The organism is Winogradskyella sp. A2, from assembly GCF_046762865.1.
In the GTDB taxonomy this organism is placed as follows: Bacteria; Bacteroidota; Bacteroidia; order Flavobacteriales; family Flavobacteriaceae; genus Winogradskyella.
The window spans coordinates 115,344-173,014 of the sequence record NZ_JBKQXM010000005.1; the positions used below are offsets into that span (position 1 = coordinate 115,344).

General features: G+C 32.8%; 61 protein-coding genes (2 of these 61 cut by a window edge). 23 read left to right on the forward strand and 38 right to left on the reverse strand.

All coding sequences use genetic code 11. The annotated features are described in order from the left end of the window. Positions 1-177, reverse strand: the beginning of a protein-coding gene (locus ACFWV9_RS11160) for a CDP-alcohol phosphatidyltransferase family protein (protein ID WP_411895299.1). The gene continues 582 nt to the left of window position 1, outside the view; only the first 177 of its 759 coding nucleotides appear in the window; its start codon is at positions 175-177; its stop codon lies off the left edge, out of view. A 142-nt stretch (positions 178-319) separates the two neighbouring features. Between ACFWV9_RS11160 and ACFWV9_RS11165 the strand changes: the two genes are divergently transcribed. Together ACFWV9_RS11165 and ACFWV9_RS11170 are read left to right on the forward strand one after the other, a co-directional pair. After that, complete coding sequence (locus ACFWV9_RS11165; protein WP_411895300.1) at positions 320-1,390, forward strand: PorV/PorQ family protein; 1,071 nt, start codon at positions 320-322, stop codon at positions 1,388-1,390. A gap of 2 nt (positions 1,391-1,392) precedes the next feature. Further along, positions 1,393-2,556: a DUF4105 domain-containing protein gene (locus ACFWV9_RS11170; protein WP_411895301.1), complete on the forward strand. Its 1,164-nt coding sequence runs from the start codon at positions 1,393-1,395 to the stop codon at positions 2,554-2,556. Positions 2,557-2,561: 5 nt separating this feature from the next. Here ACFWV9_RS11170 and ACFWV9_RS11175 read toward each other — a convergent pair whose 3' ends face one another. The 28 genes from ACFWV9_RS11175 to ACFWV9_RS11310 all read right to left on the reverse strand — a co-directional run bounded on the left by ACFWV9_RS11175 (position 2,562) and on the right by ACFWV9_RS11310 (position 32,615). Then, a complete protein-coding gene (locus ACFWV9_RS11175) occupies positions 2,562-3,956 on the reverse strand; it encodes a sugar transferase (RefSeq protein WP_411895302.1) in 1,395 nt (464 codons plus the stop codon). Between the two features lie 53 nt (positions 3,957-4,009). Continuing rightward, complete coding sequence (locus ACFWV9_RS11180; RefSeq protein WP_411895303.1) at positions 4,010-5,017, reverse strand: glycosyltransferase family 4 protein; 1,008 nt, start codon at positions 5,015-5,017, stop codon at positions 4,010-4,012. Next, positions 4,971-6,365: an O-antigen ligase family protein gene (locus ACFWV9_RS11185; protein WP_411895304.1), complete on the reverse strand. Its 1,395-nt coding sequence runs from the start codon at positions 6,363-6,365 to the stop codon at positions 4,971-4,973. Before ACFWV9_RS11185 ends, ACFWV9_RS11180 begins: the two co-directional genes overlap by 47 nt. A 10-nt stretch (positions 6,366-6,375) precedes the next feature. Continuing rightward, the gene (locus ACFWV9_RS11190) at positions 6,376-7,446 is read right to left on the reverse strand and encodes a glycosyltransferase (RefSeq protein WP_411895305.1); all 1,071 of its coding nucleotides are present in this window, start codon (positions 7,444-7,446) and stop codon (positions 6,376-6,378) included. Further along, a complete protein-coding gene (locus ACFWV9_RS11195; protein ID WP_411895306.1) occupies positions 7,443-8,561 on the reverse strand; it encodes a glycosyltransferase in 1,119 nt (372 codons plus the stop codon). Before ACFWV9_RS11195 ends, ACFWV9_RS11190 begins: the two co-directional genes overlap by 4 nt. 2 nt (positions 8,562-8,563) lie before the next feature. Continuing rightward, entirely contained in the window at positions 8,564-9,700 is a 1,137-nt protein-coding gene (locus tag ACFWV9_RS11200; protein WP_411895307.1) for a glycosyltransferase family 4 protein, read from the reverse strand. Next, on the reverse strand, positions 9,700-11,088 hold the full coding sequence (locus tag ACFWV9_RS11205) for a hypothetical protein (RefSeq protein WP_411895308.1): 1,389 nt from the start codon (positions 11,086-11,088) through the stop codon (positions 9,700-9,702). Before ACFWV9_RS11205 ends, ACFWV9_RS11200 begins: the two co-directional genes overlap by 1 nt. Then, positions 11,078-12,211, reverse strand: coding sequence for a UDP-N-acetylglucosamine 2-epimerase (gene neuC / locus ACFWV9_RS11210; RefSeq protein ID WP_411895309.1), 1,134 nt, complete (start codon positions 12,209-12,211; stop codon positions 11,078-11,080). Before neuC ends, ACFWV9_RS11205 begins: the two co-directional genes overlap by 11 nt. Before the next feature lie 15 nt (positions 12,212-12,226). Then, positions 12,227-13,270, reverse strand: coding sequence for an N-acetylneuraminate synthase family protein (locus tag ACFWV9_RS11215; protein WP_411895310.1), 1,044 nt, complete (start codon positions 13,268-13,270; stop codon positions 12,227-12,229). Next, on the reverse strand, positions 13,263-13,940 hold the full coding sequence (locus tag ACFWV9_RS11220; protein ID WP_411895311.1) for a cytidylyltransferase domain-containing protein: 678 nt from the start codon (positions 13,938-13,940) through the stop codon (positions 13,263-13,265). Before ACFWV9_RS11220 ends, ACFWV9_RS11215 begins: the two co-directional genes overlap by 8 nt. Continuing rightward, positions 13,927-14,922, reverse strand: coding sequence for a glycosyltransferase (locus tag ACFWV9_RS11225; protein ID WP_411895312.1), 996 nt, complete (start codon positions 14,920-14,922; stop codon positions 13,927-13,929). Before ACFWV9_RS11225 ends, ACFWV9_RS11220 begins: the two co-directional genes overlap by 14 nt. A 5-nt stretch (positions 14,923-14,927) precedes the next feature. Beyond that, entirely contained in the window at positions 14,928-16,052 is a 1,125-nt protein-coding gene (locus ACFWV9_RS11230; RefSeq protein ID WP_411895313.1) for a glycosyltransferase family 4 protein, read from the reverse strand. Between the two features lie 53 nt (positions 16,053-16,105). Further along, positions 16,106-17,263 carry a glycosyltransferase family 4 protein gene (locus tag ACFWV9_RS11235; RefSeq protein ID WP_411895314.1) on the reverse strand — a complete coding sequence of 386 codons (1,158 nt, stop codon included), beginning with the start codon at positions 17,261-17,263 and terminating at the stop codon, positions 16,106-16,108. Further along, positions 17,263-18,108 (reverse strand): glycosyltransferase family 2 protein, encoded by an 846-nt coding sequence (locus tag ACFWV9_RS11240; RefSeq protein ID WP_411895315.1) that lies wholly within the window; start codon positions 18,106-18,108, stop codon positions 17,263-17,265. The genes ACFWV9_RS11235 and ACFWV9_RS11240 overlap by 1 nt, the downstream gene beginning before the upstream one ends. An 11-nt stretch (positions 18,109-18,119) precedes the next feature. After that, positions 18,120-18,782 (reverse strand): CatB-related O-acetyltransferase, encoded by a 663-nt coding sequence (locus ACFWV9_RS11245; RefSeq protein WP_411895316.1) that lies wholly within the window; start codon positions 18,780-18,782, stop codon positions 18,120-18,122. 14 nt (positions 18,783-18,796) lie between these two features. Continuing rightward, positions 18,797-19,594, reverse strand: coding sequence for a hypothetical protein (locus tag ACFWV9_RS11250; RefSeq protein ID WP_411895317.1), 798 nt, complete (start codon positions 19,592-19,594; stop codon positions 18,797-18,799). Positions 19,595-19,611: 17 nt separating this feature from the next. Beyond that, the gene (locus tag ACFWV9_RS11255) at positions 19,612-20,619 is read right to left on the reverse strand and encodes a glycosyltransferase family 2 protein (protein WP_411895318.1); all 1,008 of its coding nucleotides are present in this window, start codon (positions 20,617-20,619) and stop codon (positions 19,612-19,614) included. Between the two features lie 5 nt (positions 20,620-20,624). Further along, on the reverse strand, positions 20,625-21,860 hold the full coding sequence (locus ACFWV9_RS11260; RefSeq protein ID WP_411895319.1) for a glycosyltransferase: 1,236 nt from the start codon (positions 21,858-21,860) through the stop codon (positions 20,625-20,627). A gap of 3 nt (positions 21,861-21,863) precedes the next feature. After that, positions 21,864-22,820 carry a glycosyltransferase family 2 protein gene (locus ACFWV9_RS11265; RefSeq protein WP_411895320.1) on the reverse strand — a complete coding sequence of 319 codons (957 nt, stop codon included), beginning with the start codon at positions 22,818-22,820 and terminating at the stop codon, positions 21,864-21,866. 7 nt (positions 22,821-22,827) lie between these two features. After that, entirely contained in the window at positions 22,828-23,526 is a 699-nt protein-coding gene (locus ACFWV9_RS11270) for a class I SAM-dependent methyltransferase (RefSeq protein ID WP_411895321.1), read from the reverse strand. A 6-nt stretch (positions 23,527-23,532) separates the two neighbouring features. Continuing rightward, complete coding sequence (locus tag ACFWV9_RS11275; RefSeq protein WP_411895322.1) at positions 23,533-24,129, reverse strand: CatB-related O-acetyltransferase; 597 nt, start codon at positions 24,127-24,129, stop codon at positions 23,533-23,535. Continuing rightward, positions 24,126-25,439, reverse strand: a complete 1,314-nt coding sequence (locus tag ACFWV9_RS11280; RefSeq protein ID WP_411895323.1) for an ABC transporter ATP-binding protein — start codon at positions 25,437-25,439, stop codon at positions 24,126-24,128. Before ACFWV9_RS11280 ends, ACFWV9_RS11275 begins: the two co-directional genes overlap by 4 nt. Then, a complete protein-coding gene (locus ACFWV9_RS11285; RefSeq protein ID WP_411895324.1) occupies positions 25,439-26,311 on the reverse strand; it encodes an ABC transporter permease in 873 nt (290 codons plus the stop codon). Before ACFWV9_RS11285 ends, ACFWV9_RS11280 begins: the two co-directional genes overlap by 1 nt. A gap of 127 nt (positions 26,312-26,438) precedes the next feature. Next, positions 26,439-27,416, reverse strand: coding sequence for an SDR family oxidoreductase (locus ACFWV9_RS11290; protein ID WP_411895325.1), 978 nt, complete (start codon positions 27,414-27,416; stop codon positions 26,439-26,441). 18 nt (positions 27,417-27,434) lie between these two features. Then, positions 27,435-28,730 (reverse strand): nucleotide sugar dehydrogenase, encoded by a 1,296-nt coding sequence (locus ACFWV9_RS11295; RefSeq protein ID WP_411895326.1) that lies wholly within the window; start codon positions 28,728-28,730, stop codon positions 27,435-27,437. Next, complete coding sequence (locus tag ACFWV9_RS11300) at positions 28,727-29,317, reverse strand: sugar transferase (RefSeq protein ID WP_411895327.1); 591 nt, start codon at positions 29,315-29,317, stop codon at positions 28,727-28,729. The genes ACFWV9_RS11295 and ACFWV9_RS11300 overlap by 4 nt, the downstream gene beginning before the upstream one ends. A gap of 7 nt (positions 29,318-29,324) precedes the next feature. Beyond that, entirely contained in the window at positions 29,325-31,811 is a 2,487-nt protein-coding gene (locus tag ACFWV9_RS11305) for a polysaccharide biosynthesis tyrosine autokinase (RefSeq protein WP_411895328.1), read from the reverse strand. A gap of 3 nt (positions 31,812-31,814) precedes the next feature. Next, the gene (locus ACFWV9_RS11310) at positions 31,815-32,615 is read right to left on the reverse strand and encodes a polysaccharide biosynthesis/export family protein (RefSeq protein ID WP_411895329.1); all 801 of its coding nucleotides are present in this window, start codon (positions 32,613-32,615) and stop codon (positions 31,815-31,817) included. Between the two features lie 104 nt (positions 32,616-32,719). Between ACFWV9_RS11310 and ACFWV9_RS11315 the strand changes: the two genes are divergently transcribed. The 13 genes from ACFWV9_RS11315 to ACFWV9_RS11375 all read left to right on the forward strand — a co-directional run bounded on the left by ACFWV9_RS11315 (position 32,720) and on the right by ACFWV9_RS11375 (position 45,514). Next, entirely contained in the window at positions 32,720-34,582 is a 1,863-nt protein-coding gene (locus ACFWV9_RS11315; RefSeq protein WP_411895330.1) for an ABC-F family ATP-binding cassette domain-containing protein, read from the forward strand. Continuing rightward, positions 34,583-35,347, forward strand: a complete 765-nt coding sequence (locus tag ACFWV9_RS11320; RefSeq protein ID WP_411895331.1) for an O-methyltransferase — start codon at positions 34,583-34,585, stop codon at positions 35,345-35,347. It begins immediately after the preceding gene. Between the two features lie 78 nt (positions 35,348-35,425). Beyond that, positions 35,426-36,115 carry an ABC transporter ATP-binding protein gene (locus ACFWV9_RS11325; RefSeq protein WP_411895332.1) on the forward strand — a complete coding sequence of 230 codons (690 nt, stop codon included), beginning with the start codon at positions 35,426-35,428 and terminating at the stop codon, positions 36,113-36,115. Between the two features lie 81 nt (positions 36,116-36,196). Beyond that, on the forward strand, positions 36,197-36,772 hold the full coding sequence (locus ACFWV9_RS11330) for a cob(I)yrinic acid a,c-diamide adenosyltransferase (protein ID WP_411895333.1): 576 nt from the start codon (positions 36,197-36,199) through the stop codon (positions 36,770-36,772). Between the two features lie 161 nt (positions 36,773-36,933). Next, positions 36,934-37,155: a DUF2795 domain-containing protein gene (locus ACFWV9_RS11335; RefSeq protein ID WP_008272287.1), complete on the forward strand. Its 222-nt coding sequence runs from the start codon at positions 36,934-36,936 to the stop codon at positions 37,153-37,155. 166 nt (positions 37,156-37,321) lie between these two features. Next, a complete protein-coding gene (gene secA, locus ACFWV9_RS11340) occupies positions 37,322-40,678 on the forward strand; it encodes a preprotein translocase subunit SecA (protein ID WP_411895334.1) in 3,357 nt (1,118 codons plus the stop codon). A 311-nt stretch (positions 40,679-40,989) separates the two neighbouring features. Further along, positions 40,990-41,403: a hypothetical protein gene (locus ACFWV9_RS11345; protein ID WP_411895335.1), complete on the forward strand. Its 414-nt coding sequence runs from the start codon at positions 40,990-40,992 to the stop codon at positions 41,401-41,403. 1 nt (position 41,404) lies between these two features. Continuing rightward, positions 41,405-41,926, forward strand: a complete 522-nt coding sequence (locus tag ACFWV9_RS11350) for a DUF4440 domain-containing protein (RefSeq protein WP_411895336.1) — start codon at positions 41,405-41,407, stop codon at positions 41,924-41,926. Positions 41,927-42,094: 168 nt separating this feature from the next. Further along, on the forward strand, positions 42,095-43,156 hold the full coding sequence (locus ACFWV9_RS11355; protein WP_411895337.1) for a hypothetical protein: 1,062 nt from the start codon (positions 42,095-42,097) through the stop codon (positions 43,154-43,156). A 32-nt stretch (positions 43,157-43,188) separates the two neighbouring features. Further along, positions 43,189-44,124 carry a glycosyltransferase family 2 protein gene (locus ACFWV9_RS11360; protein WP_411895338.1) on the forward strand — a complete coding sequence of 312 codons (936 nt, stop codon included), beginning with the start codon at positions 43,189-43,191 and terminating at the stop codon, positions 44,122-44,124. Next, positions 44,030-44,494, forward strand: coding sequence for a GtrA family protein (locus ACFWV9_RS11365; RefSeq protein WP_411895339.1), 465 nt, complete (start codon positions 44,030-44,032; stop codon positions 44,492-44,494). Before ACFWV9_RS11360 ends, ACFWV9_RS11365 begins: the two co-directional genes overlap by 95 nt. A 5-nt stretch (positions 44,495-44,499) precedes the next feature. Then, entirely contained in the window at positions 44,500-45,042 is a 543-nt protein-coding gene (locus ACFWV9_RS11370) for an acyltransferase (protein WP_411895340.1), read from the forward strand. After that, positions 45,032-45,514: an acyltransferase gene (locus tag ACFWV9_RS11375; RefSeq protein WP_411895341.1), complete on the forward strand. Its 483-nt coding sequence runs from the start codon at positions 45,032-45,034 to the stop codon at positions 45,512-45,514. The genes ACFWV9_RS11370 and ACFWV9_RS11375 overlap by 11 nt, the downstream gene beginning before the upstream one ends. On the opposite strand, the gene ACFWV9_RS11380 is transcribed toward ACFWV9_RS11375, so the two are convergent. The 4 genes from ACFWV9_RS11380 to ACFWV9_RS11395 form a co-directional block, all read right to left on the reverse strand. Next, entirely contained in the window at positions 45,509-46,192 is a 684-nt protein-coding gene (locus tag ACFWV9_RS11380) for a peptidoglycan DD-metalloendopeptidase family protein (protein ID WP_411895342.1), read from the reverse strand. The genes ACFWV9_RS11375 and ACFWV9_RS11380 overlap by 6 nt on opposite strands. A gap of 98 nt (positions 46,193-46,290) precedes the next feature. Next, positions 46,291-47,880: a hypothetical protein gene (locus ACFWV9_RS11385; protein ID WP_411895343.1), complete on the reverse strand. Its 1,590-nt coding sequence runs from the start codon at positions 47,878-47,880 to the stop codon at positions 46,291-46,293. 42 nt (positions 47,881-47,922) lie between these two features. Then, positions 47,923-48,486, reverse strand: a complete 564-nt coding sequence (locus tag ACFWV9_RS11390; protein WP_411895344.1) for a hypothetical protein — start codon at positions 48,484-48,486, stop codon at positions 47,923-47,925. Then, positions 48,470-48,967 (reverse strand): RNA polymerase sigma factor, encoded by a 498-nt coding sequence (locus tag ACFWV9_RS11395; RefSeq protein ID WP_411895345.1) that lies wholly within the window; start codon positions 48,965-48,967, stop codon positions 48,470-48,472. Before ACFWV9_RS11395 ends, ACFWV9_RS11390 begins: the two co-directional genes overlap by 17 nt. Before the next feature lie 322 nt (positions 48,968-49,289). On the opposite strand from ACFWV9_RS11395, the gene ACFWV9_RS11400 reads away from it, so the two are divergent. The 3 genes from ACFWV9_RS11400 to ACFWV9_RS11410 all read left to right on the forward strand — a co-directional run bounded on the left by ACFWV9_RS11400 (position 49,290) and on the right by ACFWV9_RS11410 (position 51,692). Continuing rightward, complete coding sequence (locus tag ACFWV9_RS11400) at positions 49,290-49,850, forward strand: DUF2911 domain-containing protein (protein ID WP_411895346.1); 561 nt, start codon at positions 49,290-49,292, stop codon at positions 49,848-49,850. Positions 49,851-49,942: 92 nt separating this feature from the next. Next, on the forward strand, positions 49,943-50,956 hold the full coding sequence (meaB, locus tag ACFWV9_RS11405) for a methylmalonyl Co-A mutase-associated GTPase MeaB (protein WP_411895455.1): 1,014 nt from the start codon (positions 49,943-49,945) through the stop codon (positions 50,954-50,956). Positions 50,957-50,966: 10 nt separating this feature from the next. Then, the gene (locus ACFWV9_RS11410) at positions 50,967-51,692 is read left to right on the forward strand and encodes a glycosyltransferase (protein WP_411895347.1); all 726 of its coding nucleotides are present in this window, start codon (positions 50,967-50,969) and stop codon (positions 51,690-51,692) included. Here ACFWV9_RS11410 and ACFWV9_RS11415 read toward each other — a convergent pair. The 4 genes from ACFWV9_RS11415 to ACFWV9_RS11430 all read right to left on the reverse strand — a co-directional run bounded on the left by ACFWV9_RS11415 (position 51,673) and on the right by ACFWV9_RS11430 (position 54,406). After that, a complete protein-coding gene (locus ACFWV9_RS11415) occupies positions 51,673-52,239 on the reverse strand; it encodes a phosphatase PAP2 family protein (RefSeq protein WP_411895348.1) in 567 nt (188 codons plus the stop codon). The genes ACFWV9_RS11410 and ACFWV9_RS11415 overlap by 20 nt on opposite strands. Further along, positions 52,239-52,466 (reverse strand): hypothetical protein, encoded by a 228-nt coding sequence (locus tag ACFWV9_RS11420; RefSeq protein ID WP_411895349.1) that lies wholly within the window; start codon positions 52,464-52,466, stop codon positions 52,239-52,241. Before ACFWV9_RS11420 ends, ACFWV9_RS11415 begins: the two co-directional genes overlap by 1 nt. Before the next feature lie 122 nt (positions 52,467-52,588). Continuing rightward, on the reverse strand, positions 52,589-52,942 hold the full coding sequence (locus tag ACFWV9_RS11425) for a four helix bundle protein (RefSeq protein ID WP_411895350.1): 354 nt from the start codon (positions 52,940-52,942) through the stop codon (positions 52,589-52,591). Positions 52,943-53,029: 87 nt separating this feature from the next. Further along, the gene (locus ACFWV9_RS11430; RefSeq protein ID WP_411895351.1) at positions 53,030-54,406 is read right to left on the reverse strand and encodes an MATE family efflux transporter; all 1,377 of its coding nucleotides are present in this window, start codon (positions 54,404-54,406) and stop codon (positions 53,030-53,032) included. 418 nt (positions 54,407-54,824) lie between these two features. On the opposite strand from ACFWV9_RS11430, the gene ACFWV9_RS11435 reads away from it, so the two are divergent. Genes ACFWV9_RS11435 through ACFWV9_RS11455 form a run of 5 tightly spaced genes read left to right on the forward strand, consistent with a single transcriptional unit; the run spans position 54,825 to position 57,341 of the window. Then, entirely contained in the window at positions 54,825-55,199 is a 375-nt protein-coding gene (locus ACFWV9_RS11435) for a hypothetical protein (RefSeq protein ID WP_411895352.1), read from the forward strand. Positions 55,200-55,234: 35 nt separating this feature from the next. Next, the gene (locus tag ACFWV9_RS11440; protein WP_411895353.1) at positions 55,235-55,804 is read left to right on the forward strand and encodes a YceI family protein; all 570 of its coding nucleotides are present in this window, start codon (positions 55,235-55,237) and stop codon (positions 55,802-55,804) included. Beyond that, on the forward strand, positions 55,801-56,193 hold the full coding sequence (locus tag ACFWV9_RS11445) for an OB-fold protein (protein ID WP_411895354.1): 393 nt from the start codon (positions 55,801-55,803) through the stop codon (positions 56,191-56,193). Before ACFWV9_RS11440 ends, ACFWV9_RS11445 begins: the two co-directional genes overlap by 4 nt. Before the next feature lie 19 nt (positions 56,194-56,212). Further along, positions 56,213-57,058 (forward strand): DUF5777 family beta-barrel protein, encoded by an 846-nt coding sequence (locus ACFWV9_RS11450; RefSeq protein WP_411895355.1) that lies wholly within the window; start codon positions 56,213-56,215, stop codon positions 57,056-57,058. 1 nt (position 57,059) lies between these two features. Then, positions 57,060-57,341, forward strand: a complete 282-nt coding sequence (locus ACFWV9_RS11455; RefSeq protein ID WP_411895356.1) for a hypothetical protein — start codon at positions 57,060-57,062, stop codon at positions 57,339-57,341. Between the two features lie 60 nt (positions 57,342-57,401). On the opposite strand, the gene ACFWV9_RS11460 is transcribed toward ACFWV9_RS11455, so the two are convergent. Next, positions 57,402-57,671, reverse strand: partial view of a hypothetical protein gene (locus ACFWV9_RS11460; protein ID WP_411895357.1) — the 3' portion only. The gene runs 135 nt beyond the window's last position; 270 of the gene's 405 nt are visible here — the last part of the coding sequence; the start codon falls outside the window, past its right edge; it ends in the stop codon at positions 57,402-57,404.

Here is a 57,671-nt window from a genome sequence, read left to right on the forward strand (position 1 = left end):
ACTTTGAACATTTAGCTTTCGTGCAATAAGACCATCAAAAAAATCAAAAAATATTCCTATGAAAACAAAGAGTGTCGCTACAACGAAATTTCCGTAGACAGCGAAAACTATTGCTACACAACCAGAAAAAAGATTAAGTAAGGTTATAAAATTAGGAATGTGTTTTTTGATATTCATTCTTCAACTTTCCGTAAAAATATAAAACTATTTTACTCCTATCTCAATAATTGCACAAATTATCCTTCACATACAATAAGAACTGGTATTTGAAGTTTATTAGATAGAAAATATTGTGCATCTTTGTAAAAAAATATTGCTGTTGAAAAATTACCTAGTAATTCTCTTAACACTTACCACACTTGTTATTGCAGCACAAAGCACCAGAAAATATTCAAATGAATTTATGAATATTGGTGTTGATGCAGCATCTTTGGGTATGAGTAATGCGGTTGTGTCTCAAACTGCCGATGTAAATTCTGGCTATTGGAATCCAGCAGGACTCGTACATGTTGAAGACAAACAAGTGGCACTAATGCACTCTAGTTACTTTGCCAATATTGCAAACTATAACTATATCGCTTTTGCAATGCCACTAGACGACAGAAGTGCTGTTGGAGTTTCACTTATTAGGTTTGGAGTAGATGACATTTTAGATACTACTCAGCTTATTGACGATCAAGGTAATATTAATTATGATAGAATAAGTACATTCTCTACGGCAGATTATGGTCTTACTTTCTCTTATGCCAGAAAATTACCCTTAGATGGTCTAAACTATGGTGTTAATGCTAAAATAATAAGGCGTATAATAGGTGACTTTGCTTCTTCATGGGGATTTGGGCTCGATGCTGGTATACAATTTGAAACTGATAATGATTGGAAATTTGGATTGATGGCTAGAGACATTACAACAACTTACAATGCTTGGGCTATTGATGAAGACAAATTTGATCAAATCAGTGGTGCGGTTGAAGGTGAAAATCAGGAGCTACCAGAAACAACTGAAATAACAATTCCTAAACTTCAATTAGGAGTTTCAAAAAAGTGGGTATTCAATTATGATTATTCCTTATTAGCCGCAACTAATCTTATTGTAAGATTTGAAGAAAATAATGATGTTTTTTCAACTTCATTCGCGAGTATAAATCCTGCTTTGGGATTTGAGTTTGGATATACAGACCTTGTGTTTTTAAGAGGTGGCGTTGGTAATTTTCAGAACGAGCTTCAAATTGATAATTCTGAATCATTGACATTTCAACCAAATTTTGGTGTAGGCTTTAAGTATAAGGGCATTCAAATAGACTATGCCTTTACCGATATTGGTGATCAAAGTGCTGCCCTTTACTCTAATGTCTTTTCATTAAAGATAGACTTTGGTATCTTTAGATAATTATGAGATTAATTTTTACCCTAATCATTGGCTTTTTATTTATTGATTCTATTGGTGCTCAACAAATAAAACTTTCTCCGAATGCGGAAATTTCTATTTTAACTGTTGGCCCAGGTAGATCATTAAATGACGCCTTTGGTCATAATGCTTTCAGAATTAAAGATAAATCACGAGGTATTGATGTTACCTATGGTTATGGAGAATATGACTTTGGAGCACCTAATTTTTATTTGAAATTTGCTAGAGGAAAATTAAACTACCTTATAAGTAGACATAATTATTCTGATTTTTACAATCATTATGTTTATTATAACCGTACAGTTAAGGAACAAGTACTAAATTTATCAACTAACGAGAAACAGGATTTATTTGACTATCTAGAGAATAATTATAAGCCTGAAAACAGAAGATATCTTTATGATTTCTTTTATGACAATTGTGCTACTAGAATTAGAGATGTCTCGCAAGCAGTTACTAAAAGCTCAATAACATTTAATTCACCTGAGGGTTTTGAACAGAAAACCTTCAGAGAATTAATCTACGAGCACGTGGATAAAAATACTTGGGGAAGTTTTGGTATTGATTTAGCCCTTGGTTCCGTAATTGATCAAAATGCCACACCTGATGAGCATATGTTCTTACCAAAGTATATCAATTCATTTTTCGAAAATGCTACCAAGAATGGCGCAGAAGGATTAGTAAAACAGTCCTCAACCGTTTATGAGAAAAAAGCTGAGGAAGATTCTTCTATATTTTTATTGAGTCCACTATTTATAAATAGTCTTTTAGCATTCATTATAATTATTATCACTTATAGGGACAGCAAAAATAAATCTAGAAGTAAATGGTTAGATGTTACATTGTTTAGCACTACCAGCTTAATTGGAATTTTACTTTTTTTGCTCTGGTTCGCAACAGATCATAGTGCAACTGCTAATAATTATAATTTATTATGGGCATTTCCACTGAATTTTATTTTAATCAGTCAGTTGACAAAGAATACCATGAAAAATTGGGTGAAAGGCTATCTAAAGTTTTTAATTATAATGTTATGCCTATTAACACTTCACTGGTTAATTGGAGTACAAGTTTTTGCCATAGCATTAATTCCATTACTTATTGCCATGTTTATAAGGTATCTTTATCTGGTAAAAAACTTTAACTAAGATAATTACTGTCCCCTATAATAGAGAACTGTACTCAATGTTTTAATAATAATACTAAAGTCTATAAATAAACTTCGATGCTTTATGTAATATAGATCGTATTGCAATTTAATAAGACTGTCATCTATTGAAGACCCATATCTAGAATTCACTTGTGCCCAACCCGTAAGGCCTGGTTTTATAATATGACGCATTTCATAAAAAGGAATTATTCTTGACAACTCATTAACAAAAAATGGGCGTTCTGGTCTAGGGCCAATAATACTCATTTGGCCTTTTAGTACATTATAAAATTGTGGAATTTCATCTAGCCTTGATCGACGTAAAAAATGTCCAAATTTTGTTATTCTCTTATCTCCTTTTTCTGCCCATTTTACACCATCTTCCTCAGCGTTTATAACCATAGTTCTCAATTTAATAATTTTAAATGGTTTACTGTTACGACCAATACGCTCTTGTATATAAAACAACGGACCTTTATTTCCTAGTAGGTTTCCAAAAAAAACCAATGGTAGAATAAGAATTCCGAACAATAGTCCAATTATCGAAAATACTATGTCAAAAGTGCGTTGAAAGAACCTATAAAGCTTATTCTCGTTGCTCCTGCTATATGGAAAGTATTTATAGAAATCCTTACCAACAAATTGAATGGGTACTCTTTGAAGTAATTCTTCATAAACTTGAGTATAATCACGTATTTTAAAACCGCGTTCTAAAAGTAATATCAAATCATGATAAACTTGAGAAACCATTGCCTCAGTATTAAAACTGGCAACTAAAACTTCAGATATACTTTCTCGCTGAATAACCTCTAAGAAATCCTTGGCTGGAAATTCTTTTAAACCCTTATACTTCACTGATTCCGCATCAGAATCTTCACTGTTTAAAAAGCCAACAATCTTATAATTTGGATCTGAGGTATCTAGTGATTTTACTAATCCTTCTATATTGGAAACATCCCCAACTAATAAAATGCGTTTATAAAAGCGAGGAGATTCAATAAGTTGAGTGTAGGCAATCCTCCATAAAAAAATAGATATAATTAATATTAGATAAAAATAAAGTATCTGCACTCTTTGTTCAGGGAGTACTGGTGAAAGAAATGGCGTCAATAAATAGAACAAAACAAGTACAGATATCGCTAATATAATGTTCCTAGCAGTTATATCTAATTTACTAGCTTGTTGCAGGTCATATAACTCAAAAACTGTCCCAAAAATAGTAACGTAAAGACCCAGTAAAATTAAAGGAATAATATTTTCTTCACTAAATAATAAATAATCAAAATCAGTGAATAAATTTAAAGCATAAATACCCAAATAGACCATTGCCAAATCCATGATCCGTAGAAGAACCTTTCGTTCGGACACTTCAAAGTGTATACCTTTTTTATGCTTCATTATTAATCCTGGGAGATTATGTAAAGATATAAAGTATAAAGTAGATTACAATTTTATTGCAAAAGAAGTTCCCATTTAGGTTTTACGATTTCCCAATCAAATTTCTCTACTTTGGCCCTAGCATTACTAACAAGAGATTTTTTAAGACTATTATCATTAATTATCTCAATTATAGCATTACTCATAGCTTCAGCATTATTAGGAGGTACTAGTAATCCTTCCTTTGTGTCTTCAATTAAATATGGCATACCTCCAACATTAGTTGATATAATAGGTAATCCAAGTGCCATTGCCTCAATTACACTTACAGGTGTATTATCAATACTTGTTGTATTTATAAAAATATTATGACCTTCTGAGATCTTAATCCATTCTTTTTTTGAAAGTTTCCCAGTGAACAGAACATTCAACTTTTTTTCATTTGCAATTTGCTCTACTCTTTTCAAAGAACCATCAATCTCTGGTCCAATCATTGTGAGAGTTGATGAATATCCCTTTTTCTTTAAATTTTCCAATACCATTATAGCCAATTCTGGGTTATAAATTGATGAAAACGATCTTACCCAAAGCAATTTTATTTCTTTGATTTCTCTGTTATTAAACTTATAGTTATCGATTTCAATTGTATTGGGTATGAAAATCGAATTATCATAACCATGATTAGCGAAAACAGATTTTAAAAATTTTGAGGGCGTAACTAACTTATAAGCTCCCTTGAATAGTAAACCACATAATTTTGGGTTTCTAATTAACCTTTTCTCTAAATTTCCACCATGTAGAATTGGTATGTACTTATTCCCTAACAACTTACAAACTTGACTTACAATTAATGCATAATAAAAATTAGCTGTACTATAAGTATCTATTAAAACATAGTCCGTTTGAGTACTATTTCTGAAAACTGACCAAACCATATCTAATAATCTCAAAACCTTATTGGTTTTTTTAGAGGCAACACTAACGGTACAGAATTCACTCAATTTTTTACTAAGAGTATCTATTGTAGTACTAGTTTTACCTTTTTTTGATAATGCGTTTCCTATGTATAGGACGTTTGTCATATTGAACATTTAAAAGTGCTAAAGCATATATAAATCCTGGTGCAGCAATACGCATGGCCGAATGGTTTATCGTGGCAAACCAAAATCCAAGCATAGAATAAAAAAATATATTTCGTCTATTTTCTAATCTATAAAGTAATGGAATAAACACTAAAATTAATAAAATGAAAAATGCAAACATGCCATGCTCTGAAAACAATCTACTTAATTCATTATGCGATGCTTTTAGTCCTAAACCTTTTTTAAGTCTTAATTCCTTTGCACCGTTCGCTCCAACTCCAAGAATTGGGTTTTCAATAAACCCTTGCAAGTCGTCCATAAATAAGGTCACTCTTCCTGTAGACAAATCTTCTTTTGCGCGACCAGAAACATCTTGATTTGCATAACGCTTATCAATTAATCCCATAGTTTGATTAGAACTAATTATCCATACGGCCGCACCTAACAAACCAAACAAAAAGAACGTATAGAAAACCCTTCCTTTCATTTTGCTGGTTGATTTTCTATACAAAAGATATAAAAACGCAAAGATGATTATAATAGCTGTAACGATACCTCCTCTGCTAAAAGTAACAATGCCTCTAAAGCTAATAAGACCTAATAATACACCATTAAAAATCTTAAGGGTCATTGTTGGTGACTTCATAAATAACCTGACGGTAAGTGCTAACATGCCAAGGCCTAAAATAGTTGCTACCTGGTTAGGTCCAAAACCACCAGATGTCGCAAAATTTGATTGTGTACCACGTAACACATCTTTTATACTAGGATTATATAAAAAAAGATAGATTGACATGGTAATTATTGGCAAACTTATATAGAGTAATGCGTTAATAAAATCACTCATTGACAGCTTTTTGTCAAGAAGATAAATTGCAGAAATTCCTAAGCATACAGGACCACTTAATACAAATGCTATATTAGTTCTGAAATTAGAATCAAATCCTATAGTAAGGTAAGCTACAATAATTGATGGAACCAGTAAAACCAAATAAATCAAATATGGATATGCCTTACTTGACAACCCATTATAAACCAAACCTATTAATCCAAAAAGTATAACGAGATATTTAGATCCTTCATAGAAGAAGGAACCCGAAGTCATTCTAAACAAAACTTCAGAACCAACAACATAGCAACAAGCAAATATTACCTCTTTTGGTTTATCAACATCCTTTGCAGAAAATATGCGATATAAAAAATACAATACAACAAAAACAAAATAAACTTTAGAAAATCCAGGAATAAATAGAATAAGAAAAGCCAATAACACATGTAAAAGCACTAAGGTGAGATAATTCTCCTTGTTACTCTTTTTATATTTACCTCGTATTGATTTATATCCCAAAATTCTAAAGTTATTTGTAATAATACATTTTGAGTTTTTCTATTATACTTTCTTTTGAATAGGCTTCTTTTACTTTTTTATTAAAATTAACGGATACTGTTTTCCTTTGCTTCGGATTATCTATATAATATGTAAATGCATCGGATAATTCTTCATAATTCTCTGGTTCTACTAAAATTCCCAATTCGTTAGAATCTAAAACCTGCCTACAGTCACCAACATTTGTTGCTATAACGGCCAAATTCCCCAAACCATATTCCAGCATTGCAATTGGCAATCCTTCTGATTTAGAAGATAACACACCTATTTCAGTTTGAGAAATTATGTTCTTAATATCTGGCTTACTTCCATAAAAATAAATAGAATTATTCAGTTTCTTTTCATTTACAAATTGCCTTATTGAAGTAGAATAAGCATCTTCAAAATCCTTCCCCACACAATGCAGAGTCCAGTCAGTATTGGTAACAAATACCCTTTGAAAAGCTTTAAATAAATTTAAATGATCCTTCTGAGGTCTTAAATTTGCTAAACACAAAATTCGTTTCCCGTCTAACCCACTAAGTTTTGTAATAGGATCTACTTCTTCTAATACTACAATGTTTTGTATAAACTCAATATTCTTACACCATAAGTGTTTCTGAGACCATTTTACGAGTATTTGATTAACACAAAATATCTGATTGAATAGTAGTGAGCAAATCTTTAAAACTAATTTGGGTCGTTTAGTCAATTGTTCGCTGTTCCCATAGTGATCGTGCCAAATAATTTTAAGTTTTGGGTTAAAGCATTTTACTAATGAAGCAAAAAAGAAAGAGGTAGCATGTGCATGTACAATTTTAATTTCATTCTCATTTAAATAGTGGTTGAATCTTCTTAATGCAGCAAAATCTAAACTAGATTTTTTGTTCAAAAATAAATACCCAACCTCTTCTTTTAATGAGGATTTTAGTAAGCCCTCTTTTCTTGTCGTACACAAAAATGATCCATCAATTTCTTTGACTAACATATTGGCATAGGTAACCGCTAGACGTTCTGCACCTCCCGCGTCTAATGAGTCTATTAATTGTATTACCTTAGTCATTCTGTTAGTATATCATTAATTTCTTCAGCTTGCTTTTCAATAGTGTATTGCTGTGACCAAGTTTGAGCCATCTCAGATATTTTAGTTAATTTTTTTGATTTAATGACAGTATAAATTTCTGAAATTGCTTCTTCTAAATTATCATTGATTAAAATACCTCTGTTACCATAATCTAACATCCAAGGAACACAAGAAATTTGTGTTGAAATAGGTATTACTCCAAAAAACATTCCTTCGGCAAGTGTCTTAGGCCATCCTTCACTTTTAGATGGTAATATGTTAAAGTGACTTGTTTTTAAGCTCTTCTTGATTTTTTCTTTGTTAACATTTCCATGAAGACTCACGGATTCTCTTAAAGAATTGTTCTTAATATATTCCTCCAAGAGAGGCTTTAATTTACCATCACCAAAAATTTCTAATCTACATTTTAAACCAAGTTTATTAAGTCCTTCAATAATGTTTATAGCCATTAAAGGTTGTTTACCTTCCACCAAAGTTCCTATAAATATAAATTTTAAAACTTTTGAATAATCTCTTTCTTTGAATTCTTCTTTTTCCTCATTATAAAATGATGCAGCAAAAAAAGATCGCATATTTTTAGTTTCATTTGGCCACGCTCCATATACTAATGCCGTCATGTTTTTTGACCAAAAAGGGTTAGAATAGATATTTTTTTGAAATCTATAGCCTAATGGCTGTTCACTCTTTGGATCCCAATTACCTGCGTATCGCATCGTTTTTTTCTTTTTTGGGAAAAACAATTGAACCAAGGCTGCTATGGCGGCAATGTTACTAGGGCTTCTAAAATGTAAATGGTCAGCTTTTCGCATTACACTGAACATTCTATATAATATAATTGGTAAGTTGAATAATAATTTAAACACGCCTACAACTGATTTTAATTTGAATACAGGCATTATAACTAAACTTACATTTGGATGCGTATAGGGAATGTCTATATCAGTTATTTCAGTGGTATTAGATAAAGGAGCTACTACTATTACTTTCTTAAAATGAGAATTCCATATATCAATTTCTCTCACATAAGGGGCATAACCAAAGTATTTTCCTTGATTTTCTTTGTGCTGAACTAATGTGAAAATTGCTAAAGTCATTTCTAAACTTCAATTAGTCTTTGGTAAAACAGAATGTTCTTATCAACGCTTGTATTAACATTAAAAGTATTTAAAACAAATTCCCTAGCTTTTCTAACGATAGTTAATTGTTTGTCTTCGTTATCTAAAAACCAAATTACCTTTTCTGCTATATCATATATATCATGTGGATTACACAACAAACCTGTTTCATAATCCTTGATAGATTCTTTTCCAGGACCAAGCGTTGAAAAAACAACGGGTTTCTGCATTGCCATTGCCTCTTGTGCCACCAAGCCTTGAGTTTCCATATGTGAAGGAAAAACACAAACATTAGCTAATGCGTATTTTTCCGGTAACTCCTCAAAGGGAATTGCACCATGAAATGTAACATATTCATCAACAATGTCCTTATATTTCTTACGTAACATTTCAGTATAAGAACTACCATCTTTATAATACCATTCTCTTCCATAGATATTTAACTTAATATCCGGAAACTTATTGGCAATAAGTTTCATAGCCATTATCAATTGTCTAACACCTTTTTTTTCGCAAATAGTACCAACAAATGTGATATTGTTAACTTGTTTCTTTATAGAAGTTCTAGGGGAAAATAGTTCGGTATTAATTGGACTGTAAATAACTTCTATTGGTTTGTTACTGTAAGATAAATACTTTGCTGTATGACTTTTTACAAATTGAGAAACTGCAACAAAACCATCTGCCTTTTTAAATGATAATTTTTCCTTAAATCCTTGCCACCAATGAACTTTTCTATTTTCACTTTCGGCAAAAAAATGATGACCACCGTGTAATCTAATCACATATTTTATTGAAGGATTCTTTTTGATAAATGCCAATCCTAATTCAGCTGATTCAACAATATCTACTGGTGATTCTTGGTTAATAAATTCTATTTTCTTTGAAATACTATTAGTATTGAACAAAAACTTCCCGATTGGAACTGTGGAAACTGGCAACCGATAAATCTTAACGCCTTTATCATCTAATTGCTCCTCTACTGGCTTATCACCAATTCCAACTATTGATACTTTATGACCAAATTTGACCAGTGCACCGCTAAAAGTTTGAAGAAAACTGCCGACTCCTCCTGATTTCCATAATGGGTATTCGCTTGAAATAAAACATATGTGCATCACACTAACAGTTTTGAAAGTTTCTCAGAATTTTCATCGATAGGAAACTGAACTATCCTTTCCATCCACTTCTTGCTATCTTCAATCAATTGTTCTGATCCATTTAAGATTGAATCAATGGCCGAGTCAATTTCATCTTTGTTATTAATCCAACCTACAGGATCTAATCCCTTAAGCGAACCAAAATGATGATATTTATAAATGAATTCAGTGCTCCAATTAGGATCTTTAACGATATCATAATTAAGGTAAAAACATGGCTTCTTCGAGGATGCAAAATCCAATGCCATTGTACTACCTAAATTTATTACACCTTGACAGTGGTGGGCTAAATTTACTTGCAAATCTATATCGCTATACTTTGAAAAATAACCCACCCATGAGTTTGAATCTGTATGCCAAATAGGATCTATAGAAAAAATTACATCCTTAAACTTATCTATTACTATATCATAACGATTGGTGAAATCTACAGGACATCGCCTAAAAACCAACTGTACATCCCTGTGATTCTTTGAAATTCTATCAGCAATATCATTTAAATAGTTAGGATCATAAGGTGACGTAAGTTCATCATCGCCACTGAAACAAATCCAATTTTTATTTGCATCCAGCCCATAAGTTTTTGCAAATGATGTTCTATCTAGAATTCTATTTTCTTGGGTATAAAATTCAAACTGAGGTGTACCAACAATTTTAAGTTGTTCTGTTTCTATTTCCGGATAAAATAAAGCCATGTCTTCAGCCATCAAATTACTCCATAATGCATAATAGTCTGCAGAAACACAAAGCCTAGCCTTTGGTAAATTATCCCATGAAAATATGGCCGATACTGATTTAACACCCAACTCTTGTGATGCTAAACAAATAGGCATCAAACCAGCTACTCGTTGATGGGTAATAAAAATACTGTTGGCCTTTAAATCGTTTAATTCCGATTTATAAGATTCAATAATACTTTTAGACCAATATTCCTTACTTAGATTTTCAAGTTTTAAAATTCTATGGTAATTCGATTTTGCCCATGATCCAACTAACTCCGCAAACCTGTATAAGAGTTTTAACTTATAATTTCCTCTTGGCCTTCTCCAATTAAGTAACAAGGTTTCATTATTAGTCTTATTTTTAAAAAAATGTAACCTAGCATATGTGGCACTTTCTCTATAAAGTCGTGTTAGGATTGACTCTTTGTGTAATTGAAGATATTTATAATTAATATCTAAACTAGTGTGTACTTTCTTTACCTCATCAAAGGCATTTTCAGGAAGTGAAGACCAGATTGTAATTTCTGAATGTTTGGCTAAATAACTCAATACATTTGAATACAGATAGTTCTTAATACCAACACCATCTGGAACTATTACAACAACATGAGTTTTATGCGTCATCTATATCTTTAAATTGTTTTTGATGATCTATACTCCATATGTCTTTAGATTCTAAACTTTTTAAGAACAAGGAAGCACTATCACCAAAACCAAATATCCGCATTTTTTTCAATTCAATTGAGCCTATTCTATCGATAGCATTAACAATGTTATCTACAATAGCGTCACAATTAACTACGCTAGACAACTTAACTCTATTTTTCTGTCTTGTGCCAATATCGATACTAGGTATACCATAATAAGGTGCCTCTCTTACACCAGCACTACTGTTGCCAATCATAAATTCTGAATTTTTCAGTAACGTCAGGAAATATTCAAACCTAATTGAAGGGAAAATTCTAAACTTAGGGTTCTGTTTTAATTCTGCATAAGCTTCTATAATAAACTGACTCCCTAAGTCATTATTTGGAAATATGAGAACATAATTTTTATTACTACGTTTCAGAGCCTGCACAAAATTAATGGCATCGCTCTTTATAGTATCAACTTCTGTAGTTACTGGATGATACATTGCCACAGCATAGGTATTAAAGGGAATTTCGTAATAATTTTTAACCTCTTCTATGGTAGGTAAACCATCCGAAAACATGACATCAATATCAGGAGAGCCTATTGTGTATATGGATTCAGGCAGTTCACCCATTTGTATAAGTCGTTTTTTGGCTTCATCATTCGATGTATAATGAATGTGGCTCAACTTAGAAACAGAGTGCCTAATAAGTTCGTCTATTGTACCAGAAATCTCACCTCCTTCAATATGTGCAACTAAAATATTATTTAGACTACCTACTATAGCACCCGCTAAAGCCTCAACTCTGTCACCATGAACAACTATTAGGTCTGGCTGAATCTCTTTTACATAAGCCGAAAATCCTTCAATAGTTTTTGCTAATGTAAGGTCCATTGTGGTCTCGTGTGTATGATTACTGAATGTATGGATATGTTCGTAACCACAGCGTTCTACCTCAAGTAATGTATAGCCATATTCGTGCATTAGATGCATTCCTGTGACAAATATGTATGGTTGAAAATGTTCTTTATCCTCAACAGCAGAGATTAGACCTTTGATTTTACCAAAATCTGCCCTTGTTCCTGTTAAGAAAACAATTTTTCTATTATCCATTACTAACTACGATCCTTAATTAATATCCTCCCAAGAAACTTGTTCATCTTTTTTGATTGTTCTTTTTGCTGTTTTACCTAATACATTATTAAAATGCTCAGCCAGTATTTCTCCAGTTCCTGGCCGTTTTACCCAAATATTATCCTCAGTAAACGCCTCTCCTTCCTTTATATCTTTTATTGTACAGACAGTTGCAAAGGCAAAATCTATAGTCACTTGCTCTTCTTTTGCTGGCACTTTAGTTCCTCCTCTCATTGTCCAGACCTCTTTACTGGCTTCTACCAAAGCTTGGCTTTCTTGTTCATCCATGCTACAGATAATGTCTGGACCAGTTCGTGACATATAATCTGTAAAATGACGTTCTAATATTGAAGCCCCAAGTGCTACTGCGCCAATACAAGCGTTATTATTTAGAGTATGATCACTTAGTCCAAAAACCTTATCTGGAAAAGCATTTTGAAGCTCCATCATTGCCCCAAATCTTACTAAATGACTTGGTGTTGGATACAAATTTGTAGTATGTAATAAGGCCACTGGGACACTATATTTGTCAAATACCGCAACTGCCTTAGATACACTTTCAATAGTATTCATACCAGTACTCATTATTACTGGTTTTCCAAATTTTGCAATATGTTCTAGCAATGGATAGTTATTGCATTCTCCTGAACCTATTTTATAAGCTTCAACATTCATTCTTTGCAAACGATTTGCTGCAGCACGAGAAAAAGGTGTAGAAATAAAAATCATGCCTTGTTCTTCAACATAATCTTTTAATGCAATTTCATCTGCTTCATTTAAAGAACATCGTTCCATGATATCATAAATTGAAACATCGGCATTACCCGGTATTACCTCCTTTGCGGCACCACTCATCTCATCTTCTACAATATGTGTCTGATGTTTTACAACCTCAATACCTGCGCGTTTAGCCGCATCAACCATTTGTTTGGCTACATCTAAAGAGCCTTCGTGATTTATCCCTATTTCTGCGATAACCAAAGGAGGGAAATCCTGGCCTATTTTTCTACCTGCTATAGTAATTATTGGTTTACTCATCTGAATAGTTTTTTACTATAAACTGAGCATAGTTTAAATCTTCTATTGTGTCAATATCAACAGATGCAAAAGGATGTTCAACTATAAATGGAAAATTGTTATCTCCTAATATTTTATCGTTTAATATTAGGTCTGACTTAGAGATATACAATAATCCATTTTCGTAATAAAGTGGTTCCAAATCCTGACTTCGCTGTCCCATTTTATAAGTGAAGGGTTCATACTTACCATCTTTAATTTTACCCAATTTTTTATCATTAAGACTTACAGTCATTAAACTATCACAATTATTTTCTAGAAATTCTTTATATGCCTTTCTTAATAGTTCTTTTGGGCGTAAAGGATTAGTAGGTTGTAATAAAATAATCTCATCATAATTCTTATCTAAACAAGTAAGCACATGTTTTAATGCTGAGACTGTTGTTGAGTTATCCATAGATATCTCTTTAGGCCTATCAATAACCGTTACACCCATTTGATGGACAAAAGATTTAATGTCATTACAATCAGTCGATACAATAATATCTTCCGCTATATCTGAATTTTGTTTTGCAAAATTTATACTATGGGCAATAAGTGGAATACCATTTAATTGCTTCAAGTTTTTACGAGGTAAACGTTTTGAACCACCTCGCGCCGGAATAATAAATACTGAATTACCCTTTGCCATATATTAAATTAAATAGTCTATGAACAATTCTTTTCTTTAGTCTATACATATTGAAATTGATAGGCTTTGGTTTAAAATTAGGTAAATTAAATTTGTTAAAATCATCTGATATGGATTTAGCTAACTTCAAATTATTATTCTGAACTTCCTGCATCCAGTCCTCAACATTATTTCCCATATGATAAGCGTAGTTATTATATGTTGAGAGTCTCATGCCACCTGAATAATTAATCGGTTGATCACAATACAAAAACTCCGAATTATTACCCACTAAAATCAATGAAGGTTCAACCGGTACCGTAGAAAAGAATAATTCTCGACGCATACTTAAAATTTGATGACCGCTTCCTGCGATTGCTTTTACACCACCCGATTCTATAACAGGCCATTTGGCATTTTTATCTGTTTCTAATTCCCAATGAAAACTTTTTAAATATTCATTATGGGCTTTATGATTTTCTGGTATGGCTTCGTATTGAAATTTCACCTTTTTGGTGAGCACTTTACTTAAGGTTGAAGACGTTTCGTAATTTTTAAAATTTCTACATGGAATTGGTGAAACAGAACCTACATTTTTAATAATAGTAAATATCTTTTCTACCTCATTCTGCCAACCATATTTAAATAAAATATCTACATCAACAAGAGTAATAATAGGTTCTCTACTGGATCTGGCTGCACCAATTAAGGCGTCTATCTTACCAATGTTTTTGGTATGATATATAACACTGTTTATACTATCATCTTCTAGTTTTGTTTCTAAGAACTCGCTGACCTCATTACATGATGCATTATTAACAACGGTAATTGCGCAATTAGAATTTGTAGTTGCAATTGCGGAGTCTAAACAAAGTTTAAAAACCTCAAGTACGTTTTTGTAATAGCCATCTAAAGATGGGATAAAAACAACTATTATGACACGATGCTGAAATTCAAGCTCAATCTTCTTGGATTGTTTTTGAGGATTCATTCCTACTCTCATTGCCTCTAACTTATTAGTTTTTGTTTTGCCTCCTCAATAAATCGGTTTATTACATTACACCAATTATCTAAACTATATAAGTCCTCAGGAATTCTGTCTCTGAACTTATTCCCTTGTCTTTCCAATTCTAATATCGAATTATTCATGGTATCGACCCATTCTGAAACAAGATTAGGATGTTCTATCAAAACTCCATATGCACCATCTCCTAGCACCTCTCTGACTCCACCTTGATCTGAAGCAATAATATAACAGCCACAATGCATGGCCTCTGCTAAGACAATACCAAACCCTTCTTTCCATAATGTAGGAAACAGATAAACATCAGACATTTGATAGTACTTTGGCAACTCCTCATTAGGTACTCTTTTTAGGTTAACAACACCTTCTTGACTTATTTCTCGATTAACACCAGCAACCAATAATTTAGTATTTGAGTTTTCAGAATGAACTTTTTTAAATGCATCTAATACTATGTGCAAGCCTTTTTTAGGTCTGTCCTGAGAACACCACAAGAAAATTGTTTCGTCATTTAAAAAACCTTCTTTTGACCTCTGTGTTTGTTTCTCTTCGACCGTTATACTCTTAAATCTAGTCAAATCGATTCCATTATGTATAACTCTAGCTTTATATGTACATTCATCATAAAAACTCAAATATTCCTTATAAGCTAAGCGCGTTAAAAAGAATAATTCATTAATACTTCCTAAGAACTTTTTGCCTTTTTTACGAGAAACTATTGGAGCAAAACCATGGAAATAGTACTGTATGTAAAAATCATTTCTATTATAATTCTCGCTTATATGATTATTGATTGGTATTACAATACCACTATTATCAATAATTTGAAGCACATACTTTTTATTGGGCTCTATAATTTTATCTAGTGCTTCTAAATAATTGCTATATAAACTTTTAGACGGCAACTTATTTTTTATTTTGTCAAGAACATTGGTCTTTCGCAGAAATTGATAGGATATGGTTTTTATATGAGTTTGAGGCTCAGGACAAACAATATGATTAAAATGATGGCCTTTATTATGGAACAAATAGTGATACATATTTGTCCAACTCGCTACCTTATGGAAAGGCAAGGGTAATTCAGAAATTAATATTACTTCAACGTCCATAATATTACGATACTAATCAAATATTTTTGGGATTTGGTACTGTAATTGAATGATTAGCTTGAAAGCTTAAAAATAGCATTTTTATATTGACTTTTTATCTTGTCCTTTTGATATTTATCAAGATATCTCAATCTATTTTCCATAGAAATTTCAGTAATCTCATTGCTACTTAATTTTTTAATGTCTTCTAGCGCTTTTTTTAACGAATTAACTTCATTTACATTAAACCAGAATTGGTTCTTCAATTCTTTTAACCTGGTAGGCATTGCGCCAACCTTTGTAGAGATTATCAACCTTGCTGAAGCCATTGCTTCTAAACCAACTAATGGGCCGGATTCTTCATGAGACGGTATTATTATAGCATCAGCATCTTCAATTTGCTTTACAATTTCATCTTGATTTAAAAATCCTAATATTTCAATATTTTTATGTGACTCTGTTATTACTTTTAGTCGTTCTAACTGTGCACCATCTCCAACAATTTTAAGATTTAAGTCAGTATCTAGTTCATTGAAAATATTAACAAAATCAACTATACCTTTTTCTTCTGAAATCCTGCCAACGTACAAGAGTTTATTGAAGGTTTCTACTGGCTTTATCTCAAGCATCTCCTCCTCTTTGAATGTACACTGATCTATTAAGGTGTAATTATAGTTTTCTATGAATTCTAACTTTTTTACATTGGATTTTGAATGATGAATAAATAATGTTATCTCTTTTAACCAACTCATCGCTACAATATCCGATTCTTTAATAGTAGTAGATGTTCTTAAAACTATCGGCTTTTTTAAACTATGCGAATAATCAGCAATTTCTTTTAGATAATTACTAGTTAGTTGCATGCAAAGAACAACAATATCACTTTGATTTATTTTTTCTTGTAATTGATTAATAGCAAACGTCCTATAACCAATACTTTTTGCTATTGTGTTGCTCACATATGAATATTTATCTTGATTCTGTTTTGACTTTAAAGCACTTAATTGTGCTAGAAGCTTAAACCAAATATTCTTCTTATAAATACATTCATTTAAGGTCTTAACTTCTCTTGCTGATACAAAATCAAACAATTGAGAATTAGACGTAAGGTTACCAGTAGATAGTATTTCAACATCAAAATCTTCGGACAAACACTTTGCCATGAAACCAGTTTCTAGTTCCCTGCCTCCAATGTCTCCAATCGGACCAATGAATAATATCTTTTTTCTCATTACTTATTTCCAAATAATTTCAAAAGTTTGGCACTTATACCTAGCTGAACTGTAGCAAGTTTTCTAAAAAAAGGGGATTTATCAATTAACTTTAGGTATCTAAATCGTTTGTTGGTTTCAAGGAATTTATCAAATATATAAGTATCATGTTCATTATTGTATACCCTTGGAAAATACATTTCAAGCACCTTATGTCTTTCTTTATAAACTTCATCAAAATTTGATTCTTTAGAAGAAACTCCTTTTGTATCAAAAACTGTTATTGTATGCGGAATTTTTAAAAATGACTCATTATTTAAACCTAATACTTTAATAAAAAATGCCCAATCAGACACAATTTTAAATGACTCATCATATAAGCCATAGGTAGAAAACAGTTCTCTTTTAATGAAGGTAGACGGATGAGAAATGGCATTGCCAACTAAATAAGAAAATGTTATTTTTTCAGGATGTTCTCGAAGTCTAGGACCAGTTATTTCATCAAAAATTATATTACCTGATAATACAGAGTAATCTTGCTCTAAATATTTAAGCACACGCGCAACAACCTCATTGTTTTCCAGATAATCACCACTATTTAAAAACAACACATATTTACCTTTGGCTTTTTTAATACCTTTATTCATCGCATCATAAATACCTGAATCAGGTTCACTTGCATAACTCAGATTTTCGTATTTAAATGATTGAATAACATTTAAGCTATCATCTGAAGAATTACCATCAATAATAATATGTTCAATATCCTTATTACTTTGATTACTGACGCTTTCCATAGTTTTTTTAAGCCCAGTGGCATCATTGTAATTGATGGTGATTATAGATAATAATTTATTGCTACTCATAAAGGCAGTTTTTATTTCTTTCTGTATTTTTCGACAAACGTATCAATATCAAAAAAGTATTTATTGACACCCTTCAATTGGTCATCATTAAAATTCCACCATTGAATTTCCTTTAATGCTATACGCTGGTCTTCATTAAACCTGTAATTATTTATTGCTATTGGGTTACCGAATGCAATGGCAAAATCTGGGATGCTTTTAGAAACAACCGATCCTGCACCAATAATTGCACCATCACCAATATTAACACCATCTAATATTGTAACATTGGCACCTATAAAAACATCATTTCCTATGGTTATTGGTTTTCTTTCTTCAAATAAATCTTCATTTGCAAGTGAATCACTATTTTGTTTTTGAGTACTATAAAAATAAGGACTAGTTGATATTCCATCAGTAGGATGAATACCCCAGCCACACAACAAATTTGGTCCTATAGAACAAAATCTTCCTATTTCAGTTCTCGAAATTTTCGAGTTTGTTGCAATATAAGTTCCTTTCGCTATTTTAACATTTATAAGTCTATATGGTTCTACAATATTGGTTAATTCTGACTGTATAGTTTTGATTTTGATATTAGATAGGGATTCAAGTTTTAACTGTTTAGTTAAAATTGGTTTTAATTCCGGAGCGCAAAAACCTAGAATTCTATTTATTGCCTTTCTAATAAACATCTTACTTTTGGGTTTTAATCCATTATTAATTCGTGTTTCTTATCAAAATCAAACACATCAAAATCTGAAAATGGATCATAATTTAAAATGTTAAGTCCTTCTCTTTCAGCTTCGGTTTTTAGAATTTCGTATTGTTGATACATCTCGTACTCTTTATAAAGACGTGCTTTCGGAAAAGGTTGCTTTTGTTTTTCGTAGGCAATTTCTATTCCTGCTTTATCAAGATAATACTCTAGAGATGGTTTGTCATGGCTATAAAAATGAGTATATGGTTTAATACATTGCCAATCGTGATTAACACCAAATATTCCTGTTTTTGGTAAATTACAATATATAGCTAATTGCAATGCTACTATAGTAACACTCCACGGTGATAAAATTGGCTTTGTAAAATCTACAGGTACTTCTCCTCCATATGAATAAAAGAACACATTCCTATCCTTAAAGACAACATCTGCAACTTCCTTATCTCTTTTTTCAACTAAAAGTGGTACACCCTCAGGCAAAACACTATTACACCTTGTCCACCACTCTATTAACACTTCTTTAGTTATTGGCGGATGGGACGCTGCAAATATGTGAATTTTAGGTTCAATAGATTTAATGTCAGGATGTTCAAAAAAATTGCCGACACTAATTACCATATCTTTTGAAAAAACCGATAAATCTAACTTATTTATTGAAGATGCAGAGCCTAAAACAACAGCTTGCTTAAAGTTTGCAAACATTGATTTTAATTCAACATTTCTACTATACAATTTATAAGGTTGTTTTATTATTCTTCTTACTCTTCTTTTAATTCGAGATATCATTATTGATGTTTCTTTTCTTATTTATGGGTTGATGGTGTTGTTCTGTAATTATATTGTGGATAATAAAACAAATCATATCCTTTTTTGAAAAACAACACCAAACCCATCGCAAGTATAATTTTAATAAAATGATTCTTTAGCTTATTGGTACTTAACGTATAACCAACAAGATAATGCGAATGACTAAAACAAAGTCTTAGTCTTTCAAAAAAACTAGACTTTAATAGATTTAAATTGTAATAATTCACTGCTTGTCTATAAAAAACGTATTCCATTAATCGTTGTTCATCATTCTTTTCCTTTAAGGTATTAAAAACCGTGTTAAAATATTTAAAAACCGAATTTTGTGCCAAATAAGATTTCTCAGCACCTTTGGTAATACTTTCTTGACCAACTCTTACATAAAACAAAGCATCTTCAAGATAAAGGTAATTTGGGTTTGAAGCTAACATTCTAAAATGAAAATCACTTTCTTGAGCGCGCTTCATTGTCTCATCAAATAAAATCTTGCCGTCTAAAAAACTTTTTCTCCATAATGGAGCAGGTGTGTAAAAAAACAATCCATTAAGTAAATAATCTTCTAGATAGTTATCTGAGTTTAAAACATGTGGTTTTATAGTTAATGCGTCAATCGCAATACCTCGTACAAACTTTCGACCTAAGCAAGCACAGAAATCTAGTGATTTGTCTTCTAATAATTTTGAAATTCTCACTTTCAGAAAATCTGGGTGCATGATATCATCACTATCGAACCAGTTAATAAATTCTCCTTTTGAATTCTCAAAGCCATAATTGCGACAAGCATTTGCGCCTTTAACTTTATTGAAAGGTCTTTTTAAAAATTGAAATCTAGAATCCAATTTTATATAAGTCCCTAGCAAGTCTTCAGTATCATCCGCACTACCGTCATCTACAACTATACACTCCCAATTTTTATAAGATTGAGCCAGTATACTATCAAGTGTCTCAGGTAAGATCTTTGCACGATTATAAGTTGGTATTATTATAGATATTAATGGTGTCATGAGTGTTAAATCGCCTTATATAAATCTATTATTTTTTTAGATTGAATCTTACTATTAAATTCTTTTTCAACATACTTTCTACCAGCCCTCCCCATTTTGTCAATCAATTCTGGATTTTTAAAAAATTTTTGAATTGTATCAACCAATTCTTTAACATTCTTTTCTTCTATAATAAATCCTGTAATTCCATTTTTTATAGTCTCAGGGATACCACCAGAATTGAATCCTATAACGGGTATACCAGTAGATTGTGCTTCAGCGGTAACTAATCCTTGTCCCTCAGCTCTTCCTGTTTTATCTGTTATTGAAGTCATTAGAAATAAATGACTGTCATTCAATACATCAATTACCTCAATTTGAGATTTGGTTTGCTTAATGGTCACATGCTCTTCAACTCCGAATTGGGAAATCAGTTCTTGAAGATTATTGCGTTCTTCACCAGAACCGATAATTGTGTAATGAATCTGATGACCTTTATCAACAAGTGACTTAACAGCCTCAATTCCCAAATGCTGTCCTTTTAATTTTATTAATCGTCCAACCGTAACCAAATTCAACTGCTTTCCTAGAGTTCTATTTTTAAGTTGAAACTTATTTATATCGACACCAACAGGATTAACAACAACTTTATCTTCTGGAGCCTTTAATAGTTTTAAATTATTTACTAAATATTTTGAACTAGTAATTATTAAATCTGAGTACTTAAACAAATTTTTATAAGTTAGCTCTAACCCATTTCTAGTTTCTTCGGTCGAAAATGTATCATAACCATAAAAGGTAGTCACTATTTTTCCTTTAATCGCGCCTATTTCTTTCATGTCCGCTAATAGTTGACCACTAATGGCAAAATGTCCATGAAATATATCAACGCTCTCGTATTGAATAAAAACACCTGCCTGAAACCACATTTTAAGTGATTTAGACTTTGCTCCATATTTAGAGTTATTCAAAGTTTTGAAAAAGACTGACGCAAATCGTAAATTTTTCAGCAAAATTAAACTTGCTTTTAAAATTCGAAACACCTTATTCTTTGGGATTTTTACATTGTATGATCTAGCTATATCATAAAGACCATAGGAATTAAATAATTGCAATTGAGAAGTTGCCTCCTTGGGTTTTAAATTATTAACTAATATATGTGATTCCCATCCTTCCTTAATGGTTTCAACAATATGATTAACAATAAAGGTTTCGGATTTTGAAGGGAAATCATTTATAACATGAACAATACTTTGACCCATTAACTAATAATTTAAATAATGTTTCCCTCGTACTTTTGTTATTGCCCTACTTTTTTCACATTGTAGTTTAATGTCATCGAGCAATTTTAGATGCTTTATTCCGCCTTTGATGTGCTTGAAATTAAACCGAAATAAAGCGAATACTATTTCTTTTCTTATTTGATTTTTAGCATACTTTAATTTCACTAACCAATTATCAATATTGATATCAGCAAATTTCATTTTACTTCTGTAGTCTATCTTATAAAAATAAGTTTCTGAGTACTTTTCAACCTTTTCATAGGTTCTTTCACCTGTATCGTGCATTACCTTACAATTAGGTAACACACCTATTTTGAAACCGTGATACTTGAATCTTTGTGTAAGATTTACATCTTCACCAAGATGCTTGAAGATTGGATCAAATCCACCAGTTTGTAGTAATATTTTTACTGGAATAAACCAACATGCTGCAGCCACAAAAGGTACTTCATAGATTGGCCTTATCTTTTTTCCTAATACAAAATCTGAATAGAAATCTTTATTGTTGTTATGTGACAGATATTTTGAAAAGGAAGACTCTAAATAATCACCTTTCCAATCGCAATGAAGTGGGCTCAGAATGCCATAATCACTAAAATTACATGACGTCCTTATTAGACTTTTAATGGCGCCTTTTTCCATTTTAGCATCCTGATTAAGCAACAGGACATATTCGGCTTTTTTACTTAATGCATGCGATATCCCTATATTGTTAGCCTTGCCAAAACCAAGATTATTGTTTTGTTCTAAAAGAATAACATCACTGAAATTGTTCTTAATAAATTCTAATGTACCGTCCGAGGATTGATTGTCAACAACAACAACAGTTGTTTCCTTAACAACAGAGTTTATGCAATCTTCTAACCATTGCATACCATTATATGTTACAATTACTGTAAAAACCCTTTGCTCTAAATTATTGTTATTTACAGTATCCATATATCATTTAGAGTAGTTCATTAACGTGGTTTTTATCAACTAAATTGATAAGGCTGGTATCATTTAATAAATCATCGTAGGTCAGTTGATTAACTTTTTTAAAAATAACTTCATCTATTTTAAAATCCTCTATTAATGAGTTTTTTTCAATGTAGCCTAAACCATAATCTGTATCTAAAACACAAACATTCAGTTTCTCACCATATTTTTGTTTCAGATACACTATAGTCTTCCATACATCACCAGTCCATTCGCCCGTCCAACCTTCAAGTTTCATAGCAATGGCTTCCTTAAACGAATTTGCATATGTTGATGCGGCTCGATTTGGTGGCATACAATCGTGCATTACAATAATACCATCGGTATCTATATACTTCATTGAATTTAAGACGTCTAATAAACTGGCCTTAAATGTATGTAGACCATCTACAAAAACAACTTGTGGTCTGTATTTTGAAGCAAATTTTCCGTTTTTTTCAAAAAACACATCACTTGTAAGTTCAAAATATTTATTGAATAAATTATTGGCATTTTTTACTATCCATTTGAACTTTCGTTTTAATGGTATATTAAACTGAGGGTCTACGGCAACCTTATATTTGCAGTTAATTGGAAAAAAGGATTCACCTTTATACGTACCTATTTCAAGGTACCTTTTGAATCCTCTTTTATTTACTATTTCTTGTATTAAATCAACTCTCTTCATGAAGTATTAAACCCTATGTTTTTCTATAAATAAATCAATATTATTAGACATTATTAGACTGTAATTAGCTTTGATTTTATCCATATCCCAATCCCACCAAGCAACTGCTTTCATATTTGAAATTTGTTCATCTGTAAATCTATATTTTAGATGCTTTGCAGGATTACCTCCAACTATTTCATAATCTTTTACATCTTTTGTAACAACACTACCAGCGCCTAGTACCGCGCCATCACCTATTGTTATACCTGATAATATTGTAACATTATTCGCTACCCAAACGTCATTACCAATTTTTACACCACCTTTGGATTTTTTATCTCTTATTTGATAATCGCCTTTGAAAAAAGTAGTGAATGGAAAGGTTGAGACAAAATCGCTATGATGTTCACCTCCAATTAAAATATTAACGTTATCAGCAAAGGAGCAGAAGCTACCAATCTCCAAATCCGTACCATCATTATAATCATAAACTTTTGGAAATCCATAGGTCATGGTTCCTATAGAATATTTAGCATAGAGAGGGTTATCTTTCATAAATTTACTAGGAGTAACCTTCTTTTTATCTGGACCATTAACTAGTCTTCTTAGAAATTTTTTCATTCTAAATTGCTTTTTTCAATATCCCATTGAAGCATTGGTCTAATTAGTCCAGGCCACTTACCTCCCACATTAATTCTATCCTTTTCAAATTGAGGTTTATCAATTACCATAAATGTTAGGGCATTATTCAGTTTTACGTGCAGCATATGTGGATTATAACTACCTATTGCAACCAAAACTTTATATCTACCTTCAGCCAAGAAGTTACCAGGCACTCTACAAGTCGTTTTAATAATACTATTATCATTATTATGAATCTTTTTCCAATCAGGATTGTCGAATTCGTTTGATGCAAAAAGTATCACATCCTTTTCGTCAATAATATGAATTATTGCAGTGTTCTTATTATCCCTATTTGTATTTAAGTATTCAATGTTAACCCGAATCTCTTCCGTAACATCAAAATCAAAATTCAATTCGTTTTTGGAATTTGTCACAGAAATTGATTTTAACTTAGCATTAATGTTTCCTGGTTCCTCGCCTTGAGACCATACTTTATGAGTTTTTGCTTTAGTTTCACCTATAATGTAGTCATCAACAATCTCTTTAGGATTTCCAATTTTGGAAATAGTACCGTTTTCTAGTAAAATAACCCGAGTAGTAAGTTTTAATATTGCATTCATATCATGACTAACAAACAATACCGTTCTACCTTCACCTTGGCTAATATCTTGCATTTTACCAATTGCCTTTTTCTGGAATTCAGCATCTCCGACAGCGAGTACCTCGTCTACAACTAAAATATCTGGCTCTAAATGTGCGGCAACCGCAAATGCCAATCGCACTTTCATACCAGAAGAATATCGTTTTACTGGCGTGTCTATAAATCGTTCACAACCTGAGAACTCAATAATTTCATCTATTTTATCATTGATCTCAGCTTTTGTCATTCCTAATATTGCACCATTGAGATAAATATTTTCTCGACCCGTCATTTCTGGGTGAAATCCCGTTCCTACCTCTAATAACGAAGCAATTCGTCCTTTGGTCTTTATTATACCTTGTGTAGGCAATGTGACTCTTGATAAGATTTTTAAAAGGGTAGATTTACCTGCGCCATTTTTACCAATAATGCCAAGAACCTCACCTTTTTCAACTTCAAATGAAATGTCATTTATAGCCCAAACATAATCTGATTTTCCTTTAGTACTGCGAACATTGGTTTCAACAACCTTTAAATATGGATCTTCCTTTCCCCTAATTTTGTACCACCATCTATTTAAGTCATGACTAATCGTACCAGTACCGACCAATCCTAATCGATAAATTTTACCAACATTCTCAGCTTTTAAAATAACATTAGATTCCATTAAATAGTATCTATAAAACTTTTTTCCGTTCTGTTAAAAATAACTAATCCAAATAAGAAAATTAAAGAACTGATTACTGATGCATAAATAAGCATCGTTATATTTAATTCGGTATTATCAAATACCATTGTTCTAAAAGATTCCACGATAATCGCTATAGGATTCCACTCAATTAACCAATAGTAATCTGGTAACTTCTCTTTAAAATATGACATTGGGTACATCACTGCTGAACCGTACATTAATAATTGCACAGCAAACTGAATCAAGAATTTTAAATCCCTGTATTTAGTCGTCATGGATGTGATAATCATTCCTAAACCTAAACCAAGCATCGCCATTAACACAACCAATATCGGAAATAATAAAAAGGAAAATTGTGGCATTAAGTCATTATATTCTCCAGAAAGGGATTTAAAATAAATATAGAAACCTAAAAACAAAACCAGTTGGATTGCATATTTCAATAAGTTAGAAACCACTACGGACATTGGCATTATAACACGAGGAAAATATACTTTTCCAAAAATATTTTCATTTTTTTTAAATGTATCACTTGTACCAATTAGGCAATCTTTAAAGTAATTCCAAGTCGTAACACCAGCCAGATTAAAAAGGAAATTTGGAATACCTTCTCCAGTTGGTATATCAGCAAGATTGTTAAAAATTAGAGTAAATATTAATGAAGTAAATAGCGGTTGTAAAAAATACCAAAGCGGTCCAAGAATAGTCTGCTTATATAATGTGATAACATCTCTTTTTACAAAAAGAACCAACAAATCGCGATAGCGCCAAATCTCCTTAAAATTAAAATCAATTAATTTTTTCCTTGAGGAGATAGTATATAACCAATTTTCTTCGGTTGTTTTCAATTATCACATTTTAGTATGAGCGAATATAACAAATGAAACCTTGCGAATTAATGATTTATAATTGCACTTATTAAAGTGATTTTAACAATATGTCAAACCAAAATTGTATAAACTAATTTTCAGAAAATTAATTAAAGGAATCCCAGGTAATTTTCAAGCCTTCTCGAACAGTATACTGAGGTTTGTAAGCTAATAAACGTTCAGCTTTTGAAATATCTGCTAAAGAATCTCTGACATCGCCTTGTCGTGGTGGTCCATAAATTGCCTTTAATTCTGACCCAGCTGCTAATCTTAGTGAATCCCATAAATAATTAATAGTAATGCGTTCTCCACAAGCTACATTAAAGACCTCATTTTTAGCATCTTTTGAAGCAAAAAAGCCTTTAACGTTAGCCTGAACAACATTATCTATAAAAGTAAAATCGCGAGTTTGTTCACCGTCGCCATTAATCTTTGAAGGAATATCATCTTTTAAGGCTTGCATAAACAATGGAATTACGGCAGCATAAGCACCATTTGGACTTTGTTTAGGCCCAAAGACATTAAAATATCTTAATCCAATTACATCAGTATCATAAGTTGTTCCGAATACATCTGCGTACAACTCATTAACATACTTTGTAACCGCATATGGAGATAACGGCTTACCTATTTTGTCTTCAACTTTAGGTAAAGATTTACTGTCACCATAAGTAGAACTTGATGCAGCATAAACCATCCGTTTCACAGTTTTACTATCCTTGAGAGCAATCATCATATTTAAAAAGCCCGATATGTTGACTTCATTGGTAGTTGCCGGATCGTTTATTGAGCGTGGAACAGAGCCTAATGCGGCTTGATGAGATACATAATCCATATCCTCCATCGCTCTTTTACATGTATCAAGATTACGAATATCACCTTCAATCAACTCAAAGGCAGGATTCTGCATAAACTCTTGTAGATTTTCTCGGTAACCATTAGAAAAGTTATCTAAAACTCTAACTTTTTTGGCATTATACTTTAAAAGGTATTCCACTAAATTAGAACCTATAAAACCTCCTCCTCCAGTAATTAAAAAACTTAACTGCGAAATATCTTGATGGTGGTGCGGATTTGAGTACATAATATGGTTTATTGTATTTTAAAGACGTGCGTCAATAGTATCAACAGGAAGCAAGGATTTAACATCAAAGGTTACACATCCACTTGCTTTTAACTTATTTAAATTGATTTCTAAGAATTCTTTGTGCGATACTGCTAAAATTATTGCATCATAATCTGAATCTAAATTCTTAATATCTGATATTAAGTCTAAACCATACTCGTGTTTTACCTCAGCTTTAGATGCCCATGGATCATATACATCAACATTGACATGATAAGATTGTAATTCTTGAATAATATCAATTACTCTAGAATTTCTAATATCAGGACAATTCTCCTTAAAGGTAATGCCTAAAACCAATGTTTTAGAGCCTTTAATTGTTGCTCCTTTATTAATCATCATCTTAACCGTCTCAGTAGCTACATAACTTCCCATGCTATCATTCATCTTACGCCCAGCAAGAATAATCTCTGGATTATATCCTGACTCAATCGCCTTTTGCGCTAAGTAATATGGATCTACACCGATACAATGACCACCTACTAGTCCAGGAGAAAACTTTAAAAAATTCCACTTAGTGCCTGCTGCTTCTAAAACAGCTTTTGTATCAATATCTAAAATTCTGAAAATCTTAGACAACTCATTCACAAAAGCAATATTTATATCACGCTGTGAGTTTTCAATCACCTTGGCTGCTTCCGCTACTTTAATAGAAGGTGCTAAATGTGTCCCAGCTGTAATTACTTTTTTATAAAGATTATCAACTTTTTTAGCTATTTCTGGAGTTGAACCCGATGTTACCTTTAAAATCTTGGTTACAGTATGTTTCTTATCTCCAGGATTTATTCTTTCTGGTGAATATCCTGCGTAAAAGTCTTTATTGTAAGTTAAACCAGAAGTTTTTTCAAGCACTGGAATACAAATATCTTCAGTTGCTCCTGGATATACTGTAGATTCATAGACAACAATATCATCCTTTGCCAAAACTCTACCTACAGATTCACTGGCTTTTATTAAAGGAGTAAATACTGGTTTATTTAATGCGTCTGTTGGTGTTGGTACTGTCACTATATAAATATTAGCAGCCGCCAGGGCATCAACATCATCCGTGATATACAAACCTAAATCAGAATTTAAATTCGAAGTAAGAACTGCTTTGAGATCTTCATCTTCAACTTCTAAAGTATTATCTACACCGGAATTTAATTCATTGATTCGTTGTTTGTTAATATCAAACCCAACAACCAAGAACTGCTTCGCAAATTCAACGGCAAGTGGCAAACCGACATAACCTAAACCAATTATGGCAATTTTATCTTTTGTGTAAGTCATTTGTTAAAAGTAGATTTTATAATGAATTTCAAATCTAAATAAAAACTGTAATTCTCTACGTACTTTTTGTTGATTTTCACTTTATCTACCCAAATAATCGTTCTATTGTATTGCTCAGGATCTTTTTGTCGTTCTAATACACGTTCTTCATCTCTGTATTTCAAAGTTGCAGGGCCAGTTATGCCTGGTTTAACAATTAAAATTTTCCTATCATCACCTTCTAACTCATCCGCAAAACCTTGTAAATCAGGTCTCGGGCCAACAAAACTCATATCACCTTTTAAAACGTTAAAAATTTGCGGGAGTTCATCTAGTTTAGTTCTTCTTAAAAATTTCCCAAAGCTTGTAGCACTTCTGTCCAGTTGCCCTAAATGATGTTTTTCTTCCTTTAATGTTCTTAACTTATATATCTTGAAAAGATTACCTTGTTGACCGACCCTAAACTGTGAAAAAACTCCCCAGTTTTTAGTGTCGATACTACAGATTAGAATTAATAAAATTATCGGTAGAATCAAAATTGGCAATAGTATCAATGCCAAAATAAAATCAAAATAACGTTTTACTCTTAATTGAGAACGTGTTATCAAACTAAAATTATTTCTTTTTACCTGTTATCAATTTCTCAGCCTTAACCCAAATAGATTGTTTTTCATTTTTATGGTACGAATTTCCATAACTTCCATAGCCATAACCATAGCCATAACCGTAACCATAGCCATAACCGTATCTGGCTTTATATTTATAAAAATTGAGAACAAAACTAATGTTTTTAACTTCTCCATTTTTATACTTAGCATTCACCAACTGTAACATACCTTTTTTGGTATAATCAAATCTGATCATATATATAGTAGCATCGGCATAATGTGATAATTCTAGTGCATCAGCGACCAATCCTAGAGGTGGCGTATCCAATACTATAAAATCATAAGAATCTCTCAGTTTATCAATAGCATTTTTAAGTTTCTTACTCATTAATAATTCAGAAGGATTGGGAGGTATAGGTCCTGAAGAAATCAAATCCAAATTTTCAATATGGGTACTTACAATAGTATTCTCCAACTCTTCTTCGCCAATTAAATAATTAACAATTCCTTTGTCATTGTCGAGATCAAAATCACCGAATATTTTTGGCTTTCTAAGATCCAAGCCAAGCAGAATTGTCTTTTTACCAGACAGTGCATATACAGTAGAAATATTTATTGAACAAAACGTTTTTCCTTCGCCACTTATTGATGATGTCACCATGAGAGTTTTACCCTTCTCTTCAGATTTTGATTGTTGCCTATAAATGAACTGCAAACTAGAACGTATAGCCCTAAAAGATTCGGCCACTGTAGATTTTGGTTTTTCAAAGACAACAAGATTATTGGTGTGTATAAATTTTCCGATGAGGCCAAGAATTGGTATTCTAGATAATTTTTCTACCTCACCAGTATTATGAATATTATTATCTAGAAGATATAAGACAAAAATTAAAAGTATTGGCAGGCCAAATCCCAGTAAGGATGCCATAATATAATTTAATGAGGTATTTGGCCCAATTTTACCACCTCCAACATCTTTGGCCTTATCAATAAATGAAATATCTGAAACATTTGCCGCTTTAATAATTTTCGCTTCACTTAGTTTACTCTGATAAACATTAAACGTCTCGATACTCAAATCTAACTTTCGTTGAATTTTTAAAAATTCCTGTTGGTCTTCAGGTAAATTTCTCAGTTCAGATTCAAGCTTTGCAATATTATTGTTAATATCATTTAATTGAAAACTAATCGTTCGCTTTGTTGCTGTTATGGTTTCTAAAAGAACATTTTTTTCTGCATTGATTCGTCTATCCAAATCATCAAACAGCACATTACCAGGTTGCGTTGTATATTCTAATTTTTGTCGCTCTATAGCAAGCATAGTAATACTTTGAACGCTCGCTATAATATTTGCTTCATTTATTCCAACCGATGTTGGTGCAACTATTTTCGTATAGTCTTTTTGAGTTGATAAATAATTTTCTAGTGAATTGAGATACTGTAGCTTCGATTTTTCTAATTCTTTAGATTGATCTAGTTCTTTAAGGTTTTCAGACGCAACTGCGAGTTCATCTGTTACATCAAACACTTTATTTCGTCTTCTGAAATCACTCATTTCAGTCGTGCCTGCTTTCAATATTGCATCAACTTCAGCAAGACTGCTATCAATAAATTTTATAGTATTAGTTGCGTATAAGTTTTTCCTTTCAAGTTCAGTACGAGCTAAAATCTCAACAGTAGCATTTAAGTAATCAACTATTCTCGATTTGTTGTTACCAATCATTTGCATTCTTAAAATCGAAGATGCATCTCTAGATTTTGGCGTAGCTCTTACTACATTTTTGTATTGATTTACAACGGCATCAAAATTCAAAAATCTAAAGTAGTGTCTAGATTCTGGGACATAACCTATATTACTGTTTCTTGTAATTGTACCACTAAAAAACGGTAGACTAATGCCTCTACCATAAGTATGCTTTTGGTTATATATAGATTGACCAATTGTTTTTTGCTCAATATTTCTTGATGAGTAGTTTTGACAACCCACACTTTTTAAACCCTCAAAATCAACTATAAGTTGAAAAGAACCTTCATCAATAGGTTGTATTTCTATTAACCTACCAAGCATTTGAGGTGAAGTTTTATCGATAATAACTTCAAAAGGTGATTTTTTGTAAATATCAATAAGATTGTATTTCCCTTCTCTTAAATATTGCTTATAAAACTCTAAAGAATCTACGACTAATTCGTTATGAGTTCTTGTATTAAGCTCTGTGACAACCTTTCCTACTTTACCTGAAACACCGCCCCAATTAAATGAAATGCTCGTATTTGTTGTAAAGAAAGGACTCTGCTCATTTTCAACGGAAATCAAACTCTCTAATTGATAAACATTTTGCTTTCTTACATTTACATAATAAGCAATGCCCAATGCTATTAGAACAGAAATTAAAATTAAAGGCCAATAACCTATTATTTTAAAGAATAAGCCTTTGAGATCAAAATTTATTTGATTTGATTCATTGGTCTCTAATTCATAATCAAAATCTGACATATATTACAGTCTATCAATTAATAGAATACTTGTAGTAACTAGACCCATTACAGTAATTAAAGTTGTAATTGTTTGTGTTCCTGTTAAACCTGTTCCCCAAGATTTCTGTCTTATTGGTTTGACATAAATCATATCGTTATTTTGGATATGATAATAAGGTGATTTCATAACATTGACGTCCGTTAAATCTAATTTATGTATTTGCTGACCTTGAGGATATTGCCTTATTAACATAACCTCTTTCCTATCACCCGTTTGTGTGATTTCACCTGCATTAGCAATGGCTTCAAAAATATTCACTCTATCTTGAAACAACACCTGTGTACCTGGACTATTAACCTCACCACTAGTTACATAACGTAAACCCGCTAATTTAACCGTGACAAAAATATTTGCTGTTTCTTTAAATTGATCTTCGAGCAACTTCTTTTCTAATAACTTCTGAATTTCTTCTGTAGTATATCCAAGTACATTAATTTCTCCAAGAACCGGAATTCTAATATTACCATGCACATCCACTGTAAAACCGTCAAAATATGCGCGCTCTTGGCTATCTGCATTAAGATTTTCATCACCTACAGGGTTGTAAATAGAAACTTTATCCTGATCTAAAGCTTTCACCCTAATATTTAAAATATCGTTAACTTGAATTCGGTATGGCTTCTGAATTTCGGTAAGATTATTTGATGCTAAAGAATCTAAAGCGTTTTCTTTATTCTGAAGATAAACCAAGTCCTTGTGAGGTACGCATGATGATAATCCAATACACAAGACCAATCCAAAAAACAAAATTTTACTTTTCATTTATGCTTTTGTATAGCTGTTTCACAAATATAACTTATCGCTATCAATAACAAAACTATATAGTTTCTTTTTGGTTTATTTACGTTCTTTGTAAAAAATTACTCGTGAATTACCTCAATGTAGAAAATATATCAAAATCTTATGGTGAACTTGTACTCTTTGAGGATTTGTCATTTAGTATCCATAAAGATCAAAAAATTGCATTTATAGCCAAAAATGGAAGTGGTAAAACTTCTATTCTAAATATTATATCAGGTAAAGACTCACCAGATATTGGGCAAGTAGTTGTGCGAAAGGGACTTAAATTATCTTTTTTAGACCAGGAACCAGACTTAGATAAAAAACTAACGGTAGAAGAGACCATTTTTGCCTCTGATATACCCATATTAAAAATCATTGAAGGATATGAAAATGCATTAAAAAATCCTGAAGACACAGAAGCCTATCAATTGGCATTTGAAGCTATGGACAGAAATAATGCATGGGAATTTGAAACCCAGTATCAACAAACACTTTCCCAACTTAAAATAGATAATATATCACAAAAGGTTAGTACGCTTTCGGGTGGGCAAAAAAAACGATTGGCATTGGCACAAGCCATATTAAGTAAACCTGATATATTAATTTTAGATGAACCTACAAACCATTTAGATCTGGAAATGATTGAATGGTTAGAAGAGTATTTCTCAAAAACACAGCAAACACTTTTTATGGTAACTCACGACCGTTATTTTTTAGAACGTGTATGCAACGAAATCATAGAATTAGACCATGGGCAATTATTTACTTACAAGGGTAATTATTCCTATTACTTAGAAAAAAAAGAAGCACGTATTGCCAATGAATTATCTGAAACTGGCAAGGCAAAACAGCTCTTTAAAAAAGAATTAGATTGGATGCGACGCCAACCTAAAGCACGCACCACCAAATCAAAAAGTAGAATTGACGATTTTTTTGAAATTAAGAAAAAAGCGCATCAAAGAAGAAAAGACCATGAGGTTCAATTAGAGATTAACATGGAACGTCTGGGAAGCAAGATTATTGAATTTCACAACGTCTCTAAAGCATTTAAGGACAAGAAAATTCTCGATGGTTTTGATTATACATTTAAGAAAGGTGAGCGTATAGGTGTTATTGGAAAAAACGGGACAGGTAAGTCCACATTTCTCAATTTATTGACTCAGAGTCTACAGCCTGATAATGGTAAAATTATACTCGGCGAAACTGTTAAGATAGGTTATTATACACAAGGTGGAATTAGCGTAAAACCAAATCAAAAAGTCATTGAAGTCATAAGGCAGTATGGAGATTATATTCCATTAGCAAAGGGTAGGCAAATAAGTGCACAACAATTACTTGAGCGTTTCCTTTTTGACAGAAAAAAACAATACGACTTTGTTGAAAAACTAAGTGGTGGAGAACAAAAACGTTTATACCTATGCACCGTTTTAATTCAAAACCCAAATGTTTTAATTTTAGATGAGCCTACTAATGACTTGGATATTGTAACACTGAATGTTTTAGAAAACTTTCTTTTAGATTTTCCTGGAGTATTATTGGTTGTATCTCACGACAGGTATTTTATGGATAAGATTGTTGATCATCTTTTTGTATTTCGTGGCAATGGAATTATTGAAGATTTTCCAGGTAATTATTCGGATTTTAGAACTTATGATAGTAGCAAACCAAAAATTATTGATGCCACAGAAAAAACCGATGTGGATAAGGTGATAAAAAACAATGAAGCCAACAAACTATCTTACAACGAACAGAAAGAATATAAAAACTTAGAATCAAAAATACGGTCGTTAGAATTAGACAAAATGGCCATGGAAGTAAAATTCAATAATCTAGAATTATCTCAAGAGGAAATCAAAAAATTATCTGAAGAACTACAAAATATTATTGATACTATTGAAGAAAAAGAATTGCGTTGGTTTGAACTTGCTGAAAAATTAGAATCCTAGATGTACAGAGTTCTCGCTTATTTGAAATTCCTAAAGGCTTCAAAGAATCAACATGGAGTACATTCCCCTTTTGTATATAATTTTGTAACGAAGTGTATTTATGACAAAGGTAAACATGAAGAATACCAGGCAATAAAAACCTATCGTAAATCACTTCTAAAAAACAATGAAAGTATATCAATTACCGATTTTGGATCTGGCTCTAAAGTCTTTAAATCTAATATCAGAAAGGTGAGTAATATTGCGGCCAATTCTGGTACACCATTTAAAAAAGCAAAACTTCTTTTTAGAATAGCAAATTACTTTAAACCAAGAACCATCTTAGAGTTAGGCACTTCTCTCGGAATTGCCACACAAGCCATGGCGATTAATAATGAAGTAAAGAAAATAATTAGTGTAGAAGGCTGTCCTAATACCTTCAATTTTGCACAAGGTTCATTAGCTAACTATAAAAACGTCGAACTCATAAATGATCAATTTAAAACTTACATTTCTAGAATAAAGGCGTCAGATTTTGATCTTATTTATTTTGACGGACACCATGATAAAAAAGCTACGATTGATTACTTTGAGGCACTACTCCCAAAAGCAAATAATAACTCAATTTTCATTTTTGATGATATTTATTGGTCATCTGGAATGACTGAAGCTTGGGAATTTATTAAACAACACAATTTAGTAAAAGTCACTGTGGATACTTTTCACTTTGGGTTTGTTTTTTTCCGTAAGGAACAAGTCAAAGAACATTTTAAGATTAGATTGTAACAAGCTCGCAACTTTAACGTCTTATTAACTGTAAAATCCTGTATCTTGCAGGAAGTTTAGCAACTAAGAATTGTAATTATGAGTGACAACGTCATTGAGATTAGAAATATCATTAGAGATTTTAAACTAGGACAACAAACGGTTCATGTCTTAAAAGGTATAGATTTAGACATAAAAAAAGGAGAATATGTTGCTATTATGGGCCCATCAGGTTCTGGTAAATCTACATTAATGAATTTATTAGGATGTTTAGACACACCTACTTCCGGGACCTACGTTCTTAACGGTAAAGACGTGAGTAAGATGTCAGATGATGAATTAGCCGAAATAAGAAATACCGAAATTGGTTTTGTCTTTCAAACATTCAATCTCTTGCCAAGGACTACGGCTTTAGATAATGTCGCTTTACCCATGATTTATGCAGGTTCTTCAAAAAAAGCACGTTCAGAGCGTGCATCAGAAGTTTTAACCGACGTTGGTCTTGCAGATCGCATGGACCATAAACCAAATCAACTTTCTGGTGGACAAAGACAGCGCGTAGCAGTAGGAAGAGCATTAGTGAATAAACCATCTATAATTTTAGCGGATGAGCCTACAGGGAATTTAGATTCTAAAACTTCACTAGAAATTATGGAGTTATTTGATGAAATCCATGCCAATGGTAACACTGTTATTATGGTCACGCATGAAGAAGATGTAGCCGCTCATGCAAAAAGAGTCATTCGCCTAATTGATGGTATGATTGACTCAGACACCTATAAGGACTAAATCATAACTACTTTATAAATTTATTGACTTTGTGGACTTACTCGATTTAAGAATTTGAGTATAAGCTGTATCTTTGCGCCTATGAAAGTATATACAAAAACAGGAGATAAAGGCACCACTGCACTTTTTGGTGGTACGCGAGTTCCCAAGCATCATATAAGAATAGAAAGTTACGGCACTATAGACGAATTAAATTCGCATATTGGATTAATAAGAGATCAAAACATTGATCAGCATTACAAAAATGTATTGATGAATATTCAGGATCGATTATTCACAGTTGGAGCCATATTGGCAACCGATCCAGAAAAAGCAACACTAAAAAATGGTAAGGCACGTCTTAATATTCCAAAAATATCTAATACCGATATAGAAGTACTAGAAAAAGAAATGGATACGATGGAAGCAAGTTTGCCACCAATGACACATTTTGTGTTACCTGGAGGCCATCAAACCGTGTCATTCTGTCACATAGCACGTACAGTATGCCGTAGAGCCGAACGATTAGCCACTCATCTCAATGATTTAGAACCTTTTCAACCTGAAACGTTGATGTACATTAATCGTCTTTCTGACTACCTTTTTGTGTTGGCACGGAAGTTGTCACATGATTTGCAGGCAGATGAAATAAAATGGATTCCTCAAAAAGAATCTTAAGTAAAATTATTTCTGAGCTTATTAACTTATGTAATGCAATATATAAGTTGAAAACGGTTGAAAATTACACGTTCTTTTTATTAATGATTAATTAATTTAATTTTTTCTTGAATTATTCAGCTAAAAAATTATTTTTGCAAAAAATTAAACACATTACGCAAATGTATTGGACATTAGAATTAGCATCATATTTAAGCGATGCGCCTTGGCCAGCAACGAAAGATGAACTTATAGATTATGCAATCCGAACTGGTGCGCCTTTAGAAGTTGTAGAAAATTTACAAGCAATTGAAGATGAAGGTGATTCATACGACTCAATTGAAGAAATTTGGCCAGACTATCCAACTGATGAAGATTACCTCTGGAACGAGGACGAATATTAACATATAATAATATCACAAAAAAGTCTCTTGCGTTAATTTAACTGAGAGACTTTTTTTATTTTCGGATTCTCTTTATATGAATCCAATAATGGTACTTGAGACCAGATTTTTACTGACATAAAAAACAAAGATTGACATCAATCAATCTTTTACAATATATATAGACATGGGTATACTAGATAAAGTATTAAAGGTTTTTGTTGGAGATAAATCCAAACAAGACGTTGGTGCTATTTCACCAATTGTAGAAAAAGTAAAAACCTTTGAATCTGCCTTAGAACAGCTATCTCACAATGAATTGAGATCTAAAACCAAGGAGTTTAAGGATAAAATTGCTGAAGCAAGAAAACCACTTCAGGAAAAAAAGGATGAGCTATTAGCTAAAGCAGAAATAACAGAAGATATTGATGAGCGTGAGGATTTATATCTAGAAGCCGATAAAATTGAAGACGACATTTACAATATCACAGAAGATGTGTTGAATGATATATTACCTGAAGCCTTTGCTGTTGTAAAAGAGACAGCAAAACGTTTTGTAAATAATACAGAAATTCCTGTAACTGCAAATGCTTTTGATAGAATAGTTTCTGGTGAAAAAGATTATGTCACCCTTGATGGCGACCAAGCTATTTGGGCCAATTCTTGGGATGCAGCAGGTAAACCAATTACTTGGGACATGATCCATTATGATGTTCAGTTAATTGGTGGTGTCGCAATGCACCAAGGTAAAATTGCAGAGATGCAAACGGGTGAAGGTAAAACACTTGTAGCTACATTACCGGTTTATTTAAATGCTCTTGCGGGAAGAGGCGTTCACTTAGTAACGGTTAACGACTATTTAGCCAAACGTGATAGTGCATGGATGGCGCCAATATTTGAATTCCATGGTTTATCCGTAGACTGTATTGACTATCACAAACCAAATTCTGATGCAAGACGCAAAGCCTATAATGCAGATATTACTTATGGGACTAATAATGAATTTGGTTTCGATTATCTACGTGATAATATGGCGCACTCGCCAGAAGACTTAGTTCAAAGACCTCATCATTATGCTATTGTTGATGAGGTGGATTCTGTATTGGTAGATGACGCCCGTACACCATTAATTATTTCCGGGCCAGTACCTAAAGGTGATGAACATGAGTTTGATGAGTTAAAACCAAAGGTGCAAGAAATCGAAGATGTACAACGCAAGTATTTAGTTGGTGTATTAGCTGAGGCTAAAAAACTTATTGCCGCTGGTGATACTAAAGAAGGTGGTTTTCAATTATTAAGAGCCTATAGAGGTATTCCTAAAAATAAAGCCTTAATTAAGTTTTTAAGCGAGGAAGGTGTCAAACAGTTACTTCAAAAAACTGAAAACTTCTACATGCAAGATAATAATAGAGAAATGCCAAAAGTAGATGCAGAACTCTATTACGTAATCGACGAAAAAAATAACCAAGTAGAATTATCCGATAAAGGTGTCGAATTCCTATCCGGAGAAGATGATCCGAATTTCTTCGTGATGCCAGAAATGGGAACCGAAATCGCCAAGATCGAAAGCCAAGGGTTATCATCAGAAGAAGAGGCCAATCTAAAAGAAGACCTATTTAGAGATTTTGGCGTAAAGTCAGAGCGTATCCATACCCTTAATCAGTTATTGAAAGCATATGCTCTATTTGAAAAAGACAATCAATACGTTGTCATGGACAATAAAGTTATGATTGTAGATGAGCAAACCGGTCGTATTATGGATGGTAGACGTTATTCGGACGGTTTACACCAAGCTATTGAGGCGAAAGAAAATGTAAAAATTGAAGCTGCCACCCAAACTTTTGCTACTGTAACACTTCAGAACTACTTTAGAATGTATCGCAAACTATCTGGTATGACAGGCACTGCGGTAACAGAGGCAGGTGAATTCTGGGAAATCTACAAATTAGATGTGGTAGAAATACCAACCAACAGACCAATTGCTAGAGACGATAGAGATGATTTAGTTTATAAAACTAAACGCGAAAAATACAATGCAGTTATCGATGAAGTTACTGAACTTTCGAACGCAGGACGACCTGTGTTGATAGGTACAACCAATGTTGAAATTTCAGAACTATTAGGTAAGATGTTGAGTATTCGTAAGATTTCACATAATGTCTTAAATGCAAAACAACATAAGAAAGAAGCGGATATTGTTGCTCAAGCAGGTAATGCTGGTCAAGTTACCATTGCCACTAACATGGCAGGTCGTGGTACCGATATTAAACTAAGTGACGAAGTAAAAGATGCTGGTGGTCTAGCCATTGTTGGTACAGAGCGACACGATTCACGTCGTGTAGATAGACAGTTGCGTGGTAGAGCTGGTCGTCAGGGAGATCCAGGTAGTTCGCAATTCTATGTCTCTTTAGAAGATAACTTAATGCGTTTATTTGGAAGCGATCGTATTGCTAAAATGATGGATAGAATGGGACTTAAGGAAGGTGAAGTAATTCAGCATTCTATGATTTCTAAATCTATTGAACGAGCACAGAAAAAAGTTGAAGAAAACAACTTCGGTGTTAGAAAGCGATTACTTGAATATGACGATGTAATGAATGCACAACGTGAAGTAGTTTACAAACGTCGTCGTAATGCTTTACATGGAGAACGTCTTCGTGTAGATTTAGCAAATATGATTTTTGACACCTCAGAAGGTATAGCTATTAACAACAAAGATGCAAACGATTATAAAAACTTTGAGTTTGAATTAATTCGTTACTTCTCAATGTCTTCACCAATTTCTGAAGCCGACTTTGCTAAGATGAGCGCTACAGATATTGCAGGGACTATATACAAAGAGGCATTTAAGCACTATCGAGAAAAAATGCAGCGTGCTGCAGATTTAGCGTATCCTGTAATAGAAAATGTCTACAATACCCAACGTGATAAATTTAAACGTATCGTTGTTCCATTTACAGATGGTGTAAAGAACTTACAAGTTGTTACAGATTTAGAAAAAGCCTACGAATCAAAAGGTAAGCAACTGATTAATGATTTTGAAAAGAACATAACGCTTGCTATTGTAGATGATTCTTGGAAAACGCACTTGCGTAAAATGGACGAATTAAAACAATCTGTTCAGCTAGCAGTGCATGAACAAAAAGACCCGTTATTGATTTATAAATTTGAATCATTCGAGCTTTTTAAAAGCATGATAGACCAGGTTAATAAAGATGTTATTTCCTTCTTATTTAAAGGAGAAATTCCACAGGAAACTGCAGATACCATCCAAGAAGCTAAACGAAGAAAGCAAGAAAGGCTTGAAACTCAGAAAGACGAAATTCCAAATATGGATGAGCGTGCCGCACAAAGTAGAGCAGCAGGTTCAGGAGCTTCTCGTCAACAGCAAGTAGTTGAAACTATTGTTAGAGAACAACCAAAGATTGGTCGTAACGATAGAGTTACCATTAAACACGTAATGAGTGGTGAAAGCAAAGTTGTAAAATATAAACAAGCTATACCTCTTATTGATAAAGGTGAATGGGTCTTAGTGAATGATTAATTATTCATAATTCGTAACAAAACATATTTAAACTAAAAAATCCTGATGAGAGACATCAGGATTTTTTGGTAAAGACAACAAGGTCTTTAATATTTTGTTAGTGGGACTAATGTTTCTTTTTAGAGATCCGCATTTAAGGATTTACTTTATGTTTCATTAATCGAGGATAATTTTTAGATCCTTTACTAATAAGACACACTATTTTTAAAAAAGTCACAATTAAATCAGTTTTAAATCGCAGTATATCAAACCTTAAGCACACTTTAAACTATTTTTATTACCTTAAGTGCACTAACTAAAATTTTATAATCATGAAAAATGTATTAGCAACTATTGTTGGCTTCATTGCTGCCTCTGTTACGGTTTACATCTTCGAATCTTTAATAGGCCATAACTTATTCCCTTTGCCAGAAGGTGCAAATCCTATGGATATGGAATGGATTAAAAACAACATGGACCAAATACCTATGGGTTCAAAAATATTTGTTGTCATTGCACATTTTGCTGGTATCGTAGTTGGTATGTTGGTTGCTGCAATGATTTCTAAAAAATCGATGGTGCCAAGTTATATTGTTGGTGGATTAATGTTAGCTGCTACATGCTTTAATATTGTAATGCTACCAAAGGAATTATGGTTTACGCTTTCTGATGGACTATTTGCAATTATTGGTTTTCTTGTGGGTAAACAACTAGGCAGTAAAAAGATTAACAAAGAATCCATTTAAGATGAAAAGATTTGTTCAGTTATTATTCATTATAATTTTTGCCTTTTCCGTAAATGCTCAATCCAAGGAAAACTTAATGGAAATAAATCAAACCTGGGAAAAGTTCTATAAAGCCTTTGAAACTCTGGATTATAATTTAATGGCAGAAATTCATTCTGAAGATTTAGTTCGAGTCTCTGGTGGTAGGCGTATCATAGATTACAACACCTATATTTCTAACTACAAAGTAAGTTATAAACGTGATAAAGATGCTGGGCAAACCAATCATATATCATTGCGTTTTTTTGAACGTATTAATAATGGGTCTAACGCAAGTGAACGTGGCATTTATAAATTAGTAAGGAATAAAGGCACAACTAAAGAACAAGCCTATTACGGCCAATTTCATGTACTATTAAAAAAGAAAGATGGTAAATGGATGATTACTATGGACTATGATTCTAGTGAAGGCGGAACTGTAGGTGAAGATCAATACCAAAATGCATCAGCCATTGATGATTTTGATAAGTTTATACAGCAGTAATTAATATTACTTTGTTAATTTGCTATCTTTCAAGCATCTTAAATCTTAACCAAAGCAATGTATTAATTGCAAAAAATAATAGTGAAAGTTATTTCCTTTATAAAAGCGCATAAGCTATTTTCATTAATAATATTACTGAGTATTATTTCATCACTTAGATCATTAATAATGCCTTTAATTGCTGATGAAAACACCTATAATAAAATAGCTTCTAACATTTTAATAGGAAAATACTATCTTAAAGATTACCCTTCAACAGTTACACCAATTATTCCCTTTATTATAGCTTTTTTTAAGACAACCACAAGCCCTATTATAGGACTTACATTTCATAAACTACTTCATATCATTTTAGCAGTTTTAGGCTTTAGATACTTATATCTTTTCTTATCTAACCTGAAATTAAAGAAAAGCATAATTTTAGCTATTGTAGCCTTAGCTGCAGTAAACCCAATTGGGATTACTTTTTTCGGGAGACTTTATCCCGAAGGGATTTTAATGTTTAGTTTTTGGGGCTTTATTTATTATGCTTCTAGAAAAGTTAAAACAAGTCACTTTGTGAAAATGCTGTTATTTTTTGTAATACTGGTTTTAACAAGATATCTATATGCTGTTTTAGGTGTAATTGTTTTATTTAATTTTTATCGCTATTACAAGGTTATTTCAAAAAAGGCATTATTGAAAATAGGGATCTATTGTTTAATTTTTAGTTTACCAGTATTATTTTGGGCAAAATATGTTTATACAATTGAACAAAATTCGACTGTAAAGGAAGTAAGTTATTTTAATAGATTCACTACAGAGAATCCAATTCTATATAATATAAAATGTGGTTTAGGTATTGAAAAGCACCACATGGTGAAAAAAGTTAATGGAATTCCTGCATTTGCATCTTTATTTGTGCCAATAGATGGTTTTAGAAATTACCTCCTAAGCATCGGACTTATACTTGCATTTATTGCTGGTTACTTTTGCAGAAAGCTGTCTCTTGGATCAAAAATGCTCATTATTTCAATTGTATTGGCTATGCTAGGATTAGTGTTGGCTGGAACAGGGTTTAGTAGGTACTGGCTAATTTTATTACCAGGATTCCTACTAGGATATTACTACCTCGCATCAAAACTTAATATACCAGATAAGTGGATAATTTATGCAGTGTATTCAATTTGTATTGTATATATAATTAATGAATTTAGGCTAGACTATTTAATCTTAAACAGATATCTTTAATGTCCATGAGTCACTCTAAAGTTATAATATACATGCCTGCCCTAAATGAAGGGCTCACCATACATGAAGTTCTGCAATCTGTACCTAAAACTCTTGAATCAGTATCCGTTATTGAACTTTTAGTTATTAATGATGGGAGTTCTGACAATACTGTATCTGAAGCAAAAAAGGCTGGTGCAACAGTAATTAGTCATAGTTATAACAAGGGTGTTGGAAGCGCATTCCATACAGCTGTAGATTATACCTTAAAACAAGGTGCAGACATATTAGTTAGTATTGATGCAGATGGTCAGTTTGATGTATTACAAATAGCAGAAATGATTGCTCCAATTATAAATAACGAAGCCGATTTTTCTATTGGAAACCGATTTAATAAAGGACGTCCAGAAGGAATGCCTAAAATAAAATTTTGGGGCAACAAGCGTATAAGTAAAATAGTGAGCTTTGTGAGTAGAACTAAAATCAAAGATGCTTCTTGTGGCTTTAGAGCTTACTCTAAAGATTGTTTACTCAACCTTAACTTAGATGGTAGTTTTACTTATACTCATGAAACGATTTTAGACCTTGCCAACAAGGGCCATCGCGTAGCTCAAATACCGGTTCATGTTACATATTTTGACGGTAGAGTGTCCCGTGTGGCTAATAGTCTTACTACATATGCCTTTAAAACATCTTCTATAATTTTTAAATGTCTTAAAGACTATAAACCTTTACACTTTTTCAGCTCCATTGCATTTGTGATATTACTAATAGGACTTTTATTTGGTGGCTTTGTACTAGTACATTGGATCCAAAATGGAAGTATAACACCTTATAAAAGTATAGGTATTTTCGGATTGGCTTTAGTCGGCATGTCACTCTTATTGGCTGTTTATGCACTTATGGCAGACATGCTTGGCAGGATTCGCAAAAATCAAGAGAAGATTCTCTATTATCAAAAGAAGCAATATTTTGAAAAAGATCAATAAGAAAACCAAAGGGCAACTTATTAGATACGTATTCATTAGTCTTATTGGCTACACTTTTGTTTTTTCAGGGTTATATCTCTTGGTAGATATATTAAATGTAAATGAATCGATAGCTTTTATGGTTATTTACGGACTTTCTTATTTGCTATTGTATTTTTTACAATTAAAAGTTTTGTTCAGAACAGATCATTCAAACGCTAAACTTGTGAAATTTTTCATTTCTATTTTTGCCTTTTATCTAATGGCTAATTTGTTATTTAATATTGGTGTATATTTAAAATTAAATTATTTAATAGCGACGGTCTTGACCATTGGATTGCTGTTTCCAATTCGGTTTATTGTTTCAAAATTCATTGTCTTTAAGGCTTAGATACCATGAAAAAGTTTCTTTATAAAATAGATTATGTTTTACAACGATTTTTTACATCCTTGTTATTTACATTTCCTATTGTGAAATGGTTTAAAAAGCTTTATTACTACTTTCGATTTAATACGCTCAAAATTGAAGTGACAAACAACGTAGTCATTACAAATTTTGACAAACCAAATCCTAATGCTCAGGTAATATTTAAAGGACCTTGTACATTTTCAAGAAATATTGAAGTAGACTATTCTGGTGGTATAGAATTTGGTAAAAATGTGACGGTATCAGATAATGTCACCATACAGACACACAAACACGAATACGAAAACCTTAGTATTTTCGATAATGTTACAAGTAATTCTCATCTAGTTATAGGTGACGAAGTTTGGATATGCAATAATGTGGTAATTACAAGTTCTGTAAACACAATTGGAAATGGTGCTATAATTGCTTCAGGTTCCGTTGTGACTAAAGATGTTGAGGCAATTAGTATCGTAGCAGGTGTACCGGCAAAACATATTAAATACAGAAATTTAGATAGAAATGAAGCATAAGGCTACTTGGAATAAGTTTTCGTTCTCCTTTATTAAAAAGGGCTTTAGATTTATGTTTTTGCATTTATCTATGAAGTTTTTTATTACGCCTTCATTACGTACGTTGATTTTAAAATCTTGTGGAATAACGTTTAGGAACAGAAAATCAGTTTTTATAGGCACGGATGTTTTGTTTGACAATCTTAAAGGTACAAGAACAGTCATTGGAGAAAATGTGACCATCACCACAGGTACAAAAATCATCAACCACTTCCCTATTTTATCTAGTAATGGTGTTACCGAATACTCAACAGGAGATATTACCATAGGAGACAATGTTTTTATAGGAATGAACAGTTTAATTATTAAACCTGTAACCATTGGAAATGGAGCTGTAATTGGAGCCGGCTCAGTAGTTACGAAGGATATACCCGAAAAAGCTATTGTTGGCGGTAATCCTGCCAAGATTATTGACTATATAAAAGACTCATAAGTTAAATAACAACTGAGGGTCTGGACAATTCTCCTTATAAAAGTCTAATTCAATCAAATTACTCACACCAGGATAATCGCCTTTATAATTTTGAATGTCTCTTATAATTTGAAAATGTAAATGAGGTGGATATGCTCCGTTAACTTTAGCGGTTCCCAAAGTTGCTATTTGTTGCCCTTTCTCAATCTTTTCACCTACTTGCTTCCCTTCTAAGGATTCTATACTTAAATGGCCATATAGTGTATAAAACTCGAAATCTTCAAATTGATGTTTTAAGATCATACAAGGCCCATAATCTCCAAAATTGGTATTGTTATCATAACTGTGAAGTGTACCTTCTAAAGGCGCATAAACTGGCGTATGTGCTTCAATCCAAAGATCTAATCCTAAATGGATATTACGTTCTTTATCAGGATCGTCTTGATTAAAATAATCGCTTCGTTGATATATGCCACGTCTTTCCAGATAACCACCATAAGCCACTTTGGCATTTTGGTTTCTTATGACATTCCATACATAATCTTGCAATTCATTTACTGAACCAACATCAACAGATTTTAAAGCTTGGTTATCCACTGATAAATCCAAAGGCACATAATCGTACTTAGAAATATGACTGGGAAGTAAGGATTGTGGTTGCAGTGATTTTAAAAAAGTATGAAAATCATCAAGGGCCATAAAAACAAAATTTCCATAAAAATAAGAATCTATTTCATGGAAAACGTCAAAAAAAAGATAGAATAAACCCCTTGATCTAGTGCAAATCAAAAAGGGGTTTAATCAATAATTACATTGCTGTATTTAGCATTTACACTAATGGTTTTGGCTGTACTACCACCATCAGGGTAATTTCTAATAGTCTTCTGGTTAGTAGACTCATTATTGTACTTAGAACGGTTACCTTTAAAATATAGAGTATAATCTGTATCGTTTGGTAAGTTGACATAAGCATCACTATTTTCTAATACTAAATTTAAATTCTTGAACCTCTCAGTAAGATTAGAAATAGTTAAATCACCAAAGCTACCATCAATAATACCAGTATTGGTTAACTCTTCAATATTAATGTTAGAAGACTTTGCATTTAATACCAAGTCATTAACACTTTTAATCTGAGCTTTATCTACAAAATTCAGGTTTAGGGTACCCAAATTCCAATTGTTTATTACCACTGGTGAGTAAGAAACATTGATGAAGGTATCACCTCCATCAATGTTTTCTGCTACTAAAAATGAATGCGAAATTTCACCACTCATATTATGAATTACAGATGATAATTTTAATTCACCATGTCTTATATTGGTTTTTAGCTTCGCTTTTTTAGGGATTTTAATTTTAATCACCTTCTTTACTTTGCTGTTGCTACCACTCTCTAATCTTCTGTTAAGCATCACTTCGCGCTTTTCACGCATTTCATTTCTTCTTTCCTTCATTTCTTCTTGTCTCTCAAAAAGTGCTTCATTGCGTTCTGCATGTCTTTCTGCCATTACCGCTTCACGTTCAGCCATTCTTGCTTGTCGCTCCGCATTACGCTCAATAGTCATGGCTTTTCTTTCCATTTCTCTGCCAAAACGCTCTCCCCAAGCTTCCATTTCCTTAGCCCATTCTTCACCAAATTTTTCACCAAACTCTTCACCCCACTTTTCCATGTCTTTAGCATATTTTTCACCAAACTTCTCCCCCCATTTCTCCATATCCTTGGCCCATTTTTCATCAAATTGCTTTCCGTATTCCTCTCCCCATTTCTCCATTTTCTTTTGATATCCTGACTCTTCAAAACGCTTTGCCCATTCTTCCATACGCTTTGCCAATTCTTCACCACCTTCTTCTTCATAACGCTTGCTCCATTCTTCAAGGTACTTCTCTCCTTCTTTCTCATATCTTCCGTAATCAAACTTTATGGTGTTGATACCATCTGGTAATTCAGGTAGCTCAGGTAATTTTGGCATTTTTGGCATCTTGGGCATATTTGGCAATACCATTATTTCTGGCATTTCAGGTATATCTGCTAATTCAAATTCTAAATCTCTTAGAATATCTGCATAATCTTCTTCACCAAATAGTCCTACTGCTCTACCACCAACTGAAGAAATGGTTACCTTATCATTAGAGCCTTCAATTTTTAAATTCCAGGCATCTAAAGCTCTCTGTAAGTCTTCACCAGACAATACACTACTTTCTATGTAAGCCTCAACCTCAACAATATCTCTATTCCAGGTATCAATTTCAATTTCAACATAGTTGGTATTAAGATCTACCACCACATCTTTATTAACCTTAATAGATTGTGATGTTTTACTCAATTTGTTTTGTGCAAAACCAAAGCTGGTTATAAGGCACAACATTAAAATTCTAATTGTGTTCATGATTTTTTAATTTAACTGTTCGTTTTTTGATTTATGAATTGATTATATACTCTCTTGTTTAAAACCATCACTATTATACTCGCTCAACTTGTCCTTAAGGCGCATTACAAGATTTAACCTAAACTTTAAATTATCTATTAACGCATCTAAAGTCTCTTCATTTGGACCATTATCATTAAGCTCTTGGGTTAGTCGATCGTATTCTTCATTAAGTTCTTTAAGACGTTCTATGTAACCATCAAAAAGTTCCTTATTCTCGGGTGTCAGTTGCACCTTAGACAACTCAAGATTAATACTCGCTAAGTAGTAGTCTTCTACTTTCTTTAAGTCGGGTGACACATCGCCTAATGTTCTTATATTGGTGACAACCGTGTTATCTGGATTGTCTATTGTAGCAGGATTAAAATATTTAAAAGCACCATAACTAAGTCCTAATAATACTATCACACTCGCAGCGATATTTAGGAATCCAAAATGACTGGACTTCTTACCTACAGGAAGTTCTTTATCTAAGCGTTCCAGAAATCTTGCTTCATGACCATGAGACATTCTCACCTCATTTGTACTGTCCTCTTCTTTAAATAATTTTCTAAGATCTTGTGCCATTTTTTTGTGTTTTTAATACAACTTGTAACTTTTGTTTGCCTCGAGATAGTTGCGTTCTTGATGCGACTTCTGAGATATTTAATATCTCTGAAATCTCTTGATGATCGTAACCTTCTATTAAGTAAAGCATCACCACATATTTGTACTTCTCTGGTAATTGCTCTATGGCCAATTTTACATCATCAAGGGTTATTTCATCTTCAACTAACCACTCGCTTTCATAATCTGCATCAACAACGTTTAAATGATTTTCTTCTAGTTCTATTAAACGCTGACGTTTCGACTTTAAAACATCTATACATCTGTTTACTACGATGCGTTTTAACCAAGCTCCAAAACTCACCTCAGCTTTATACTGATCTAATTTTGAAAACGCTCTAATGAAAGCTTCTTGTACAATATCTTCTGCCTCCATCGTATCGCCAATAAAACGCAGTGCTACTAATAGCATCCCATTACAATATTGATTATACAATTGCATTTGGGCCTGCCTATCATTTTGTTTGCATTTTTCAACAATATGAATCTGAAACGTGCTGATTATTTATTGGTTTTTGGTTGATTACACTCGATAATCGAGTTTTATTTGTCGAACTTTAGTTATCATTTCAAAGATCTCACCTTTTCACAGTAATTTCCTTTTTAAAACTAAATTCACCTTAAAGACGACACAAAAAATTAAGTGTTGCAAAAAATTTCAAAAAAAATTAGAAATTATAAGATTTGCTTAAAATTAAGCGTTTGAGTCTTATAAATATATGTAATTGATTTATCTTTAACTTTCTATAAAAAAAATGCTATTAATGAACAGTTTTCTTAAGCGCCTACTTATTATTTTGGCAGTTGTAGCAATTGGCTTACTCTTATATTCTGCATTTGTAGAAAATATATTCTCACCGAGATTAAGCCCAAAGGATACGGCCAAGATTGAGTTGAATGATTTAAATCTTAAGGTGGAATATAACAGACCTTCAAAACGTGAGCGTGACGTATTTGGTGCTCTTGTTCCTTTTAATAAAGTATGGCGTACTGGTGCTAACGAAGCCACCACATTTCAAACCAATAAGGATCTTAATATTAATGGCATACGTTTAGTAAAAGGCAAGTATACGGTTTGGACGGTTCCTATGGAAAATAGCTGGAAAGTGATGTTTAATACGCGACAGTATGAATGGGGAGTCAATGAAAAAATGGAACCTATGTGGGATCCAAACTACGATGCTATTGAATTAGAGGCCGAAGTAAAAACTTTAGAGGAAGTCGTTGAAAAATTCACTATTGCGTTTGATAATACTACAGGAAAACTGAAACTTACCATGGCTTGGGATAAGACATTGATAGAGATACCTATTGAAACGTATTAACAATAAAGTCGTAACTTTAAGCTATTGTGTCAAAAGAAGACCCTAAATACAAATCTGCATTACAAGAGCAAGACGGTATTGAGCCACCTAAAATGCTCAGCGACGTATCTGCCAAATCCATAAAAGCCAAACGCCAAAAACAACCCTCAGTTACTAAATTGGTAGAAGGCATTACCAAAGGTGATATCACTGCACTGAGTAGAGCAATTACCTTAGTTGAAAGTACCAATCCAGACCATAATAAAAAGGCTAATGAAGTCATTACAGAATGTTTGCCGTATGCTAATAAATCAGTACGAATTGGTATTACTGGCGTTCCTGGTGTTGGTAAGAGTACCTTTATCGAAGCTTTTGGAGTACACTTAACTCATCTTGGTAAAAAAATCGCAGTCTTAGCCGTTGACCCAAGCAGTACCTTAAGCAAAGGCAGTATTTTGGGTGATAAAACCCGAATGGAAGATTTGGTAAAAAACCAAAATGCATTTATAAGGCCTTCCCCATCAGGTAACTCCCTTGGTGGCGTGGCAAGAAAAACGCGGGAAACGATAATTCTTTGTGAAGCCGCTGGATTTGATACCATTATGATTGAAACCGTAGGTGTTGGTCAGAGCGAAACTGCTGTGCATAGTATGGTAGACTTTTTCTTATTGCTTAAGCTTGCTGGTGCTGGTGATGAGCTACAAGGCATTAAACGTGGTATTATTGAAATGGCAGATGCCATTGTTATCAACAAAGCAGATGGAGATAATCTAAAAGCTGCTAAATCTGCCAGAGTAGAATTTAATAGAGCACTTCACCTCTATCCCGAAAAGGACTCAGGTTGGTCACCTAAGGTGTCACTTTGTAGTGCCTTAAAGCAAACTGGTATTACTGAGGTTTGGGATTTGATCACAGCATATCTCAATACCACCAAAGCGAATAGCTATTTTGAGCATAACCGTAATAATCAGAATAAGTTTTGGTTGCTACAGACTATTGAAGAACGCCTAAAATCTAACTTCTACAATTCACCAAAGATTAAAAGTGAACTCCAAAAACAGCTTGACCTTGTTGAAGCTGGTAAGACTACACCTTTTGTTGCAGCCGAGTATTTACTGAGCCTTTAATTTACTATAGATGAGATCTGAGTTAACCATTATCGTTCCTGTTTATAATGAGGAGGAGAACTTAGATCGTTTAGAAGCAGAACTTAGTAATTACATCAACATTGCATCGTTACCAACATCAGTCCTTTTGGTTAACGACGGATCAACAGACCAAAGTCTTACTAAAATTGAAAGAATTTGTAACCGAAATGCACAGTTTCATTTCATTTCATTTAAAACAAACAATGGTTTAAGCACAGCCTTAAAAGCCGGCTTTGATTATGTAACAAGTCCTTTGGTTGGTTATATTGATGCCGACCTACAGACGGCACCAGAAGATTTTGAATTGCTCTTAGAATGTATTGAAGATTATGCACTTGTTACTGGTGTACGGCACAATAGAAAAGATACATGGCTAAAAAACTTATCTTCCAAAGTTGCTAATCGTGTAAGACGACTCTTTACCAATGATGGTATGGAAGATACGGGTTGTCCACTTAAAGTTATTAAGACCGAAAATGCCAAACGCATTCCTATGTTTAGAGGCTTGCATCGGTTTTTACCTGCTATGATTCTATTGCAAAATGGTCGTGTAAAACAAGTGCCTGTGAGACATTTTCCCAGGAAAGCCGGTACTTCAAAATATGGACTTGGAAAACGACTACTTGGCCCTTTAGCAGACTGTTTTGTTTATCTCTGGATGAAACGCAAGAATATTAACTATCAGATTGACAAGTCTAGCTCAGATAGCGTTTAATAAGGTATTTGCTAAGTTTATAAAACATAAAACCAGACAAAGCACCAAAGGCCATACCGCAGATTATATCTAATGGATAATGCACACCAACATAAATTCTACTATACGCCACAATAAAACTCCAGAAGAGCAATATAAAAATGAGGTTTTTAAAGTAAGGTCGTAAAACGAGACCTCCAAAAACTGCTGCTGCCATAGAGTTAGAAGAATGTCCAGAAAAGAACCCATACTTACCACAACGCTCAGCCACAAAACGTGCTAAATCTGATATGCCATCCGCTCTACACGGACGTGCACGCATAAAACCATCCTTAAAAACGTTGGTAATCTGGTCTGTAAACGTAATCATAGCAGAAATCACCAAAACCATCATCAACAATGGTCTTAATCCAACCTTTTTATAGATGAGAAAAAGTAATAAAGCGTAAAGGGGAATAAAGGTGAGCTTGTTGGTGATCATTAACCACAAGGCATCCCAATTTTCATTACCAAGGTTATTGAGATATAAAAAGAGTTCTCTATCTAATGCTATGAGCTTATCTATCATTAATCGTCGTAACGTTGTACTTCCCTATCGTAAAAGTCTGTGGCTTGCTTTATATAATTCTCGGTCTCGGTTTCTAGTTCTTTCTGATCGTGCTGATCAAACTCCTCAAACCACTCTACCTCATCGTTTTCTAAGTTGATGATAAATCTCGGAAACTCTGTATGAATAATATATATCGCATCAGGATGATCAGTATTGTCTCCTAAAATAAACTTCGGTAATTCCATTGTTATAATATAAAGTTCTAAGTGCCTTAAATTTAAAGTGCCTAGAGTTTTTTATGTCTTCAGCAAAAATAACTAAAATATGAAGTGTTCAAACCAATTGCACCAACTTAAAACTTGAAGAACTATAACTTGTTAGAAATTGAAGTGAAAATAGCCAGTAATTCTTTAGCTTCAGACCTCAATTCTTTAAGTTTTGGATGTTCTTTCCAATTCAATGCCTCAATGATCTCGAGCCAATAATCAGTTTCACTAGCTTCCGCAAGACTAATTTTAATTTTATTCTTAAAGTCTTTTTGACTTCTCGATCGATTTGCTTCTCTGTAATTTGCACCAATACTTGTTCCTGACTTTGTTAATTGATTTCTTAAGACTAAAGATTCTGTAGATTTTGGCATACTAGTCGATAAGTTGATTATGTCGATAGCGAATTTTATAGTGCGTTTTTCCAGTTGTTGTGCAAATTCCTTATTCGTCATGAAAAGCTGAAAGTTATTAAGTAATTAAAAAGACTAAATTAACCAATAGAAACAACATATAACTTTAAGTAATTACAACTTAAAACTCTAAGTACTCTGTTTAATAAGCTTCTTGGTTAAATAGTGAAAGCGTATATACAATAAAATTGCAGCGGAAGTTAAACCCGCTACTAGGCCTATCCATATCCCAAGGCTACCAAAAGCATCTTCCTTGCCCAAGAAATAGCTTATTGGGAAACCAATAACCCAGTATGCAATAAAGGTTATAAGCGTTGGTATCTTAACATCCTGCAAGCCTCTTAAGGCACCCAATACAATAACTTGTAAACTATCACTAATCTGAAATACTGCTGCGGCCAATAACAAAGTAGAAGCAATCTCAATCACTTCAGTAATATCACTGATTTCTGTAACATCATCTAAGTTTACATAGAGATGTGGCAGGTATTGATGAAACAACACAAAGAACAAGGCGAAAATGACCGCAAAGATGGTCCCAACAAAAAAGATAGACTCTGCAATACGCCTAAGGTTTACAAAATCCTTAAGCCCTTTTTGATTGCCTACACGAATCATAGACGCCACACTTAAGCCCATGGCCACCATAAAGGTCATGGAAGCCAAATTAAGCGCAATCTGGTTTGCGGCCTGTGCATTTTTACCCAATATACCAGATAGCCAAATAGCCACGGTAAAAACAGCTACCTCAAAAAACATTTGCATAGCAGATGGTAAACCAAGATTAATTAGCTTTTTAATTGGCTGACTACTCAACTTAAAGAACTTTATATTGGTAACATAGTTGCTAGACTTATCGCGTTTTGCCAGTAGCCACCATAAAAAGATTAGCATCACAAAACGAGATACCAAAGTACCAACGGCTGCACCAACAATACCAAGTTGCGGAAAACCAAACTTACCAAAGATGAGCACATAGTTTATTACCACGTTAAGTACATTAGCTAATAAAGTAGCATACATTGGGTATTTGGTAAGTGATAGACCATCACTAAACTGTTTAAAGGCCTGAAAGATAATTAAGGGTACCAAGGAAAACGCCACCAAATCCAAATACGGAATAGCAAGCTCTACTACTTCCTCTGGCTGGTCCATGACGGTCATTAAGGGTTTAGCCAATAAAAGCAACAGAAATAAGATGATTCCCATTACAGTACAGAGAAAAAAACCATGTTTAAACACAGATTTTCCTTTACTAAAATTTTTCTCAGAGTCTGCCTCTGCAACGAGTGGCGTTATGGCTGTAGAAAAACCAATACCCAAGGACATAGCAATAAAAATAAAGCTATTGCCGAGTGATACAGCAGCGAGTTCTGCTGCACCAAGCTGACCCACCATTACGTTATCTATAAAGCTAACGAAGGTGTGCCCAAGCATACCCAAAATAACAGGAGACGCCAGTCTTAGATTGTATCTAAACTCTTTGGTGTAATCGCTCAAAACCATGCCGCAAAAGTAGTAGTTTTATTTTCGTCTATACACACATTCTAAAAAACCATTATTTAATTCTAGGTCATTTTTCTTTAGAATGTTCCTGCCCTTAGTGTGGATCAAAAATTTGATGTTCATTCATTGAGAAAAAAGACTTGAAACTTTCGCGAAATACTTAACTAATAGTACCAAAAAGTAATTCTTTCAAGGGCATTTTTTCTTTTTCAATGTCTTTTTTTCCTCTTTAGACAATTAAATACGTCTCAGACATATGGTCTCCATTAGTATTGTAAAAGATTTTGCGGTGCAATGTTGTTGGTAGGTAAAACTATATCCTAATTATTTGAAAAGCCATTATTGACTAAGGTTTCACAAGTGCAAATTCAACCAAGTAAAGTATTAACTAAATCAAAAATAATTCAAATCAAAACAGATGAAAACAAGAAGATTAACATATGTACTATTCATCATTTGCTTTCTAGGGTGTAGCTATGATAGTGAGGATGATTTAATAGAAAATATATCAGAAGATAATGGCGATGGTACACCAGAACTAGTCACTTACGATGATAATATCGCTTCCATTATGCAAAGCAGTTGTATTGGTTGCCATGGTAACCCACCAACAAATGGTGCACCATTTGGGCTTACTAATTTCAATCAAGTTAGTCAAAGGGTCGGTGGAATCTTAAATCGAATGAGTCTATCAAATGGATCGCCTGGAGCCATGCCTCCATCTGGAAGATTGCCACAGGCAACTATAGATTTAATAGACCAATGGATTGAAGACGGTCTACTAGAAAACTAACAAATCACTAATCAATGAATATAAATAAGACTAAAATGAAAAAAGTAAAATACATAATCGCACTGCTTTCAGTTTCAATTTTTCTAAGTACCCTCAACGGTGTTTCTGCACAAGGAAAATACATCGATAAAAACGGTAAAATCACTTTTGAGGCTTCTGAAGAACTCTTTGAACCTGTAAGAGCTAAGAACGAATCTGTAACTGTTATTATAAATACAGAGACTTCAGAAATTGCCTCCTTAGCTTTAATGAAAAGCTTTAGGTTTAAAAACTCCTTAATGGAGGAACATTTCAATGAAAATTATATAGAATCTGAGGTATATCCCAAAGCCACTTTTAAAGGCAAATTATTGGATTTTAACTTCTCTGATTTAACCGAAAATGCACAAAGTATTGAAGTAGATGGTACACTTGAGTTACGTGGTAAAGAGAAAAAAATTAGAACAACACTTAACGTTAATAAATCTTCTGACGGATTTATAATTATAAAGGGCTCATTTGTAGTTACGCCACAAGACTTTGATATAGACATTCCTAGTGTTGTAAGAAATAAGATTGCAAAGGAAATTATAGTAAGTCTAGATTTTAAACTCTCTAAGCGATGAAAAAGAAAATTGGAATCCTATTAGCAATCATACTTTTTACCATAATCGCAACTGCCCTAGTTTATGATTATGCTTTTAATAGTGCACATAGAAACATTGCTGAAGAACAAGCCAGTGCAAGTGTAACGGCCAATGAACTATTATCTCAATTTCAAAAAGACGAGGCCTTGTCCACAACAACATACTTAGATAAGGTCATTGAAATTACTGGTAAAATAACTGCTGTAGAAACAAACTCAATTGTTCTCAATGATCAAGTACAAGTTGATTTTATGCAGAATACTATACTCAATGTACGCCTTGATTCATCTATAAAAATAAAAGGTAGATGCGTGGGTTATGATGAACTTTTGGAAATGGTGAAAATAGATCAAGCAACAATACAATAACTACTAACAATCAAACAAAATGAAAAATATATTCTTACTATTTCTTTTAGTACCACTAATGGTTTTCAGCCAAGATGAATTATTATCTGAAATTGATGGCGATATTGAAGAAGACTATAAAAGCGCGGCGTTTAAAGGGCTTAAAATTGTGAATTTTGAATCAACAAAAATGGTTTCTCACAAAGAATTTTACTTTGTGGTTTCCCATAGATTTGGATCTCTAGAAACAGGTTTTAAGGACTTCTTTGGCTTAGACCAAGCAGTAACGCGTTTAAATCTTATCTATGGTATATCAGATGCTATTAACATAGGTGTCTCAAGAAGTTCATTCAGAAAAATGTACGAGTCTTCACTAAAAATAAGGCTTGCACGTGAGAAAAAAGGTGGATTTCCTTTTACCATAGTTAGTTCTAGTAATATTTTAATTAATACCTCATTAGACGAAGACATTCTTCCAGGATTGGAATTTAAAAATAGATTAGGTTACACCACGCAACTATTAATTTCAAAGAAATTCAATGAGAATTTGTCACTAGAGTTGATGCCTACTTTTTTTCACGACAATTACGTAGACTATGATGCGCAACACAACTCTCAATACGTCATAGGTATTGGAGGAAGACATAAACTTTCAAAACGATGGTCCTTAAACTTTGATTATGGCTTGCACTTAAACAGAGCAGATGGATCACCATTTACAAACCCGCTTTCAATTGGTTTTGATTTAGAAACTGGAGGGCATGTTTTTCAACTTCATTTTACAAACGCCCAACCAATGAATACTAATGGCTTTTTAGGACAGGCAACCGGTGATTGGGGCGATGGTAATATTTTCTTTGGGTTTAACCTATCTAGAGTGTTTTAGCATGTCTTTACAAGAAATACCGATGCCACCAGAAACAATTGCACGCGTAGAAGTGCAAAGAAATTTTTGCGGTCATTGCGCAGGATATATAAAGAAAGAATTAGAAGACGTAAAAGGAATTAAAAACTTAAGATTTTACCCATCAGATCTATTAATAACATTCAATTTCAGAAAAGCACAACATCTCTCAGAGGTACTAAATAGGCTTTTCTTATTGGGTTATCCAGAAAAAGGAGAAATATCTAAAGTTTTAGGAACAACTAATTTGGTATGTCGTTGTTAGTTAGAATAGTTAGGGATTACTAATTAAACTACATGGTCCATTTAGTGTTAAGGGAGACTTTTAATTTAAGTCTCCTTTTAATTGGTATAGACTATTGAAAAATTGTTGCAAGCACTCACTTTGGTCATCCAAAAACTCTTCAATTTCTTCAATAAATGATTCTTCTTGCTGTTGACGATTTATTGTTAGATGAATAACCACAACTTCTGGATTAGGATTAAGACCAGTTGTTATGGTCCAAGTTAAAGCATTAGGGCATTCTATTAATGCAAAACGAACGCCTCCTCTAATTTGAGATCTTGATAGCGTAAATTCTCCCCAAATACCACC

Coding starts and splice junctions, on each gene's coding strand:
- ACFWV9_RS11355 (WP_411895337.1), top strand. CDS start 42,095: ATGCCTTTAATTGCTGATGAAAACACCTATAATAAAATAGCTTCTAAC.
- ACFWV9_RS11275 (WP_411895322.1), bottom strand. CDS start 24,129: ATGAAAAAATTTCTAAGAAGACTAGTTAATGGTCCAGATAAAAAGAAG.
- ACFWV9_RS11230 (WP_411895313.1), bottom strand. CDS start 16,052: ATGGACGTTGAAGTAATATTAATTTCTGAATTACCCTTGCCTTTCCAT.
- secA (WP_411895334.1), top strand. CDS start 37,322: ATGGGTATACTAGATAAAGTATTAAAGGTTTTTGTTGGAGATAAATCC.
- ACFWV9_RS11450 (WP_411895355.1), top strand. CDS start 56,213: ATGAAAAATATATTCTTACTATTTCTTTTAGTACCACTAATGGTTTTC.
- neuC (WP_411895309.1), bottom strand. CDS start 12,211: ATGGATAATAGAAAAATTGTTTTCTTAACAGGAACAAGGGCAGATTTT.
- ACFWV9_RS11250 (WP_411895317.1), bottom strand. CDS start 19,594: ATGATATCTCGAATTAAAAGAAGAGTAAGAAGAATAATAAAACAACCT.
- ACFWV9_RS11410 (WP_411895347.1), top strand. CDS start 50,967: ATGAGATCTGAGTTAACCATTATCGTTCCTGTTTATAATGAGGAGGAG.
- ACFWV9_RS11260 (WP_411895319.1), bottom strand. CDS start 21,860: ATGGGTCAAAGTATTGTTCATGTTATAAATGATTTCCCTTCAAAATCC.
- ACFWV9_RS11290 (WP_411895325.1), bottom strand. CDS start 27,416: ATGTACTCAAATCCGCACCACCATCAAGATATTTCGCAGTTAAGTTTT.
- ACFWV9_RS11445 (WP_411895354.1), top strand. CDS start 55,801: ATGAAAAAGAAAATTGGAATCCTATTAGCAATCATACTTTTTACCATA.
- ACFWV9_RS11330 (WP_411895333.1), top strand. CDS start 36,197: ATGAAAGTATATACAAAAACAGGAGATAAAGGCACCACTGCACTTTTT.
- ACFWV9_RS11385 (WP_411895343.1), bottom strand. CDS start 47,880: ATGAACACAATTAGAATTTTAATGTTGTGCCTTATAACCAGCTTTGGT.
- ACFWV9_RS11435 (WP_411895352.1), top strand. CDS start 54,825: ATGAAAACAAGAAGATTAACATATGTACTATTCATCATTTGCTTTCTA.
- ACFWV9_RS11305 (WP_411895328.1), bottom strand. CDS start 31,811: ATGTCAGATTTTGATTATGAATTAGAGACCAATGAATCAAATCAAATA.
- ACFWV9_RS11170 (WP_411895301.1), top strand. CDS start 1,393: ATGAGATTAATTTTTACCCTAATCATTGGCTTTTTATTTATTGATTCT.
- ACFWV9_RS11205 (WP_411895308.1), bottom strand. CDS start 11,088: ATGACGCATAAAACTCATGTTGTTGTAATAGTTCCAGATGGTGTTGGT.
- ACFWV9_RS11370 (WP_411895340.1), top strand. CDS start 44,500: ATGAAAAAGTTTCTTTATAAAATAGATTATGTTTTACAACGATTTTTT.
- ACFWV9_RS11430 (WP_411895351.1), bottom strand. CDS start 54,406: ATGGTTTTGAGCGATTACACCAAAGAGTTTAGATACAATCTAAGACTG.
- ACFWV9_RS11175 (WP_411895302.1), bottom strand. CDS start 3,956: ATGAAGCATAAAAAAGGTATACACTTTGAAGTGTCCGAACGAAAGGTT.
- ACFWV9_RS11270 (WP_411895321.1), bottom strand. CDS start 23,526: ATGAAGAGAGTTGATTTAATACAAGAAATAGTAAATAAAAGAGGATTC.
- ACFWV9_RS11350 (WP_411895336.1), top strand. CDS start 41,405: ATGAAAAGATTTGTTCAGTTATTATTCATTATAATTTTTGCCTTTTCC.
- ACFWV9_RS11375 (WP_411895341.1), top strand. CDS start 45,032: ATGAAGCATAAGGCTACTTGGAATAAGTTTTCGTTCTCCTTTATTAAA.
- ACFWV9_RS11225 (WP_411895312.1), bottom strand. CDS start 14,922: ATGAGAGTAGGAATGAATCCTCAAAAACAATCCAAGAAGATTGAGCTT.
- ACFWV9_RS11265 (WP_411895320.1), bottom strand. CDS start 22,820: ATGGATACTGTAAATAACAATAATTTAGAGCAAAGGGTTTTTACAGTA.
- ACFWV9_RS11400 (WP_411895346.1), top strand. CDS start 49,290: ATGAACAGTTTTCTTAAGCGCCTACTTATTATTTTGGCAGTTGTAGCA.
- ACFWV9_RS11235 (WP_411895314.1), bottom strand. CDS start 17,263: ATGAGAAAAAAGATATTATTCATTGGTCCGATTGGAGACATTGGAGGC.
- ACFWV9_RS11180 (WP_411895303.1), bottom strand. CDS start 5,017: ATGACAAACGTCCTATACATAGGAAACGCATTATCAAAAAAAGGTAAA.
- ACFWV9_RS11320 (WP_411895331.1), top strand. CDS start 34,583: ATGTACAGAGTTCTCGCTTATTTGAAATTCCTAAAGGCTTCAAAGAAT.
- ACFWV9_RS11220 (WP_411895311.1), bottom strand. CDS start 13,940: ATGGCAAAGGGTAATTCAGTATTTATTATTCCGGCGCGAGGTGGTTCA.
- ACFWV9_RS11360 (WP_411895338.1), top strand. CDS start 43,189: ATGCCTGCCCTAAATGAAGGGCTCACCATACATGAAGTTCTGCAATCT.
- ACFWV9_RS11415 (WP_411895348.1), bottom strand. CDS start 52,239: ATGATAGATAAGCTCATAGCATTAGATAGAGAACTCTTTTTATATCTC.
- ACFWV9_RS11295 (WP_411895326.1), bottom strand. CDS start 28,730: ATGACTTACACAAAAGATAAAATTGCCATAATTGGTTTAGGTTATGTC.
- meaB (WP_411895455.1), top strand. CDS start 49,943: ATGCTCAGCGACGTATCTGCCAAATCCATAAAAGCCAAACGCCAAAAA.
- ACFWV9_RS11345 (WP_411895335.1), top strand. CDS start 40,990: ATGAAAAATGTATTAGCAACTATTGTTGGCTTCATTGCTGCCTCTGTT.
- ACFWV9_RS11200 (WP_411895307.1), bottom strand. CDS start 9,700: ATGCACATATGTTTTATTTCAAGCGAATACCCATTATGGAAATCAGGA.
- ACFWV9_RS11240 (WP_411895315.1), bottom strand. CDS start 18,108: ATGAGTAGCAATAAATTATTATCTATAATCACCATCAATTACAATGAT.
- ACFWV9_RS11245 (WP_411895316.1), bottom strand. CDS start 18,782: ATGTTTATTAGAAAGGCAATAAATAGAATTCTAGGTTTTTGCGCTCCG.
- ACFWV9_RS11390 (WP_411895344.1), bottom strand. CDS start 48,486: ATGGCACAAGATCTTAGAAAATTATTTAAAGAAGAGGACAGTACAAAT.
- ACFWV9_RS11310 (WP_411895329.1), bottom strand. CDS start 32,615: ATGAAAAGTAAAATTTTGTTTTTTGGATTGGTCTTGTGTATTGGATTA.
- ACFWV9_RS11255 (WP_411895318.1), bottom strand. CDS start 20,619: ATGACACCATTAATATCTATAATAATACCAACTTATAATCGTGCAAAG.
- ACFWV9_RS11380 (WP_411895342.1), bottom strand. CDS start 46,192: ATGGCCCTTGATGATTTTCATACTTTTTTAAAATCACTGCAACCACAA.
- ACFWV9_RS11420 (WP_411895349.1), bottom strand. CDS start 52,466: ATGGAATTACCGAAGTTTATTTTAGGAGACAATACTGATCATCCTGAT.
- ACFWV9_RS11455 (WP_411895356.1), top strand. CDS start 57,060: ATGTCTTTACAAGAAATACCGATGCCACCAGAAACAATTGCACGCGTA.
- ACFWV9_RS11190 (WP_411895305.1), bottom strand. CDS start 7,446: ATGACTAAGGTAATACAATTAATAGACTCATTAGACGCGGGAGGTGCA.
- ACFWV9_RS11325 (WP_411895332.1), top strand. CDS start 35,426: ATGAGTGACAACGTCATTGAGATTAGAAATATCATTAGAGATTTTAAA.
- ACFWV9_RS11440 (WP_411895353.1), top strand. CDS start 55,235: ATGAAAAAAGTAAAATACATAATCGCACTGCTTTCAGTTTCAATTTTT.
- ACFWV9_RS11365 (WP_411895339.1), top strand. CDS start 44,030: ATGCACTTATGGCAGACATGCTTGGCAGGATTCGCAAAAATCAAGAGA.
- ACFWV9_RS11195 (WP_411895306.1), bottom strand. CDS start 8,561: ATGACTTTAGCAATTTTCACATTAGTTCAGCACAAAGAAAATCAAGGA.
- ACFWV9_RS11395 (WP_411895345.1), bottom strand. CDS start 48,967: ATGCAATTGTATAATCAATATTGTAATGGGATGCTATTAGTAGCACTG.
- ACFWV9_RS11425 (WP_411895350.1), bottom strand. CDS start 52,942: ATGACGAATAAGGAATTTGCACAACAACTGGAAAAACGCACTATAAAA.
- ACFWV9_RS11280 (WP_411895323.1), bottom strand. CDS start 25,439: ATGGAATCTAATGTTATTTTAAAAGCTGAGAATGTTGGTAAAATTTAT.
- ACFWV9_RS11335 (WP_008272287.1), top strand. CDS start 36,934: ATGTATTGGACATTAGAATTAGCATCATATTTAAGCGATGCGCCTTGG.
- ACFWV9_RS11215 (WP_411895310.1), bottom strand. CDS start 13,270: ATGAGTAAACCAATAATTACTATAGCAGGTAGAAAAATAGGCCAGGAT.